Genomic DNA, 56,465 nt, shown 5'->3' with positions numbered 1-56,465 from the left:
CCCCTGTGGTTGGGGGCGTTAATAGGCGAGGATGGCGGGCCAGACAAGGCGCGAAGAGCAAAATCCGCGCCTCTTTTGCCCCCGCGCCCGCCGCCTCTGGAAGGAACTGCCATGGAGCATCTCACGATCTCGGCCAATGGCGCCGATTTCCATCTGGTCCGCGCCGGACAGGGAAAACCGCTGCTCTTGCTGCATGGTTGGCCCGAATTCTGGCTGACCTGGGAGCCGGTGATATCGAGGCTTTCGGACCGGTTCACGCTTGTCGCGCCTGACCTCCGCGGCTTCGGCGACAGCGACAAGCCCGGTGGACCTTACGGGCCGGACGGCCATGCCGCCGATATGCTGGCGCTGATGGACCGGCTCGGCATCGACCGATTCGGCGTGGTCGGCCACGATGTCGGCGGCGCCGTCATGCAGCCCTTGGCCCGGCGGGCGCCAGAGCGGCTCACGGGCCTCTTCTTCTTCGATTTCGTCCATCCCGGGATCGGAGCGCGGATGGCGGCGCCCGATCGGCTCAACCACATCTGGTACCAGTCCTTTCACCAGATGGAGATGGCGCCACAGCTCATCGGTGCGAGCCGGGAGAGCTGCCGGCTCTACATCAGCCATTTCCTCAGCGGCTGGGCGCACCGGAGGAACGCCTTCGACGACGTGCTGGACGCCTTCACGGACAATTTCCTGAAAGACGGCAACCTCGCCGGCGGCTTTGCGCATTATCGGGCCTCACATGCCGGGCGCGTAGCGATGATGAAGGGCGAAGCGCCCAGGCTGCCGCCGATCGAGGTGCCGACCTGCGTGCGCTGGGCCGAGCACGATCCGCTGTTTCCCTTTGCCTGGACCGACCGGCTGTCCGAGACCTTCAGCGATATCGATCTCAAGATGTTTCCCGGCGTCGGCCACTTCCCGCATCGGGAAGACCCGGATCGCGCGGCGAGCGAGATCGCCGCGTTCTTTCAGCGTGTGGGGTGGAGTTGAGGAGAAAAACGGGGTGGGACCGCCAGACGCGGTAAACACTGGCGGTCCCGTGCCGCTCTTTGAAATACTGGCCGTGAAGGGCGGCTTCGCCGGCCGAGTGGAAGCGACGGTTCGACCCTAGCGTGCGGCAGCCGGCCCGCAACGCAATCTGTCCCTTAACCTAACCGGTCAAGGTTACTCCTTGTCATTCTTGCTCTTTTTCTTCCCGTTCTCCGTGGAATCCCGGTCTTTCTCCTTGCCGCTCTCCTTGCGGCGGTTGGTGAAGCGGGCATTGCCGAGGCCCGTGCCGATGGTGAGCACGCCCCAGCGGTCGACGTCCTGCATGAACGGCACTTCGGAGAGCCCCTGCACCACGCCGTCATTGTGCATCAGGATCGCCGTGTCGTGCTCGCCAATGGCGGGGATGCCCTCGATCAGGCTCGCCGGCAGGTTGAACTTGCTGCTTTCCCAATTGCCGGGCAGGTTCTGCGCGCCTTTTTCGATGGAGCCATCGGCGTTGATCACGCCGGGGCAGGCGATGCCGATGAACGGCGCGAGCTTGTAGCCTTCGTTCTCGGCTTGCGTGATCAGCCCTTTCAGCATCTTGGTCAGCCGCTTCACCGCGCCTTCGCGCGTCGGCTCGTCGTCGGCGTGACGCCACAGCTCCGCATGCACCACCTTGGCCTTCGACAGATCCTTGGCTTTCTTCCAGCCGGTTTCCACCACGCCGCAGCGGATATTGGTGCCGCCGATGTCGACGGCGAGGATGCTGTCATGAGCCTCGAAGATCCAGGACGGCGCCAGGTGCAGCGCGCCGATCAGGCCGGCCTCGTCGGGGTGATGGCGGATCGGCTGCAGGTCGATCTTGAAGCCCTCGGATTTCAGGATGATCTCGGCGCGGGCGATCACGAGCTCGCCGAGCCGGGAATCGCGAAAGCCGCCGCCAACGACGATGCGCTCGGTCTTGGCCCAGGCCTTGGTCTTGAGGAAGCGGCGCGTGACATAGGCGAGCTCCTGGGAGAAATCCTCGATCGCGCTGTGCACCACGGCCGAGGCCTCGGTGTCGTCGCCGACCAGGATGGCGTCCAGCGTCTTCTTGTTGATCTCCTCGGTCGGCACCTTGCCGAACGGGTCCTCCCCCGTCTTGCGCAGCGGCTTGCGCCAGCGCTCGAGGACCTCCCGGAACGCGCCCTTGCTGGCGCGGTCGCCGAGAAAGCCGTCCTCGTCCTTGATCTCGATGTTGAAGCTGTCGACGTCGACCGACGGCAGCCGTTCGGCGCCATGCTGGGCGATGCCCGTTGTTTTGACCAATTCGTCTGTTGCCATGAGAGCCCTTGCCCCGCTTGCCTGTTCCGGCCGGGACAACTGCGGGGGAACCTGTTTGTTGCATGGCCCGTCGAGATTCGGCTGCGCGCTTTCAGCGCGGCCAAAGCCTTCAAATCCGGGCCTTTTTCGGCGGTTTTCCTTGACTTGGCGCGCTCGGCCGCTATAAGTCCCACAGCCGGCGCGGGGCGTTTCTCGCGCCGCTTGTTTTTGCTTGGGTTTTCAAAGGGATAACTCCCGCCCACGCAGACTCGCATAAACCATAGCGACTGACAAAAAGCCGGCCCGGACGCTTCCCGTCCCGAGGCCGGGATTGAACACGGAGAAAGAACGATGTTCGCAGTCATCAAAACCGGCGGCAAGCAATACCGCGTCGTGCCGGATGATGTTCTCGAAGTTGGCAAGATCGAAGGCGAAGTCGGCTCGATCGTGCAGTTGAATGAAGTGCTGGTGGTCGGCGGCGACACACCGGTGCTGGGCGTTCCGACGGTCGCAGGCGCGTCCGTCGCGGTCGAGGTGCTCGACCACAAGCGCGGCCCCAAGGTCATCGCCTTCAAGAAGCGTCGCCGCAAGAACTCGCGCCGCAAGCGCGGCTACCGTGACGAGATCACCGTGCTGCGCGTCAGCGAGATCCTGACCGACGGCGCCAAGCCCACCAAGGGCCCGCGTCCGAAGAAGGAAAAGGTGGCTGCGGCGCCGGCAGCGGAAGCCGCCGAGTAACGCAAAACCGATCACGCCAATTCACGAATTGATGCGTGAGAGATTTTGAAATGATTCCGTCAAGGAATTGACCTAGAACTACGCAGGATTTCGGAGACGAGCCATGGCTCACAAAAAAGCAGGCGGTTCATCGCGCAACGGTCGCGATTCCAAGGGCAAGCGCCTCGGTATCAAGGCGTTCGGCGGCGAGATCGTCACGCCCGGCAACATCATTGCGCGTCAGCGCGGCACCACCTGGCACCCCGGCCTCAATGTCGGCATGGGTACGGACCACACTCTGTTCGCCAAGATCGAGGGCCGCGTTGCGTTCCAGGCCAAAGCCAACGGCCGCACCTTCGTATCGGTGCTCCCGCTTGCCGAGGCTGCTGAATAGACGGTGGACAAAAACGGAGTCCGCCGGTCCCGACTGAACCGGCGGAGTCCCAGAGATCGCAAGAGATCGAAGGCTCCAAGGGGAGGCGGGAAACCGGCCTCCCCTTTTCTTTGCTCACTTTGTTCTTTGCACTTTGACTTAGTGACTTTCACGGAGCCGGACATGTTGCAGGATTTCTCGAGCGTGACCTTGGCCGAGGCGAGACCCAGCGTCGTCGCCACCGAGCGGCTGACCTTGCGGCGGCCGACGCTGGCCGACGTCAGGACCATCGCCCGGCTCGCCAACGACCGCCGTGTCGCCGAGAACACGCGCCGCCTGCCGCATCCCTATTCGCAGGACGACGCCGCCGAATTCATCCGCGCCACCGCCGAACTCGGCAGCGAGACCGTGTTCCTGATCGAGCACGACAGCGGGCCGGTCGGCATGGTCGGCATCGATTGCTCCAAGCCCGGCAATGCCGAGCTCGGCTACTGGCTCGGCGTCGAGCATTGGGGCCGGGGCTTTGCCACCGAGGCCGCGCGCGGCGCGATCGATTTCTTCTTCGAGGAGTTCGAGCACGAGCATCTCTACGCTGGCGCGCGCGTCACCAATCCGGCCTCGCGCAAGGTGCTGGAGAAGTGCGGCTTCCAGTGGAGCGGCGTGCAGCTGCACCGCTTCCTGGCGCTGGGCTCCTCGACGCCCGTCGACTGCTTCCGCCTCTCGCGCGGCGTGTGGGCCTCGCTGAAGAGCTGGAGCAGCGCGAGGCGGGTGCGGTAGGCGGAGGCGCCGCTGCATTCACAACTGTCATCCCGGGGCGCGGCGAAGCCGCGAGCCCGGGATCCATAATCCCGGAGCGGAGTGTGGGGCAAAGCACCCCCTCCGGGTCGTCGTCCAACTTCTCCCTGGGGGTATGGGTCCCGGGCTCGCGCTGCGCGCGCCCCGGGGACGACGATGCCGCTACGCCGGCGGATTCACCTCGTCGCTCTCACGTCCCAGATCGCGCTCCCGAAGATAGATGTAGAACCCGGCGCCGATGATGATTGCGGCGCCGACGAGCGTTGCGATGGATGGGACGTCGCCGAACACGACGAAGCCGAAGATCACGGCCCAGACGATCATCGAATATTGATAGGGCACCACGACGCTGGCCGGCGCGAGCTTGAGCGAGCGGTTGACGCAGAACAGCGCCGTCACCGAAACGCATCCGGCGAGCGCGAAGATCACGAGGCTGCCGGGCGTCGGCGGCACCCAATTGAACGCCGACAGCACCGCGCCCAGCGAGAACGTGCCGACGAATTGCGAGGACGCCATCACGATGTCGGGCGTCTTGCGCAGGCTGCGCGTGATCAGCATCAGGGTTGCGAAGGAGAGGCTGCCGCCGAGCGCGATCAACGCCGGCAGGCTGACGGTCTGCGCCGACGGCCGCAGCGCGATCAAGACGCCGCAGAAGCCGATCAGGATCGCGGTCCAGCGCCGCCAGCCGACCTTCTCGCCCAGAAAGATCGCCGACATCGCGGTGACGAAGATCGGGCCGGCGAGATAATAGGTGATGACGTCGGCGAGCGGCAGATAGACGGTTGCGAGAAAGAAGGCCGCGACTTCCAGCGTCGACAGCACGACGCGAACCAGCTGCAGCCCCGGCCGCTCCAGATGCAGAAACTGGTGACGCTGCTTCCAGATCAGCGGCGACAGCAGCAGCAGCGCCGCGCAGGCGCGCAGGAACAAGAGCTGCCCCACCGAATAGGTCCCGACCAGGAACTTGCCCATGGCATCGCCGAACGAGAACATGAAGATCGACAGCACCATGAGTCCGATGCCGGCGAGGCGCGCCGAGCGATCGTCATAGGCGGAGAGATTCTTGAACAGGGGCATTGATCGGACTGCGAGGGGTCGTCATTGCGAGCGCAGCGCAGCAATCCAGAATCTTTCCGCGGCGGCAGTCTGGATTGCTTCACTGCGCTCGCAATGACGGGGAGAGAGCATCAGGAATCGGCGACCAGAGTCGCTTGCGGTCGTTTTAATGACGTGAGCCGCCGGGACAAGCCCACAACGCCGAATTGAACGGATTGTCGCACTCTTCGCATCGCGGTAGCGATACAGGCCACACGACGAGAGAGCCAAAGAGAGCCAAGAAGAGAGCTAAGCCATGACCGATTTCGATCCGGCCCGGCATCGCATGATCCCGACGCAACGCTGGTTTGAGGATTTCGTCGTCGGCGAACGCTTCGTGCTGCCGAGCCGCACCCAAACCTCGGCATTGTTCGCCGCATTCCAGACCGCGAGCGGCGACACCCATCCGGTGCATTACGACGTGGAATATTGCCGCGCCCGCGGCATGCCGCATCTGCTTGCCCACGGCTTCCAGACCCTGATCCACACCGCGCCCGGCGCCGGCCTGTTTCCGTTCCTGGTCGAGGACTCCCTGGTCGGCTTCCTCGAGCAGTCGAGCCGGTTCCTCAAGCCGGTGTTCGCCGACGACACCCTCTATCCCGCGCTCGAAGTCACCGAGCTGGTGCCGGGGCGCACCACCGGCACGGTGACGCTGCGCAGCACCGTGTTCAACCAGCGCAAGGAGCTGGTGCTCGAGGGTACGCAGACATTCCTGATCCGGCGGCGGCCGGCGGGTTAAGCAAGAGGTCCAATTCGCCGAATTTCGGCCGATTTGCGGACCAATCCGGGTTGCCGCAGGGGGCCGGCTGGCCTACCTATGCCCCATGAAATTCCTCGACGAAGCAAAGGTCTATATCCGCTCCGGTGACGGCGGGAACGGCTGCGTGGCGTTCCGCCGCGAGAAGTTCATCGAATTCGGCGGCCCCTCCGGCGGCAATGGCGGCCGCGGCGGCAATGTCATCATCGAGGTCGCCGACGGCCTCAACACGCTGATCGACTACCGCTACCAGCAGCACTTCAAGGCCCAGAAGGGCGAGAACGGCATGGGCTCGGACCGTCACGGCGCCAACGGCAAGAACATCGTGCTGAAGGTTCCCGTGGGCACGCAGATCTTCGACGAGGACCGCGAGACCTTGATCCACGACTTCACCAAGGTCGGCGAGAAGTTCGTGCTGGCCGAGGGCGGCAATGGCGGCTTCGGCAATGCGCATTTCAAATCGTCGACCAACCGCGCGCCGCGCAACGCCAATCCCGGCCAGCCCGGCGAGGAGCGCTGGATCTGGCTGCGTCTGAAGCTGATCGCGGACGCCGGCCTCGTCGGCATGCCCAATGCCGGCAAGTCGACGTTCCTCTCCAAGGTCAGCGCGGCCAAACCCAAGATCGCCGATTATCCCTTCACCACGCTGCATCCGCAGCTCGGGGTCGTGAATGCCGACGGCCGCGAATTCGTGCTGGCCGACATTCCCGGCCTGATCGAGGGCGCGCATGAGGGCACCGGCCTCGGCGACCGCTTCCTCGGCCATGTCGAGCGCTGCCGCGTGCTCTTGCATCTCGTCGACGCCACTTGCGAGCATGCCGGCAAGGCCTACAAGACGGTGCGGACCGAGCTCGATGCCTATGGCGGGCAGCTCACCGACAAGATCGAGATCGTCGCGCTGAACAAGATCGACGCGGTCCAGCCGGACGAGTTGAAGAAGCAGAAGGACCGCCTGAAGCGCGCCGCCAAGAAGACGCCGCTGCTGCTGTCGGGCGCGACCGGCCAGGGCGTCAAGGAGGCATTGCGCGCGCTGGCCGATGTGATCGGCGAGAGCCCGGTCTCCGCCAAGGCCAAGAGCGCGGCCGAAGCGGAGCCGTGGTCGGCTTAACAAATCTCGCTGAGAGACCCTCATGGTGAGGAGCGCGGAACGCGCGTCTCGAACCATGATGGCCCGGCCCTCACCCGCGGCCATCCTTCGAGACGCCCGCTGCGCGGGCCTCAGGATGAGGTTCGGTCCTGGTGGCACAGCCGGACTTGAGCGCTGGCTTGTCTTCGCGCCCGCGATAGCGCAGCATCGAACAATAAACTGCAGGGACAACGCATGGCGCGCGCGAAGAACGTTCTCTGGATCATGTGCGACCAGCTTCGCTATGATTATCTCGGCTGCACCGGCCATCCCACGCTGAAGACGCCGAATATCGACGCCATGGCCAGGCGCGGCGTGCTGTTCACGAAGGCCTATGTGCAGTCGCCGATCTGCGGTCCCTCGCGGATGTCGTTCTACACCGGCCGCTACATGCGCTCGCACGGCTCGCACTGGAACGGCTGGCCGCTGCGGGTCGGTGAGCCCACGCTCGGCGATCATCTCAACAAGATCGGCGTGCGCAACGTGCTGGTCGGCAAGACCCACATGGCGCCTGATATCGAAGGCATGAAGGCGCTCGGCATCCCGCCGGAATCCGTGATCGGCGTGCATGTCGCCGAATGCGGGTTCGAGCCCTATGAGCGCGACGACGGCCTGCATCCGACGGGACGGCCACGGCCGAAATACGACGAATATCTGCGAAAGCAGGGCTTCGACGCGCCCAATCCCTGGGAGCATTGGGCCAATTCCGGAGCTGCCGAGGACGGCTCGCTGCAGAACGGCTGGCTGCTGGTGCACGCCGACAAGGCCGCGCGGGTGCCGGACGAGCATTCCGAGACACCCTACATGACGCGCCGGGCGATGGATTTCATCAGCGAGGCCGAGGCCGAGGCCGACGGGCGGCCGTGGTGCCTGCATCTGTCCTACATCAAGCCGCACTGGCCCTATATTGCCCCCGAGCCCTATGCCAGCATGTATTCGACCGATGACATGATCCCGGCGATCCGTTCGATGCGCGAGCGGCAGAATCCGCACCCGGTGTTCGGCGCCTACATGGACATGCGCTACTCCCGCAACATGGCGCGCGACGATGCCCGCGAGAAGGTGATCCCGACCTATATGGGCCTGATCACCCAGATCGACGACCAGATGGGCGTGCTGATGAAATTTCTGGAGGCACGCGGCCTGCTCGACACCACCATGATCGTATTCACCTCCGATCATGGCGATTATCTCGGCGATCACTGGATGGGCGAGAAGGACCTATTCCACGAGCAGTCCGCAAAGATCCCGCTGATCGTCATCGATCCCTCGCAGGAGGCCGACGCTACGCGCGGCACGCGCAGCGATGCGCTGGTCGAGGGAATCGATCTCGCGCCGACCTTCGTCGATTATTTCGGCGGCAAGGTGCCGGGCCACATTCTCGAAGGACGTTCGCTGCTGCCGCTGCTGCGTGGGTCGACGCCGCCCGATTGGCGCAAGGTGGCGTTCTCCGAATACGACTATTCCATGCAGGACGTGCGGCTGAAGCTGAACCAGCCGATCGAACGCTGTCGCCTGTTCATGGTGTTCGACGGCCGCTGGAAATACATCCACGCCTCCGGCTTCCGCCCGATGCTGTACGACCTCGAAACCGATCCGGAGGAATATGTCGATCGCGGTGACGACCCTGATTGCGCCGACATCATCGCGCGGCTGCAGGCCGAGCTGTTCGACTGGGCGCTGCATCCCAGCGGCCACATCACCACGCCGCGCGAGAAGATCGCGGCCTATGCGGATAACCAGCTGCAGGTGAAGAACGGCGTCCTGATCGGCATCTGGGACGAGAAAGAGCTCACCGCGATCAAGGACGGCATCGCCCAGCGCGCGAAGATCTGAGTTGCCGTCCGCAGCTCTGCATCAACGATACGATCGAGCATCAATCACACTGTCATTGCGAGCGCAGCGAAGCAATCCAGCGTCTTTCCGCGGAGACAGTCTGGATTGCTTCGTCGCAAGGGCTCCTCGCAATGACGGGAGAGAGACCTCAATTCGTGATCTTATATCCCGTCGCCTTCACGATCGGCTGCCACAGCGCGGTGTTCGCGGCGAGTTCCTTCGATAACCCGTCCGCATTGCTGCCGACGGGGATCATCCCGATCGCGGTCAGCTTCTCCTTCACCTCGGGCTTTGCGAGCGCGGCGCTCGCAGCCGCGCCGAGCTTGCTGGCAAACTCCGGCGGGCTGCCGGCGGGAAGCCACATGCCGTACCAGGCGTCCGCGACGAGATCGATGCCGCTCTCCTTCAGCGTCGGAACGTCAGGCACGAACGGCGAGCGCTCGGCACTCGAGGCCGCGATGATCTTCACGCCCTTGGCGCGGTGCTGCGGCAGCGCATCGGCCAATGTCACAATGCCGAACGAGATATGTCCGCCGACGAGGTCGTTGAGGATCGGCGCGCTGCCGCGATAGGGCACGCGGGTCAGGGGAATGCCGAGATCCTTCTCGAGCTTGGAGCCGGTGAAATGCGGAATGGTGCCGTTGCTCGGCACGCCGAACGAGGTCTTGCCCGGATTCGCCTTCAGCCAGGAGACGAAGCTCTTGAAGTCCGGGGCGTCGACCCCTGGGCCGATCACGACGGCGAATTCAAATCGCGCCAGCAGTGACACCGGCATGAAGTCCTTCGCCGTGTCGAAGCTCGGCGTCGTCTCCACCATCGGCAGCAGGTACATGGTCGGCCCGGTCGTCACCAGCACCGTGCTGCCGTCGGGGCTTGCGCCCTTCACCGCCTTGATGCCGATCAGCCCGTCGCCGCCGGTACGGTTCTCGACCACAATGGTCCGTTGCAGCACCGGGGCCATCTCCTGCGCGATCAGCCGGCACAGCGTGTCACCGCCGGCACCCGCTGCGAACGGGAAGATGATCTTCGTCAGCCCGGCCTGCGCTTGCACCCCGCCCGCCTGCGCCAGCAGGGGCAGGCCGAAGCATCCGGCCATGAATTTGCGCCGATCCATTCGTTTCCTCTTTTGGTCCGCTTATCGTTGCCACCATTTGAGCCAGATGGACGGGCTGACGCAAGGCAAACGTACACCGTTTACCATCCGGCTGCCTTGCGCCGGTCCCCGTCCTGCTGCAAAAGCAGGGCTTATCGGCGCCGCCTGTCGCTTCGCCGTCATTCGCCAGCACACAGAGACATGGCCAGCCCCGAACTCAGTCAATTCCGCCGCATCGTCGTCAAGGTCGGCTCAGCGCTGCTGGTCGATTCCGACAAGGGCGAGGTGCGCGCGTCCTGGCTCGCTGCGCTCGCCGACGACATGGCCAAGCTGCACAAGGAAGGGCGCGACGTCCTCGTCGTCTCCTCCGGCTCGATCGCGCTCGGCCGCAGCCGGCTGAAATTGCCGCGCGGACCGCTGAAGCTGGAAGAGAGCCAGGCCGCAGCCGCGGTCGGCCAGATCGCGCTGGCGCGGATCTGGTCGGAGGTGCTTGGCGCCCACGGTATCGGCGCCGGCCAGATCCTGGTGACGCTGCAGGACACCGAGGAGCGCCGCCGCTATCTCAACGCGCGCTCCACCATCGGCAAGCTCCTGGAATGGCGCGCGATCCCCGTGATCAACGAGAACGACACGGTGGCGACCACCGAGATCCGCTACGGCGACAATGATCGCCTCGCCGCGCGCGTCGCGACCATGGCGAGCGCAGACCTGCTGGTGCTGCTGTCCGACATCGACGGGCTCTACAACGCCCCGCCGAAGAACAACCCGAACGCAAAACTCATTCCCGTCGTCGACAGCATCTCCTCGGAGATCGAGGCGGTGGCGGGCGATGCCGAGTCCGAGTTTTCGCGCGGCGGCATGCGCACCAAGGTCGAGGCCGCCAAGATCGCGACGACCGGAGGCACGCATATGCTGATCGCCTCCGGCAAGATCGAGCATCCCTTGCAGGCGATCGCCAATGGCGGCCGCTGCACCTGGTTCCTGACGCCGGCCAATCCCATCACCTCGCGCAAACGCTGGATCGCCGGCACGCTGGAGCCGAAGGGCACGCTCACCATCGATGCCGGTGCCGTGACCGCGCTGCGTGCCGGCGCCAGCCTGCTGCCGGCCGGCGTGATCAAGGTCGAGGGCCAGTTCGCCCGCGGCGATGCCGTGATCGTGCGCGGCCCCGACGGCAGCGAGGTCGGCCGCGGCCTGATCGCCTATGACGTCGATGATGCCGAGCGGATCAAGGGCCGCTCCTCCCCGGATGTGATGACCATCCTCGGCATCAGCGGCCGCGCGGAGATGATCCATCGGGACGATCTGGTGGTGGGCGGGTAAGGGCCGAACAAGCCGTCATGCCCAGGCTTGTCCCGGCCATGACGCCGGAGCTAGGCCAGAGGCCCAGCCGGCCCGCTACCCGAACCCCTGCCATACCCTCCCCGCCCTTCGCAAAAGCGGGATTTCCGTGCTAGGACACCGCCTTAGCAGAAGGTTTTGACCCCATGGCCGCCCCCCTCAAAGCCGTTGACGGCAATGCCGATCTTCAGGCGCTGATGTCCGATCTCGGAACCCGTGCCCGCGCTGCCGCGCGCGTGCTGGCGCTGGCGCCGCCGGAGCAGAAGAACCGCGCGCTCGAGGCGATGGAGCGGGCAATCCGCGCCAACTCGGCCGCGATTCTTGCCGCCAATGCCGAGGACGTCGCGGAGGCCCGCGCCTCCGGCAACATGACCTCCTCCTTCATCGACCGCCTGACGCTGACGCCGGCGCGCATCGAGGGCATGGCCGAAGGCATCGGCATTGTGCGCGGCATCGCCGATCCCATCGGCGTCGTCACCGAGCGCTGGCAGCGGCCGAACGGCATGTCCATCGAGCGCGTCCGCGTGCCGCTCGGCGTCGTCGGCGTGATCTTCGAGAGCCGGCCGAACGTTGCGGCCGATGCCGGCGTGCTGTGCCTGAAGTCGGGCAATGCCGTGATCCTGCGCGGCGGCTCGGACAGTTTCCGCTCCTGCCGCGCCATCCATGAGTGCCTGGTGCAGGGCCTGCGCGAAGCCGGCCTGCCGGAAGCTGCGATCACGCTGGTGCCGACGCGCGACCGCGCCGCGGTCGGCATGATGCTGTCGGGGCTGAGCGGCGCCATCGACGTGATCGTGCCGCGCGGCGGCAAGAGCCTCGTCGCGCGCGTCGAGCAGGAAGCGCGCGTGCCTGTCTTCGCGCATCTCGAAGGCGTCAACCACGTCTATGTCGACGGCAGCGCCGACCTCGCCATGGCGAAGTCGATCGTGCTCAATGCCAAGATGCGACGCACCGGCGTCTGCGGCGCGGCCGAGACGCTGCTGGTCGATCGTGCCGCCGCTGCATCGAGCCTGAAGCCGCTGGTCGAGATGCTGCTCGATGCCGGCTGCGAGGTCCGCGGCGACGAGGCCGTGCAGAAGACCGATGCGCGCGTCAAGCCGGCGAGCGAGGAGGATTGGGACACCGAATATCTCGACGCGATCATCGCGGCGAAAGTGGTGGACGGCGTCGAGGGCGCGATCGCGCACATCCAGGACCACGGCTCGCATCACACCGATGCAATCGTGAGCGCGGATGAGGCTGCGGCGAGCAAGTTCCTGAGCGAGGTCGATTCCGCGATCGTGCTCCACAACGCTTCGACGCAGTTTGCCGATGGCGGCGAGTTCGGGTTCGGCGCCGAGATCGGCATTGCCACCGGCCGCTTCCACGCCCGCGGCCCGGTCGGCGCCGAGCAATTGACGAGCTTCAAATATCGCGTCCGCGGCACCGGACAGACCCGGCCGTAGACGTCGCGGGGCGCGGGCATTGAGCAACAATCTCGTCGTGCCGCGCTTCGTGGCGCAAGCGGTTCCGCCCTCGACGCCGGGCATGCGCATCGGCCTGCTCGGCGGCTCGTTCAACCCGCCGCATCAGGCGCACCGCGCGATCAGCCGCTTCGCGCTGAAGCGATTGCAGCTCGATCGCGTCTGGTGGCTGGTCACACCAGGCAACCCGCTCAAGGAGAACGGCACGCTGCACGAGCTCGGCGAGCGCATGCAGGCCGCGCGCGAGGTCGCCGATGATCCGCGCATCGAGGTGAGCTGTCTCGAATCCGTCATTCGCACCCGCTATACTATCGACACGATCAACACCTTGCGCCGCCGCTTCCCTGGCTTGCGCTTTGTCTGGATCATGGGCGCCGACAATCTCGCTCAATTCCATCGTTGGCAGGACTGGCGGCGCATCGCCGCCCAGGTGCCGATGGCAGTGATCGATCGCCCCCCGCAGAGTTTTCGTGCGCTCGGCTCGCCCGCGGCCCAGGCGTTATCGCGCTACCGTCTGCCCGAGAACAAGGCGGTCCAGCTTGCAGATCGGCCGGCACCGGCCTGGGTGTTCCTGACCGGATTGAAGCTGAATCTCTCATCCACCGGCCTACGGAACCCGGACGGGAGCTGGAAAGGTACGAAGTGAGACGAAGTGTGCGGACCTGGTGGGGATTTCGGTCTCTCTGGCATATTGAAACCCTTAACCCCACATGATGTAGTGTAACCAGTGGGCGCCCGGATTCGGCGTTCGCGATACAGTGAAAGGAATGGTCCCTGACCGCATCTGTATTGTCCAAGCCTGTTTTACCCAAGGTTGCCAAGCCTACGCGTAAAACATCGACCAAAGCTGCGGCCTTGAAGGCGCAACCCGACGCCGACAAGACGCTGAGCCTGATCCTCTCCCGCCTCGAGGACATGAAGGCGGAAGAGACGGTCACCATCGACCTTCGCGGCAAATCGGCGTACTCCGACTACATGATCGTCACCACCGGCCGGGTGAACCGGCACGTCGGCGCGATCGCGGAAAACGTCACCAAGAGCCTCAAGGAAAACGGCATCAAGAACATCCATGTCGAGGGCTTGCCCAATTGCGACTGGGTGCTGATCGATTCCGGCGAGGTGATCGTGCACGTGTTCCGACCCGAGGTCCGCGAGTTCTACAACCTCGAGAGGTTGTACACGCAGGGCCCAGGGGCGGCGAAGGCGATCTAGGCTCAAAGGCCGATTTCGAATCGGCTGACGCGCATGCTAGCGTCGTGCGCGCGCGTGTTGCGCGCGGTCTCGTCAACGCGACTCGAAAATCATGCGTGTTGCTGTCATTGCGGTGGGCCGGCTGAAGCAGGGCCCCGAACGGGAGCTTGCAGACCGCTATTTCGAACGGTACTGCGAAGCCGGCGGCAAACTCGGCTTCCGCGGGCTCAGTGTCTATGAAGTTGCCGAAAGCCGCGCGCGCGACGCCGCAACGCGGATGGCTGAAGAGGCCGCGGCGATCTCGGCGCATATTCCTGACAAGGCGATCCTGGTGGCGCTGGACGAGCGCGGCCAGAATCTGGAATCCACCGTATTCGCACGGCATCTGGCGCGCTGGCGCGACGAAGGCGCCGGACATACTATCTTCGTGATCGGAGGGGCGGACGGACTTTCGCCCGAATTGCGCCGTAAGGCCAAGCTCGCGATCGCGTTCGGCTCTGCGACCTGGCCGCACCAAATGGTCCGCGTCATGCTTCTGGAACAGCTGTATCGGGCCGCCACCATCCTGGCCGGCCATCCCTATCACCGCGCATGATGCGCGCCACAACGAGCACCTTTGCCGACACGATGCGAGCGCCGCTCCTCAACCTCCTGCTGATCACCGGCCTCGCCGGCGCAAGCCTCTTCGCCGAAGCAAGCCTCTTCGCCGAAGAAAGCCTCGCGCAAGCTCAGACGCCGGCGCCGCCGCAGACCGCGGCGGTGTCGCCCGACGCGATCAAGCAGCGCGAGCAGGAGCTGGAGGCCGCGCGAGCGAGGCAACGAAGCGCGGAAGAAGCGCAAGCCAAGCTGAAGGCCGAGATCACCGCGCTTGGCCAGGACCGCACCCAGCTCAATCAGCAGCTGATCGACACCGCCGCCAATGTGCGCGCCGTGGAAACCAAGATCGACGAGGCCGAGGCGCGGCTGCGAACGCTGAACGGCCGCGAGCAGCAGATGCGCGCTTCGCTGGATTCGCGCCGTGCCGACATCGTCGAGGTGCTGGCGGCCTTGCAGCGCGCCGGCCGGCGCACGCCGCCGGCGCTGCTGGTGCGGCCCGAAGATGCGCTGCAATCCTTGCGCACCGCGATGCTGCTTGGCGCCGTCGTGCCGGAATTGCGCGGCCGCGCCGAGAAGATCGCAAGCGAGCTCGGCGAGCTCGTGGCTTTGCGCAAGACCATCGCCACCGAGCGCGATCAGCTCGCCTCCGACCGCGACAAGGTCAGGAGCGACCAGACCCGGCTCACCGCCCTGATCGAGGAACGGCAGCGTCAGCAGTCCGCACGGGAAAAAGACCTCGATGCCGAAAGCGCGCGCGCGATCGCACTGTCAAGGCAGGTCGGCGATCTCCAGGGGCTGATCGCCAAGATGGAGCAGGACCTGCAAACCGCCGCCAGGGCGGCCGAGAAAGCCGCAGAGGCCGCAAGGCAGGCCGAGGCCAAGGAGGCCAAACTGGCGGCGGCAAACGCGGCCGCCAGCGCCAAACAGGGCCCGGGCGCGTTCAAGGACAAGTCCCGCACCACCCCGGCGATCGCCTTTGCCTCGGCCAGGGGTCTCCTGCCGCTTCCGGTTAACGGTAACAAGATCAGGGACTTTGGCGGTTCCGACGGGGCCGGCGGCGTCCAGAAGGGCATTTCGCTGGCGACCAAGCCCGGCGCCCAGGTCACGACGCCGTGTGATGGCTGGGTTGTGTATGCCGGCCCATTCCGCAGCTATGGACAACTCTTGATCCTCAATGCCGGGGGCGGGTATCATGTCCTGATCGCCGGGATGGAGCGCATTTCGGTCAACATCGGCCAGTTTGTGCTCACGGGGGAGCCGGTCGCGACCATGGGGTCGACCTCTCAGGTCGCTTCCATTCTCGCCACCAATGCGAGTCAACCTGTGCTGTATGTCGAGTTCCGTAAAGACGGCACTCCAATCGATCCAGGCCCATGGTGGGCCGCAAATGAAGGCGAGAAGGTTCGCGGATGATGCGCAAGACTTCAGTAATCCTCCTCAGCGCCGCCACCGGTGCGGCGCTGACGCTGTTCGTGACCCAGCCGCGCGCGGTGTTCATGGGCTCCAGCGCGCGAGCCGCCACCGCGGACACCTATCGCCAGCTTAACCTGTTCGGCGACGTGTTCGAGCGCGTGCGCTCCGACTATGTCGAGAAGCCCGATGACACCAAGCTGATCGAATCCGCCATCAGCGGCATGCTCACCGGCCTCGATCCGCACTCGAGCTACATGGACGCGAAGAGCTTCCGCGACATGCAGGTGCAGACCCGCGGCGAGTTCGGCGGCCTCGGCATCGAGGTCACGATGGAGGACGGCCTGATCAAGGTGGTCTCGCCGATCGACGACACGCCCGCGTCGCGCGCCGGCATCATGGCCAACGACATCATCACCAATCTCGACGACGAGGCGGTGCAGGGCCTGACCCTGAACCAGGCGGTCGAGAAGATGCGCGGTCCGGTCAACACCAAGATCAAGCTCAAGATCATCCGCAAGGGCCAGGACAATCCGCTCGACGTCACGCTGGTGCGCGACAATATCCGCGTCCGCTCGGTGCGCGCGCGCGTCGAGCAGGACGACATCGGCTATATCCGCATCACCACCTTCAACGAGCAGACCACTGAAGGCCTGAAGCGCGAGATCGGCAACCTCACGAACCAGATCGGCGGCGACAAGCTCAAGGGCTTCATCATCGACCTCCGCAACAATCCAGGCGGCCTGCTCGAGGAAGCTGTCACCGTCTCCGACTCGTTCCTCGAGAAGGGCGAGATCGTCTCGACCCGCGGCCGCAATGCCGAGGAGACCCAGCGCCGCGCCGCGCATGCGGGCGACCTGACCAAGGGCAGGCCGGTCATCGTGCTGGTCAATGGCGGCTCGGCCTCGGCGTCGGAAATCGTCGCCGGCGCGCTGCAGGACCACAAGCGCGCGACCATCGTCGGCACGCGCTCGTTCGGCAAGGGCTCGGTGCAGACCATCATTCCGCTGGGCAGCGGCAACGGCGCGCTGCGGCTGACCACCGCGCGCTATTACACGCCGTCGGGCAAGTCGATCCAGGCCAAGGGCATCGTGCCCGATATCGAAGTGCTCCAGGACGTGCCGGACGAGCTGAAGTCGCGCACCGACACCAAGGGCGAGGCTTCGCTGCGCGGCCACCTGAAGAACGACGGCGACGAGAAGACGGGCTCGCAGTCCTACGTCCCGCCGGACGCCAAGGACGACAAGGCGCTCAAGCTCGCCGGCGACCTGCTCCACGGCATCAAGAACAGCGCCTCCGCCGCGCCGACCCCGGGCGGCGACAACAAGGCGGCGGCCGACAGGCCCAAAGCGGCGAATTAAGTCGGCGCTACACGCGATCTCGAAAGGGCGGCTTCCTGAAGCCGCCCTTTTTGCTTGGAACTCCGGTGGCCCCCGGCCTCACCCGGCCTGCCGCCGCTTGACCCCGCCGTGGTATCGTCGCCCGATTGATTCGGGATCGCGCATGACTGAGACGGCCGATGATCTGAGCGCCCCGCTCGGACAGGACAAGCCGCGCCGGAAACGCCGGCTGCGGCTGCCGTTCACTGCCATGCAGCTGTTCGCCGTCGTGCTCGGCCTGTTCCTGGTTACCTTTGCCGGCTTCGCCATCTTCAACACGGATCCGCTCGGCGGCGAGCCGATGGCCAGGCTCGCGATCCGCGCTCCCACTGCCACGGACGAGAAACCGGCCGCGTCCGGCGCCGGCGCAGAGAGCAAGCCGGAGGGTAAGCACGAGACCAAGGAAGCGCCGAAGCAGGCCGCGCCCGGCGAGCAGAAGACCATCACCATGATCGACGGCTCCACCGGCGCCCGCCGCGACGTGGTGATCGGCGGGGGCGATACTGCGGACAAGAGTGAGGCCTCCGCCCCGCCGCCCGTCATGACCGGGATCAATCCGAAGCTGCTGGAGAAATCGCGCTACGGCATGATCCCGGTGGTCGCCGACGGGCTTAGGCCGTTCAACGTCTATGCGGCGGACGCCGACCGCGCCAAGGCCGCCAAGATGCCGGTGGTCGCGATCGTGATCGGCGGCCTCGGCGTCGGCGCCGCCAAGACCCTGGACGCCATCATGAAGCTGCCGCCGGCGGTGACGCTGGCCTTCACGCCCTACGGCTCCGACCCCGGCAAGCTCGCCGAGCGGGCGCGGGCGCAGCGCCACGAGATCTTCCTCCAGATCCCGATGGAGCCCTACGACTTCCCCGACAACGATCCGGGGCCGCAGACGCTGCTGACCTCGCTCAGCCCCGACCAGAACATGGACCGCCTGTACTGGCACCTCAGCCGGATGCAGGGCTATGCCGGCCTCACCAATTTCATGGGCGCCCGCTTCATCGCCACGGAGCCGGCGATGCAGCCGATCATCCGCGAGGCGGCCAAGCGCGGCCTCGGCTTCTTCGACGACGGCTCCTCGCCCCGCAGCATCGCGCCCCAGGCCGCGGCCAACCAGGCCGTGCCGTTCGGCAAGGGCGATATCGCCATCGACGCGGTGCCGACGGCGACCGAGATCGACCGCGCCCTCAACAAGCTGGAATCGGCGGCGCGCGAGCGCGGCATCGCCGTCGGCACGGCCTCCGCCTTGCCCGTCTCGATCGAGCGTATCAGCGCCTGGACCAAGACATTGGGCGACCGAGGTATCCTTTTGGTGCCATTGACAACCGCGATGCTGAAATCAAAATCCAGCTAAATCAACGAATTGGATCGGCGCGGGTCTCGCGGGGCCGGCATGCCTTCCCAAGAAGCAGGCAAGAGGTCTGGCGGAATGGCGCGTTACGAGGATCTGCCCTACCGGACCTGCGTCGGCGTGATGCTGATCAATCCAAAGGGACTGGTGTTCATTGGCCGCCGCGCCGGCGGCATCGAGCATGTCGACGACACCCATGTCTGGCAGATGCCTCAGGGTGGGGTCGATCCCGGCGAGGACACCTGGGAGGCGGCCAAGCGCGAGCTCTACGAGGAGACCAGCGTGCGCTCCGTCGAGCGGCTCGGCGAAGTCCCGGACTGGCTCACTTACGACATTCCGCGCACCGTTGCCGGGCGCGCTTGGAAGGGCCGCTACCGCGGCCAGCGCCAGAAATGGTACGCGGTGCGCTTCACCGGCAAGGACAGCGAGATCAACGTCGAGCATCCCGGCGGCGGCGGCCACAAGGCGGAATTCGTGAGCTGGCGCTGGGAGTCGATGAAGAATCTCCCTGAATTGATCATCCCGTTCAAGCGCCCGGTCTATGAGCGCGTGGTGCAGGAATTTTCTGCGCTGGCGGAGGGGTGATCAGATCACCTGTCGCGGCTCTCTCGCCCGTCATCCCCGCGAAGGCGGGGATCCATACTCCCAGGCAGAAGTTGTGCGAAGGATAGCAGCGACGTCCTTTAAACCGACTACCGCCTGTGGTTATGGATTCCGGGCTCGCGGTCCGCGCGCCCCGGAATGACAAGATGACCAATGAAAAACCCTACCGTCCCAACGTCGGCATCGCGCTGTTCAACGCCGACGGCCGCGTGCTGATCGGCCATCGCTTCAAGGGCGATGGGCCCGAGATCATCCTGCCGGGGCTCGACTGGCAGATGCCGCAGGGCGGTGTCGACGAGGGCGAGAACCTGCGTGATGCGGCGATGCGCGAGCTGTGGGAGGAGACCAACGTCGTCAGTGCCGACTATCTCGGCGAGACCGACTGGTTCACCTATGAATTCCCGCCTTACGACGGACCGCAGACGCACCGCCTCGCAAAATTTCGCGGCCAGCGCCAGAAATGGTTCGCGCTGCGCTTCACCGGCACGGACGACGAGATCGATCCGCTGACGCCGCGCAACGGCCAGCCCGCCGAGTTCGACGCCTGGCGCTGGGAGCGCCTCGACCGTGTCGCCGACCTCGTGGTGCCGTTCCGCCGCGAGGTCTACCGCGCGGTGGCACAAGAGTTTGCGCACCTCGCCGACTGAACTCTCGAAAACAACCCCATGCACACAGTAGCGAAGCGTCTGAGGCGCCGCGATAAAATAGGCGACAGCGCCAGCGATAGCGCAATAAAGTTTCAGCGCCCGCCACGACCGTGACGAGCGCTGAAACTGTTCAGGAATTTGGAGATCGAGCCCCGGAGCGGTGCCCCGGGGCTTAGTGCATAGCCGTGGCGTTGAGCTGATGCTGGATGCTCTTAAAGTGGTCGAGCCGCTCGATGGCCTGATCGAGCTCGGAGCCTTCGTGCTCCTTCAGATTCTCTTCCATCTCCGCGATGGTTTCGGCGAACTGCGCACGGTCGAGCTCGGCCAGCGACGTCGCGACGTCGGCGAGCACCGTCAGGCCGTTTTCGGAGACCTCGGCGAGACCGCCCAGCACGATGATCTTCTCGTGGCGGCCGCCGGTGGTGACGGTGAGGATGCCGGGCCGGACCGCAGCCACGACCGGCGCATGCCCCGCCAGCACGCCGAAATCACCCTCGACGCCGGGGATGTCGACCTGGTCGACCTCGCCCGAGAAGGCGAGCTTTTCCGGAGAGACGAGATCGAAATGGAAGGTGGCCATGGTTGTTTCCGTTCTCTTCACTTGTCACCCGCGGGCTTGACCCGCGGGTCCATCCATCAAAACTCTTTCTTGATGGATTGCCGGGTCAAGCCCGGCAATGACACCGAGAATTAAGCCGCTTCCGCCGCCAGCTTCTTGCCCTTCTCGACGGCTTCTTCGATGGTGCCGACCATGTAGAAGGCAGCTTCCGGCAGGTGGTCGTACTTGCCTTCCACCAAGCCCTTGAAGCCCTTGATGGTGTCGGCGAGATCGACGAACTTGCCCGGCGAGCCCGTGAAGATTTCGGCGACGTGGAACGGCTGCGACAGGAAGCGCTCGATCTTGCGGGCGCGGGCCACCGTCAGCTTGTCCTCTTCCGAGAGCTCGTCCATGCCGAGAATGGCGATGATGTCCTGGAGCGACTTATAGCGCTGCAGCACCTGCTGGACCTGACGGGCGATGGCGTAATGCTCCTCGCCGACGACCAGCGGCGAGAGCATGCGCGAGGTCGAGTCGAGCGGGTCCACCGCCGGATAGATGCCCTTTTCCGAGATCGCACGCGACAGCACCGTGGTGGCGTCCAAGTGAGCGAACGATGTGGCGGGCGCCGGGTCGGTCAGGTCGTCGGCCGGGACGTAGATGGCCTGCACCGATGTGATCGAGCCCTTCTGCGTGGTGGTGATGCGCTCCTGCAGCGCGCCCATGTCGGTGGCGAGCGTCGGCTGATAACCCACGGCGCTCGGAATACGGCCGAGCAGCGCCGACACTTCCGAACCGGCTTGCGTGAAGCGGAAGATGTTGTCGACGAAGAACAGCACGTCCTGGCCCTGGTCGCGGAAGTGCTCGGCGACAGTCAGACCGGTCAGGCCGACGCGAGCGCGGGCGCCCGGCGGCTCGTTCATCTGGCCGAACACCAGCGCGCATTTGGACTTCACGCTCGGATCGGGGTTCTTCGGATCGGCGTTGACCTTGGACTCGATGAACTCGTGATAGAGATCGTTGCCCTCGCGGGTGCGCTCGCCGACGCCGGCGAACACGGAGTAGCCGCCGTGCGCCTTCGCGACGTTGTTGATCAGCTCCTGAATCAGCACGGTCTTGCCGACGCCGGCGCCGCCGAACAGGCCGATCTTGCCGCCCTTGGCATAGGGAGCGAGGAGGTCGACGACCTTGATGCCGGTGACGAGAATTTCGGCTTCGGTCGACTGGTCGGTATAGGTCGGCGCTTCCTGGTGGATGGCGCGGATGCCTTCCGACTTGATCGGGCCGGCCTCGTCGATCGGCTCGCCGATGACGTTCATGATGCGGCCGAGCGTGCCGTCACCGACGGGAACCGAGATCGGCTGACCGGTGTCGGTCACTTCCTGGCCGCGCACCAGACCTTCGGTGGCGTCCATCGCGATCGTGCGGACGGTCGACTCGCCGAGATGCTGCGCGACTTCCAGCACCAGGCGGTTGTTGCCGTTCTTGGTCTCCAGCGAATTGAGAATGGCCGGCAGGTGGCCTTCGAACTGCACGTCGACGACGGCGCCCATGACCTGGGTAACGCGACCGATCTGTGTGGCTGCTGTAGCCATTTACTGTCTCCTTCGATCCGAATTTCGTGTCCGGTCAGACTGCTTCTGCGCCGGAGATGATTTCGATGAGTTCCTTGGTGATCTGAGCCTGACGCGTGCGGTTGTAGACCAGCGTCTGCTTGCGGATCATTTCGCCGGCGTTGCGCGTGGCGTTGTCCATCGCGCTCATCTGCGCGCCGTAGAACGAGGCGTTGTTCTCAAGCAGCGCGCGGAAGATCTGGACCGCGAGGTTGCGCGGCAGCAGGCGGGTGAGGATCTCGTCCTCTTCCGGCTCGTATTCGTAGGAGGTCGCGCTGCCGTTCGCACCGCCTTCCTCGATCACCAGCGGAATGATCTGCTGAGCGGTCGGGACCTGTGCGATCACCGACTTGAATTGCGAGTAGAACAGCGTGCAGACGTCGAACTCGCCGTTGTCGAAGCGCACCAGAACCTTCTTGGCGATCTCCTCGGCGTTGACGAAACCGAGCTGGCGCACGCTGCGCAGGTCCATGTGCTCGACGATCTGCTTGTCGAACAGGCGGCGGAGCTGCTCGTAGCCCTTGCGGCCGACGCAGAAGAACTTCACTTCCTTGCCCTGCGCGATCAGCGCCAGAGCGCGCTCGCGGGCGAGACGCACGATCGAGGAGTTGAAGGCGCCGGAGAGGCCACGCTCGCCGGTGCAGACCAGCAGCAGATGAACCTGATCGCGGCCGGTGCCGGCCAGCAATACCGGTGCGCCGGGCGAGCCCGCCGCGGCGCTGGCGATGTTGGAGATCACCGCGCTCATCTTGTTGGCATAGGGACGCGCCGCTTCCGCGGCGGTCTGCGCGCGGCGCAGCTTGGAGGCGGCGACCATCTGCATCGCCTTGGTGATCTTTTGCGTCGCCTTGGTGGAGGCGATGCGGACGCGCATGTCTTTAAGTGACGCCATTCTTCGTCCCCGACGGTTCGATCTCTTGGATCAAGCCGCTAGCCTATCCCAGTCGTCATGCCCGGGCTCGTCCCGGGCATCCACGTCTTCGTCTCCACGCAGCGCACGTGGATGGCCGGGCGAACGCCCGGCCACGACGGTTCTTCGATTACGCGAAGCTCTTCGCAAAACCCTCGACTGCCGACTTCAGCTTGGCAGCCGTGTCGTCGGAGAGGTCGCGGCTATCGCGGATCGCGGTGAGGATGTCGGCGTGCTTGCTGCGCAGCAGCGAGAGCAGGCCGTCCTCGAACGCGCGCACCTTGTTGAGCGGGAGCGGATCGAGATAGCCGTTGGTGCCGGCCCAGATCACGCAGACCTGCTCTTCCATCTTCAGCGGCGAGAATTGCGGCTGCTTCAACAGCTCGGTGAGGCGCGAGCCGCGATTAAGCAGGCGCTGGGTCGAGGCGTCGAGGTCGGAGCCGAACTGCGCGAACGCCGCCATTTCGCGGTACTGCGCGAGCTCGCCCTTGATCTTGCCGGCAACCTTCTTGGTGGCCTTGGTCTGCGCCGAGGAGCCGACGCGCGACACCGACAGACCGACGTTCACCGCGGGACGGATACCCTGGAAGAACAGGTCGGTTTCCAGGAAGATCTGGCCGTCGGTGATCGAGATGACGTTGGTCGGGATGTAGGCCGACACGTCGTTGGCCTGGGTTTCGATGACCGGCAGCGCCGTCAGCGAGCCCGAGCCCTGCTCCTTGTTCAGCTTCGCCGCGCGCTCGAGCAGGCGGGAGTGCAGATAGAACACGTCGCCCGGATAGGCTTCGCGACCCGGCGGGCGGCGCAGCAGCAGCGACATCTGGCGGTAGGCGACGGCCTGCTTGGACAGATCGTCATAGATGATGACCGCGTGCATGCCGTTGTCGCGGAAGTACTCGCCCATGGTGCAGCCGGTGAAGGGCGCGATGTACTGCATCGGCGCCGGATCGGAGGCGGTCGCGGCGACGACGATCGAATATTCGAGCGCGCCCTGCTCTTCCAGCACCTTCACGAACTGGGCGACGGTGGAACGCTTCTGGCCGACCGCGACGTAGACGCAGTACAGCTTGATGTTCTCGTCCGGCTGCGCGTTGAGCGGCTTCTGGTTCAGGATGGTGTCGAGCGCGATCGCGGTCTTGCCGGTCTGGCGGTCGCCGATGATCAGCTCGCGCTGGCCGCGGCCGATCGGGATCAGGGCGTCGATCGCCTTGAGGCCGGTCGCCATCGGCTCGTTCACCGACTTGCGCGGAATGATGCCCGGCGCCTTGACGTCGACGCGCATGCGCTTGTCGGCCTGGATCGGCCCCTTGCCGTCGATCGGGTTGCCGAGCGCGTCGACGACGCGGCCGAGCAGGCCCTTGCCGACCGGCGCGTCCACGATGGCGCGGGTACGCTTGACGGTCTGGCCTTCCTTGATCTCGCGGTCGGCACCGAAAATAACGACACCGACGTTGTCGGTTTCGAGGTTCAGCGCCATGCCGCGGGTGCCGTTCTCGAACTCGACCATTTCACCGGCCTGGACGTTGTCCAGACCGTAGACGCGGGCGATACCGTCGCCGACGGACAGCACCTGTCCGACTTCGGAGACTTCAGCTTCCTGGCCGAAATTCTTGATCTGGTCCTTGAGGATCGCGGAAATTTCCGCGGCGCGGATGTCCATCAGCCTGCCTCTTTCATCGCGTGCTTGATCGAATTGAGTTTGGTGCGAAGCGAACCATCCACCATGCGGCTGCCCAGCTTGACGACGAGGCCACCGATGATCGAGGGATCAACCTTCACGTTCAGCGCGACATCCTTGCCGGTCACCGACTTCAGGGCGACCTTGAGGGCATCGAGATTCTTGTCCGAGAGCGCTTCCGCCACGGTGACGTCGGCCGTGGTCTCGCCCTTGAACTTGGCGACGAGCGCGCGGTAGGCGTGGATGACGTCGGCCACCGCGAACAGGCGGCGGTTGGCCGTCAGCACCTTCAGGAAGTTGGCGGCGATGCCGGCGATACCCGCCTTGTCCAGCACGGCCGAGAGGGCCTTGGACTGGGTATCGGCCGCGAACACCGGGCTGCGGACGAGGCGCTTGAGATCAGCGCTCTCGTTCAGCAGGGCATCGAATTTGTCGAGATCGGCCTTGACCGCGTCGACCAAATTCTGGTCGCGGGCCAGTTCAAACAAGGCCGTTGCATAACGACCGGACACACCTGAAACGGACGTATCTTCTGCAGCCACAGACGCGCTCTTTTTGCTGTCAAACTCGCAAGGGAAAAACCGTCGCCACGAAGCGGCGCCTAGCGATCCAAGCCCTTGGAATTCAAGCGGGACTTCGATTTTCGACCAGCACGGGAGGTGCCGGGCTCGTTAAAATCGCGGCTTTGCTAACATAGCAGGTGCGCAGGTGCAACATGACGCCAAACTAAAGGCATGAGGTTCTCTCGCCAGTTCGTCGCAGCCTCGCAACACATTGCGCGCGGGAGGGGCGACCGAGGCGGCGACCTGCCACGTCACGGAAATCAGCGCCGGACCTGCCGCAACACCTCCATTGGTTCCTGCCCTCAGCGCATAGCGGCCATGAACACGGATCGCTGAGGCGTGAATCTGTTCCCACCAGTTCCACCCGCCGAATACTTATCGATTTCTAAACGCTAGAGGCGATGACTTCGCTTTACAGTATTCGCAAGTAATATAGAGGTTAATAAATCGTTAAAGGCGAAGATTACGGGACTTCGTATGAATATCTCGCAACGGTAACAAGATATTTCATGACGACACATACCGGATTTACTGCCCAATTCACGCCTCATTGAGAATCGAAACGCCAACCCGCTCACAAACTGATGGGGGCTCCACTTGCCACAAATGTGGCAATACTAGCTTAGGGACCATTAAATGCTGTCTTTGAAGACGCTGGGCCTTGTGACCCGGCCGCGTACGGCGATTGCTTTCGTCGCCGCAACTCTCCTCGTCGGTGGAACTGCCACCGAAGCTTCCGCCAAATCCCGGCATCACCGGCATCACCACCGCCACCACGCCCAGACCGAGGCCAACGCGACCGCCGATTGGCGCAATGCCAATGCGTCGATGACGCCGACCTCCGGCACGGGCCGCAGCTTCTCCGGCATCGCGTCCTTTTACGGCAATGAGTCCGGTAGCAAGACCGCCTCGGGCCAGCGCTTCAACCAGAACGCCATGACCGCGGCGCACCGTTCGCTGCCCTTCGGCACCAAGCTGCGCGTCACCCATGGCAGCCAGAGCGTCATCGTCACCATCAACGACCGCGGCCCGTTCATTCGCGGGCGTGTACTCGACCTCTCCACGGGTGCCGCCCGCGCCATTGGCCTCACCAGTCGCGGCGTCGGCCGCGTCACTGCGGAAGTCGTCTCCTAACGGGGCGTCTCGAGCGCCTCGCCTCACACGCGCAGTTTCCATCAGTTTGCAGCGCGCGTGAGACAAGCCCGTGGTCTTGGGGGACCGCGGGCTTTTTTGTTGTCTGCCGTCATTCCGGGGCGCGCGAAGCGCGAGCCCGGAATCCATCGCGCGGCAGAGTCGGCGGAGGAATGGATTCCGGGCTCGCGACTTCGTCGCGCCCCGGAATGACGGCGGAGGATTTGGCTACGGCGTGGCTACAAAAAGCTCTGCGGATCGACGTCGACTTCCAGCTTCAGATTGCCTGTCGGCTTCGGGCAGACCGCGAGCCAGTTGCGTAAATAGTCCGACAGGTCGAAACCGCGCGCCGATTTCACCAGGATGCGGAAGCGGTAGCGGCCCTTGATGACGGCGAGCGGCGCTTCGGCGGGGCCGAGCACGACGACGCGCTCGTCGCGCGGCGCGAGCGCGACGAGCTTACGGCCGAAGCCTTCAGCGCCCGGGCGATCGCCGGCGGAGATGATCAGGCTGGCGAGCCGGCCGAACGGCGGATAGAGCGTCTTTTCGCGCAGCTCGATCTCGCTGTCGTAGAAGGCCTCGCGGTCGCAGGCGACGAGCGCCCGCATCACGGGATGATCGGGCTGGTGGGTCTGCAGATAGCCGATGCCGCGGCCCTGCTCGCGGCCGGCGCGGCCGATCACCTGGTTGAGCAACTGCCAGGTGCGCTCGGCTGCGCGCGGATCGCCGTTGGAAAGGCCGAGATCGGCATCGACAACGCCGACCAGATTGAGCCGCGGGAAGTTGTGCCCCTTGGCGACGAGCTGCGTGCCGATGATGATGTCGACGCGGCCCTCCGCGATCTCGGCAAGCTCGCTCCGCATCGTCTCGATCGAGGTGATGAGATCGCTCGACAGCACCATGGTGCGGGCTTGCGGGAACAACGCGGCCGCCTCCTCCTGCAGGCGCTCGACGCCGGGGCCGACCGCGACCAGCGATTCCTCGGCCGAACAGTTCGGGCAGATGTGCGGGCGCGGCATCGAGAAGCCGCAATGGTGACAGACGAGGCGCTGGCGAAAGCGATGATCGACCAGCCAGGCATCGCAGATGGTGCAGGCGAAGCGATGGCCGCAGGCACGGCACAAGGTGAGCGGCGCATAGCCGCGGCGGTTGAGGAACAACAGCGCCTGCTCGCGCCGCTCGATCGCGGTCCTGATCTCTCCGGCAAGGCGCGGCGAGATGAAGCGGCCGCGCGCGGGCGGCTCGCGACGCAGGTCGATGGCCTCGATATGCGGCATGTGCTGGCCGCCGAAGCGCGAGGGCAGCGCGATACGCTGGTAGCGGTTCTTGCGCGCGTTGACCTCGGACTCCACCGACGGCGTCGCGGAGGCCAGCACGACCGGGATTTTTGCGATATGCCCGCGCACCACCGCCATGTCGCGGGCGTGGTAATGCACGCCGTCGTCCTGCTTGTAGGCCTGGTCGTGCTCCTCATCGACGACGATGAGGCCAAGATTGGCGTAAGGCAGGAACAGCGCCGAGCGCGCGCCGACCACGACCGGCGCCGAACCTTCGGAGATCGCCGCCCAGTTGCGCGCGCGGGTGCGCGGGGTGAGCTCGGAGTGCCATTCGATCGGACGCACGCCAAAACGCTGCGCGAAGCGATCGAGGAACTGGCCGGTCAGCGCGATCTCCGGCATCAGGATCAGCGCCTGCTTGCCGCGGCGGATCACCTCGGCGACCGCTTCGAAATAGACCTCGGTCTTGCCCGAGCCGGTGACGCCGTCGAGCAGCGCGACGTGGAAGGTGCCGTTGGCCGCGAGCGCGCGCATCGCATCCACACCGGCACGCTGTAGCGGCGAAAAATCCGGCCGGCCGAATTCCGGATCAGGCGCCGGCGGCGGAGGCGGCGGCGGCATCGGCTCCACCGTGAGCGTGCCTTCGTCGACGAGGCCGTCGATCACGCCCGAGGAGACGCCGGCCTCCTTGGCCGCCTCGGACTTGCCGTGCAGCAGCCGGTCCGACAGCAGCGCGATCACGCGCTGGCGCGCCGGCGTCAGACGCTTCGGGGGATCGCCGGTCAGGCGAACGCCGGCGCGCACCCGCTCCGGACCGAGATTTTCGCCCATGCGCAGGCACATGCGCAGCACCATGCCGCGTGAGCTCAGCGTGTAATTGGCGACCCAGTCCACCACCGAACGCAGCTCCGGCTTGAGCGGGGGAATGTCCAGCTTCTCGCTGACCTCCTTGAGGCGGTTATGCAGGCGCGGATCGGGATTGGCGTTCTCGCCCCAGACCACGGCCAGCACCTCGCGCGGACCGAGCGGCACACCGACGAGGTCGCCCGCCTTCAGCTCCATGCCGCGCGGCACCTTGTAGGAATAGGTCTGGTCGAGCGCGACCGGCACCAGCACGTCGACCATGCCGGTGGCGGGAGCGGTGGTGTTGCGCGGCGATTGGTCCATGAGCGGGGAATCGGAACCTTGAGGCCTTGAGGCTAGCGCCGCGCGGCGGCCTTAGCGAACAGTAAACTGGTGTGATGCGATATACTGTGCGGAATCACCACGTCCAGAGCGCATGAGCAAAGCGGCCGTCCCACACATCGAGTTCGCCAGCGCCGATCCTTCGATCGCGCAGGAGATGGCGCGCTGGCTGACGCATCTCGGCGCCGAGCGGCGGCTGTCGCCGAAGACGCTGGAGGCCTATGGCCGCGATCTGCGGCAATGCCTGGATTTCCTCTGTGCCCATTGGGGCGAGCGGGTGACGCTGGAGCGGTTTGCAGCGCTGGAAGCCACCGACGTGCGCGCCTTCATGGCGATGCGCCGGGCCGACGACATTGCCGGCCGCAGCCTGATGCGCGCGCTGGCGGGCCTGCGCTCGTTCGGACGTTTTCTGGAGCGCGAGGGCAAGGGCAAGGTCGGCGCATTGTCGGCGATCCGCGCGCCGAAGGTCGCCAAGAGCCTGCCGAAGCCGCTGCCGATGGCCTCGGCGAAACGCCTCGCCGACGCCGACGAGCGCGCCGGCGAGGAACGCGAGACGTGGATCCTGGCGCGCGATGCCGCGGTGATGGCGCTGCTGTACGGCTCGGGCCTGCGCATCTCCGAAGCGCTCTCCCTGAAGCGCCGCGAGGTGCCGCGGCCCGGCGAAGGCGACGTGCTGGTCGTGACCGGCAAGGGCAACAAGACCCGCATGGTGCCGGTGCTGCAGAACGTGCTCGCATTGATTCAAGACTACGTCGCGATATGCCCCTATCCACTACCGGCGGACGGCCCGATCTTCGTCGGCGCGCGCGGCGGCCCCTTGAGCCCGCGCATCATCCAGCTCGCGATGGAGCGGCTGCGCGGCGCGCTCGGGCTGCCCGACAGCGCCACGCCGCACGCGCTGCGGCATTCATTCGCCACGCATCTGCTCTCGCGCGGCGGCGACCTGCGCGCCATCCAGGAATTGCTCGGCCATTCCTCGCTCTCGACGACGCAGGTCTATACCGGCATCGATTCCGAGCGGCTGCTCGAGGTGTATGCCAGCGCGCATCCGCGGCGCTGACACACTCTCGTCATAGCTCGCGTGCCTCTTGCGCAGCGCCCACGGTTCGGTCAAATCGTGGGAACCTGCACAGGAGAGACATTTATGGGCGCACATGAAAGCATGGAGCATGCCGAGCACGCCGAACACGCGTCCGGCTCGAACAAGAAGATCGCCCTCCTGATCGCCGTGCTGGCGCTGTTCCTGGCGATTTCGGAGACGCTCGGCAAGGCGTCCCAGACCGAATCGATCAGCAAGAACGTCGAGGCCGCCAATCTCTGGGCGTTCTTCCAGGCCAAGAGCATCCGCCGCACCGTGGTGGTGACCGCGGCCGAGCAGGGCAAGCTGACGCTGGCCGAGGCGAGCGAGGCGCAGAAGCCCACCGTGCAGAAGCAGATCGACGACTGGACCAAGACGGCGCAGCGCTACCGCTCCGAGCCCGAGACCGGCGAGGGCACCGAGCAGCTCGCGGCAAAGGCCAAGCAGGCCGAGCACGCGCGCGACGAGGCGACCGCGAAGTACCACCATTTCGAGCTGGCCTCGGCCGCCTTCCAGATCGGCATCGTGCTGGCGTCCGCCACCATCATCACCGGCATGATCGCGCTCGCCTATGTCGGCGGCGCGCTGACGATCGCCGGCCTGATCATGACCGCACTCGGCCTGTGGTGGCCGCATCTGTTGCATTTGCATTGAGGGGCGCGTGGCAGGGTTCTCACCGCGTCATTGCGAGGAGCCCTTGCGACGAAGCAATCCAGACCGCCTCCGCGGAAAGATTCTGGATTGCTTTGCGGAGCCTGTCGTCGGGCCGCGCTTTGCGCGGACCCGGTGGCTCGCAATGACGGAGGATAGAGGCGCATGCCTTCGGCAGCTCACCGCGCCTGATGCACGCTCTTCCTGAAGCGCTGGATCATACGCAGCGTGCGGGAGGACCAGCCCTCGCCGTTGCCGGCGATCAGCGCGCGGATGCGGCGCTTGATCGGATCGACCAGCTCCGCGGCCTTGGCGCGGATCCTCAGCACCAGGGCGTAGATCCGCTCGAACCAGCGCATCTCCAGAAGCTTGGCGCGCGTGACGTCGAACACGAAGGCGGTGACGCCGACGCCGACGAGCTTTCCGAACACGATCGTGAAGAACGCGGCGGTCCAGTACTCATGCGCGAGCAGCCACAGCCCGACCAGCTTGAGCGGAAACAGCGGGACGACGGGCACCGCAAACACGAGCAGCGTCATGGCCGGCGAGAGCGCATCGACGCGCTCCGTCAGCCAATGCTTGAAGCGCGCCAGCGGAATCGCTGCGACGATCCTGGCGACGATCGGCTCGAGATGATCCCACAGCCAGGCTTCGATCAGGAAGACGATCGCAAGCAGGACCCAGACCGGTTGAAGCAGGCGGCGCAGCATGTGTTTCCCGCCCGGTTCGGCGCTGGGCGCGTCGTTACATATGGATGGCTCGCTTGCCGACCGCAAGCGCGGCTTCCTTGACGGCCTCCGAGCGGGTCGGATGGGCGTGGCAGGTGCGCGCGAGATCTTCCGCGCTGCCGCCAAATTCCATGAGAACACACGCTTCATGGATCATTTCGCCGGCTTCGCGGCCGATGATGTGCACGCCGAGCACGCGATCGGTCTTCGCATCCGCGAGAATCTTCACAAAGCCGTCGGTGGTCTGGTTGACCTTGGAGCGGCCGTTGGCGGTGAACGGAAACTTTCCGACCGTATAGGCGACGCCCGCCTGCTTGAGTTCCTCCTCGGTCTTGCCGACGCAGGACACTTCCGGCGTGGTATACACGACGCCTGGGATGACATCGTAATTCACGTGGCCGGCTTGCCCTGCGATGATCTCGGCAACCGCAACGCCCTCGTCCTCCGCCTTGTGCGCGAGCATCGGGCCGGCGACGACGTCGCCGATGGCATAGACGCCCTTCAGGCTGGTGGCGAAATGCGGATCGATCTGCACGCGGCCGCGCGCGTCCAGCGCGACGCCGGCTTCCTTGAGCCCGAGACCCTCGGTGTAGGGCACGCGGCCGATGCAGACGAGGACGACGTCGGCTTCGAGCGTCTCCGCGGTGCCGCCGGCGGCGGGCTCGATCGTCGCCTTCAGCGTCTTGCCCGAGGTGTCGACGCCCGTAACCTTGGCGCCGAGCTTGAACGCAAAGCCCTGCTTCTCGAGGATGCGCTGGAATTGTTTTGCAATTTCGCCGTCCATGCCGGGCAGGATGCGGTCCAAAAATTCGACGACGACGACTTCGGCGCCGAGCCGCTTCCACACCGAGCCGAGCTCGAGGCCAATCACGCCGGCACCGACGATGAGGAGCTTGCCGGGGACCTTCTCCAGCGACAGCGCGCCGGTCGAGGACACGATGCGCTTCTCGTCGATCTCGATGCCCTTGAGGCGCGCAATGTCCGAGCCGGTGGCGATCACGATGTTCTTGGTCTCGACAACTTGCGACTTGCCGTCGGCGGAGACCTCGACCTTGCCGGTGGCGAGGATCTTGCCGGCGCCCTTGAGCACGTCGATCTTGTTCTTCTTCATCAGGAACTCGACGCCCTTGACGTTGCCGTCGATGCCCTGCTGCTTGAAGTTCATCATCGCGGGCAGATCGAGCTTCGGCGCGGAAACGCTGACGCCCATCTTGGCAAAGGAATGGCCGGCTTCCTCGAACATCTCGGAGGCGTGCAGCAGCGCCTTCGACGGCATGCAGCCGACATTGAGGCAGGTGCCGCCGAGGGTCGCGTTCTTTTCGACCACGGCGACCTTCATGCCGAGCTGGCTCGCGCGTACCGCGCAGACATAACCGCCCGGTCCGGTGCCGATGACGACGAGATCGTAGGTAGCCATGAGAGAAAGTCCCGTAAGGTTAGGCGTGGTGAGGATGCGTCCGCCGATCCGTCAGCGGCCGCCGGACACATCGAGAGTGGCGGCGGTGATGTAGGAGGCCTCGTCCGACATCAGCCAGAGGATGGCGTTCGCGATTTCATCGGCTGTGCCGACGCGCTTCATCGGCACCATATGAGCCAGCCGGTGGTGCCGGTCGGGCTCGCCGCCCGAGGCGTGGATTTCCGTATCGATCAGGCCCGGGCGAATGCCCGCGACGCGGATGCCTTCGTTTGCGACCTCATAGCCAAGGCCGGTGGTGAAGGAATCGATCGCGCCCTTGGACGCGGCATAATCGACATAGGTGTTGGGTGCGCCGAGCCTGGCCGCGACCGACGACAGATTGACGATGACGCCGCCCTTGCCGCCATGCTTGGTCGACATCCGCTTCACCGCCTCGCGCGCGCAGAGGATCGAGCCGGTGACGTTGACCGCCATGACGCGCTGGATGCGCTCGGCCGACATCTCGTCGACGCGCACGCCGCTCGTACCGACGATGCCGCCATTGTTGACGAGCGCGCCGAGGGTGCCGAACTTGTCGGCTTCCTTGAACAGGTTGATGATATCGCGTTCCTCGGCGACATCGCATTTCACCGCGACGGCCTTGCCGTTGCTGGCCGCGATCTGCGCAACCACCTCGTCGGCGGCCTTCTTGTTGCTGGCATAGCCGACCACGACGCGATAGCCGCGCGCGGCCGCCGCGAGCGCGGTCGCCCGTCCGATGCCGCGGCTGCCGCCGGTGATGACAACGACTTTATCGGTCAATTTCGTCTCCCGCGGCTGACCTGCATTTTCCGACCTATTGGCATCAGTTCTGTGACTCTTCGGACTGGGTGATCGTCCAGGCCGTCGTCAGATCGGGATCCTTCACGACCTCACCCGTCGAGCGCAGGCGATATTCGCCTGGTCCCGCGGCGAGATACATCGAGAGGTGCGGAGGCAGATTGACCGTCTGTCCGGTCCACACCTTACCCTCGCACTTGACCTCGATGCCCTTGGGAGTCGCGCTGACGATTTTGCCCCAGAATTGGACCTGCGATGTCACGGTCTTTCCGTCGGCGGCAAGGTAGGTAAATCCGGCGAGAAGCAATTGCCCAACGAGGCCGTCCCCTTCGTCCTGGTCCCATGCAGGTGGAGCACTGCCCTCGGAAATTTCCGACGGCATCCAGGGCGGACGAGCTGTGGCGTCATCAGACACGACAGCCTCGAATCAGAGATCGAGCACCAGGCGCGCCGGATCCTCCAGGCTCTCCTTGACGCGGACCAGGAAGGTGACGGCTTCCTTGCCGTCGATGACGCGGTGATCGTAGGACAGCGCCAGATACATCATCGGGCGGACCTCGATCTTGCCGCCGACGACCATCGGCCGCTCCTGGATCTTGTGCATGCCGAGGATGCCGGACTGCGGCGCGTTCAGGATCGGGGTCGACATCAGCGAGCCGTAGATGCCGCCATTGGTGATGGTGAAGGTACCGCCCTGCATCTCGTCGATCTTGAGCTGGCCGTCACGGGCGCGGCGGCCGAAATCGGCGATGCTCTTCTCGATGTCGGAGATCGACTTGTGGTCGCAGTCGCGCACCACGGGCACGACCAGGCCCTTGTCGGTGCCGACGGCAACGCCGATGTGGTAGTAGTTCTTGTAGATCAGGTCGCTGCCGTCGATCTCGGCGTTGACGGCCGGGATGTCCTTCAGCGCCTGCACGACGGCCTTGGTGAAGAAGCCCATGAAGCCGAGCTTGGCGCCGTGCTTCTTCTCGAACGCGTCCTTGTAGTGCGCGCGCAGCGCCATGACGTTGGTCATGTCGACCTCGTTGAAGGTCGTAAGCATGGCCGCGGTGTTCTGCACGTCCTTAAGGCGGCGCGCGATGGTCTGGCGCAGCCGGGTCATCTTGACGCGCTCTTCGCGGGCGGCGTCATCGGCCGGCGACGGCGCGCGGACCTGCACGGCAGCGGCGGGCTGGTTGACCGGCGTCGGCGCGGAGGCGGCGCGCTCGATCGCGGCCAGCATGTCGCCCTTGGTGACGCGGCCGTCCTTGCCGGAGCCCGGAACAGTCGAGGCATCAATGCCGGTCTCGGCCGACAGTTTGCGCACCGACGGCGCGAGCGGCGCATCGGCCGGCGGCGCCTTCGCGGCAGCGGGAGCCGGAGCAGCGGCGGCAGCGGCAGGCGCGGCAGCCTTGGCCGGCGCGGCAGCGGGCTTGGCTGCGCCGGCACCTTCGGTGATCTGACCGAGCAGCGCGCCCACGGCAACGGTCGCACCATCGGCAGCGATGATCTCGCTCAGCGTGCCGGCGGTCGGCGCGGGGACTTCGATGGTAACCTTGTCGGTCTCGAGCTCCACCAGGGGCTCGTCGACGGCGACGGGGTCGCCGGCCTTCTTGAACCAGCGGCCGATGGTGGCCTCGGTGACGGATTCGCCGAGCGTCGGCACACGAATTTCAGTCATGGTCTCATCCTTAAGGGATCGCAGGTAGCGTTCATGAATTCTACAGGCGTCATGCCCCGCCTATGCGCAATTGCGCACTGGGCGGGCGATGACAGCGTCTAAAAAACTTCTCAGCTCAGTGCTTCGTCCAGGAACGCCTTCAGCTGAGCCTGATGCTTGGACATCAGACCCGTGGCGGTCGCGGCGGATGCGGCGCGGCCGACATAACGCGGACGCCGGCTCGCGCCGTTCACCTGGTTCAGCACCCATTCCAGATAGGGCTCGATGAAGTGCCAGGCACCCATGTTGCGGGGCTCTTCCTGGCACCACACCATCTCGGCCTTCTTGAAGCGCGACAGCTCGGCCACCAGCGCCTTCAGCGGCACCGGGTAGAGCTGCTCGACGCGCATCAGGTAGATGTCGTCGATGCCGCGCTTCTCGCGCTCCTCGTAGAGGTCGTAATAGACCTTGCCGGAGCACAGCACGATGCGGCGGATCTTCTCGTCGGGGACGAGCTTGATCGCCTCGTTCGGCAGCATCTGGGCGTCATCGTAGAGGATGCGGTGGAAGGTCGTGCCCTTCGCGAGCTCGTCGAGACGCGACACCGCCCGCTTGTGACGCAGCAGCGACTTCGGCGTCATCATGATCAGCGGCTTGCGGATCTCGCGATGCAGCTGCCGGCGCAGCACGTGGAAATAGTTCGCCGGCGTGGTCGGGTAGACCACCTGCATGTTGTCTTCCGCGCACATCTGCAAGTAACGCTCGAGGCGCGCCGAGGAGTGCTCCGGCCCCTGGCCCTCGTAGCCGTGCGGCAACAGGCAGACCAGACCGGACATGCGCAGCCATTTGCGCTCGCCCGACGAGATGAACTGGTCGAACACGACCTGCGCGCCGTTGGCGAAGTCGCCGAACTGGGCTTCCCACAGCGTCAGCGTGTTCGGCTCGGCGAGCGAATAGCCGTATTCGAAACCGAGCACGGCTTCTTCCGACAGCAGCGAGTTGATGACCTCGTAATGGCCCTGCTCGTGGCCGAGATGGTTGAACGGCGTGTAGCGGCTCTCGTCCTCCTGATCGATCAGGACCGAATGGCGCTGCGAGAAGGTGCCGCGTTCCGAGTCCTGTCCTGATAGCCGGACGTGGTGGTTTTCGTTGAGCAGCGAGCAGAACGCCAGCGCCTCGCCGGTCGCCCAGTCGATGCCGTTGCCGCTCTCGATCGCCTTGGCGCGGTTATCGAGGAAACGCTGAATGGTGCGGTGAACACGGAAGCCGTCCGGCACCTTGGTGATCTTGCGGCCGATGTCCTTCAGCACAGCGATGTCGACGCCGGTGACGCCGCGCCGCGCATCCTCTTCCTGATCGGCGATCTTGAAGCCCGCCCACTTGCCGTCGAGCCAGTCGGCCTTGTTCGGCTTGTAGGAGGTGCCGGCCTCGAACTCGGCATCGAGCCGGGCGCGCCAGTCCGCCTTCAGCTTGTCGACCTCGCCCTCGGTGACGACGCCTTCTGCGATCAGGCGCTTGGAGTAGAGCGTCAGCGTCGAGGGATGGGCTGCGATCCGCTTGTACATCACCGGCTGGGTGAAGGCCGGCTCATCGCCCTCATTGTGGCCGTAGCGGCGATAACACCACATGTCGATGACGACGGGCTTGTGGAACTTCTGCCGGAATTCGGTCGCGACCTTGGCCGCGAACACGACGGCTTCCGGATCGTCGCCGTTGACGTGGAAGATCGGTGCGTCGATCATCTTCGCCACATCCGACGGATAGGGCGAGGAGCGCGAGTAGCGCGGATAGGTGGTGAAGCCGATCTGGTTGTTGACGATGAAGTGCACGGAGCCGCCGGTGCGGTAGCCCTTCAGGTCGGACAGGCCGAAACACTCCGCGACCACGCCCTGGCCGGCGAACGCGGCGTCGCCGTGCATCAGGAGCGGCATCACCGAGATGCGCATGTCCGGGGGATCGCCGTGCTGGTCCTGCTTGGCGCGGACCTTGCCGAGCACGACGGGATCGACGATCTCGAGATGCGAGGGGTTGGCGGTCAGCGACAGGTGGATGCGGTTGCCGTCGAACTCGCGGTCCGAGGAGGCGCCGAGGTGATACTTGACGTCGCCGGAGCCTTCGACCGCGTCGGGATTTGCCGAGCCGCCCTTGAACTCGTGGAACAGCGCGCGATGGGCCTTGCCCAACACCTGGGTCAGCACGTTGAGGCGGCCGCGATGCGGCATGCCGAGCACGATTTCCTTCACGCCGAGATTGCCGCCGCGCTTGATGATCTGCTCGAGCGCGGGGATCAGGGCTTCACCGCCGTCGAGGCCGAAGCGCTTGGTGCCGGTGAACTTGGTGTCGCAGAACTTTTCGAAACCCTCGGCTTCGATCAGCTTCTGCAGGATGGCCCTGCGGCCTTCACGCGTGAACGAGATCTCCTTGTCAGGTCCCTCGATGCGCTCCTGGATCCAGGCCTTCTGCGCCGCGTTGCTGATGTGCATGAACTCGACGCCGAGCGTCTGGCAGTAGGTGCGCTCGCAGATCGCGGTGATCTCGCGCAACGTGCCGTATTCGAGGCCGAGCACGTGATCGAGGAAGATCTTGCGGTCGAAATCGGCCTCGCTGAAGCCGTAGGTGCGCGGATCGAGCTCTTCGCGGTTGCGCTGGGCTTCGATGCCGAGCGGATCGAGCTTGGCGTGGAAGTGGCCGCGCATGCGATAGGAGCGGATCAGCATCAGGGCGCGGACGGAATCGCGCGTCGCCTGAAGCAGGTCGGCTGAGGAGATGTCGGCGCCTTTGGCCTGCGCCTTGGCGGCGATCTTGCCACCGACCGTCTTCTCGACCTCGGCCCAGTTGCCGTCGAGGGCGGAGGTCAGATCGTCCTTCGGGGTCAGCGGCCAGTTGTCGCGCTCCCAGGACGGGCCTTCCGCGTTCTTGCTGATGTCAGCCGGCGCGTCGTTCAGGCTCTTGAAGAACTCCTGCCACTCGGCATCGACCGAGGACGGGTCCTTCTGGTAGCGGGCGTAGATTTCGTCGATGTAGGTGGCATTGGTGCCCTGCAAAAAGGATGACAGGGCAAAGGCTGCGTTCGCGTCCTGGCGAGACATACTTGAGTTCCTGGCGATTTCGGTTCGCGCATAACAAACGGCGCTGGCGCCGAGCTCCCCCGACAGGGCTCGACGCGACAGGCACCCTTTACCCTATTTGCTGCGAAACTTCGCCCGGAAAAGCACGAAGAAGTGAATTAGCCTTTCAACTTTTCGGCAAGCGTGTGGCCGAGGCGGGCGGGCGACGGGGACACTGTAATCCCTGCGGATTTCATCGCCTCGGTCTTGGAACCAGCGTCGCCCTTGCCGCCGGAGATGATGGCGCCGGCATGACCCATGCGGCGGCCGGGAGGGGCGGTGACGCCGGCGATGAAGCCGACCATCGGCTTCTTGCGGCCGCGCTTGGCCTCGTCCTTGAGGAACTGGGCGGCGTCCTCCTCGGCGGAACCGCCGATCTCGCCGATCATGATGATCGATTCGGTCTTGGGGTCGGCGAGCAACATCTCCAGCACGTCGATGAACTCGGTGCCCTTGACCGGGTCGCCGCCGATGCCGACCGCGGTGGTCTGGCCGAGGCCTTCCTGGGAGGTCTGGAACACGGCTTCATAGGTCAGCGTGCCCGAGCGGGAGACGATGCCGACCGAGCCGGTCTTGAAGATGTTGGCGGGCATGATGCCGATCTTGCACTCGCCGGCGGTCATGACGCCCGGGCAGTTCGGCCCGATCAGGCGCGACTTGGAGCCGAGCAGCGAGCGCTTGACGCGAACCATGTCGATCACAGGAATGCCCTCGGTGATGCAGACGATCAGCGGGACCTCGGCATCGATGGCTTCGCAGATCGCGTCGGCTGCGCCCGGCGGCGGCACGTAGATCACCGACGCGTCGGCGCCGGTCTTCTCACGCGCCTCGCGCACGGTGTCGAACACCGGCAGGCCCAGATGCGTCGAGCCGCCTTTGCCCGGCGAGGTGCCGCCGACCATCTTGGTGCCGTAGGCGATCGCGGCCTCGGAGTGGAAGGTGCCGTTCTTGCCGGTGAAGCCCTGGCAGATGACCTTGGTGTTCTTGTCGATCAGGATGGACATGAGGTCTGCTTTCGCGAAACTAACAGAGTGAGTGGGTCAGTGGATGCGGCGGTAGACGCCGGTGAGGACGTCGGACCAGCCTTCCGCGTCCGGCGAGAATTGAATCTTCAACGAGTAGGAATCCTCATTAATGATCTCGTAGACGTGGCGCGCATTGCCGCGGAGCGAACCGCGCACCAGCGTCAGGGTCTTGCCGGCCCACCCGCCCGAGGCGGGCGATGGCGGCGTGTAGCCGAGCGAATCGTACCAGAACAATTTGTAGGTCCGGTCGTCGCGGTCGAAGGTGAAGATGCCGTGGGTGGCGAAGACCTGCTTGCCGTCGCGCATCTGGACGGAGTCCTGGATCAGATAGAACCCGTTGAGATCCATGCGCGCGACAGTACGCGAGGTCGCCGGCCCGCCCGCCGTCCAGCGCGACGGGAAGACCATCTCCTCACCATCCCATTCGCCGGCGAACGCGGCGAGACGCGCGTGCTCGGGGAGCGGAGATGATGCGGCAAGATGGTCCTGGGCCATGGCCTTAGCCTCCCTTGACGGCCTTCACGATCTTCTGCGCAGCGTCGTCGAGATTGTCGGCGGGCACCACGTTCAGTCCGGATTCACGGATGATCTTCTTGCCGAGCTCGACGTTGGTGCCTTCGAGGCGGACGACCAGCGGCACGCTGAGGCCGACCTCGCGAACCGCAGCCGTGACGCCCTCGGCGATCACGTCGCACTTCATGATGCCGCCGAAGATGTTGACCAGGATGCCCTTCACGTTGGGATCGGCGGTGATGATCTTGAACGCGGCCGCGACCTTCTCCTTGCTGGCGCTGCCGCCGACGTCGAGGAAGTTGGCCGGCGCCATGCCGTAGAGCTTGATGATGTCCATCGTCGCCATGGCGAGACCGGCGCCGTTGACCATGCAGCCGATATTGCCGTCGAGCGTGACGTAGTTGAGATCGTATTTCGACGCCTCGATTTCCTTGGCGTCTTCCTCGGTCAGATCGCGCAACGACACCGCGATCTCGGGATGGCGGAACAGGGCGTTGTCGTCGAAGGACACCTTGGCATCGAGCACGCGGAGCTCGCCCTGCTTGGTCACGACCAGCGGATTGATCTCCAGCATCGACATGTCCTTGGCCACGAAGGCCGCGTAGAGCTGCGCGGTCAGCTTCTCGGCCTGCTTGGCGAGATCGCCGGACAGGCTCAGCGCCTTCGCCACGGTGCGGCCGTGATGGCCCATGATGCCGGTCGCCGGATCGACCGAGAAGGTCACGATCTTCTCCGGCGTGTTGTGCGCGACGTCCTCGATGTTGACGCCGCCTTCGGTCGACACCACGAAGGAGACGCGCGAGGTCTCGCGGTCGACCAGGATCGAGAGGTAGAATTCCTTGTCGATGTCGGAGCCGTCCTCGATGTAGAGGCGGTTGACCTGCTTGCCGGCCGGGCCGGTCTGCACGGTGACCAGCGTCGCGCCCAGCATCTGCTTGGCGAATTCGTTGACCTCTTCCACCGACTTGGCGATGCGGACGCCGCCTTTGTCGCCGGCGGACGCTTCCTTGAACTTGCCCTTGCCGCGGCCGCCGGCATGGATCTGACTCTTCACCACCCAGACCGGGCCGGGAAGCTGTCTTGCGGCGGCGTCGGAGTCCGAGGCCTTGAGAACCGCTACGCCGCGCGAAATCGGAACGCCGAATTCATGCAGCAGCGCTTTGGCCTGATATTCATGGATATTCATATGGTCGCTCCCTGAACCCGCGGGCGGTGACCCTATGGGCCCACCTCAGTCTTGTGGCTGGCATACCATATACCACAGGAACTGCAACCCGGATTCTTTGACATCGAGATCTGCCGAGACCGGAACCCCACCCCGGTCAGCCGGGGTCCGGAAGTGAAACCGCCGAAGACCGGGTTTCGATCTTCGGCGGGTATTGCTTTGCCTTAGCGGCCGAGAAGATCGGGTGCGATCTTCTTGCAGGCATCGACCAAGCCCTGCACGGCACCGACCGACTTGTCAAACGCCTCGCGGTCCTTGCCGGCGAGGTCGATCTCGACCACGCGCTCGACGCCCTTGGCGCCGATCACGACGGGCACGCCGACATACATGTCCTTCACGCTGTACTCGCCGTTGAGATAGGCGGCGCAGGGCAGCACGCGCCTCTTGTCCTTCAGATAGCTCTCGGCCATCGCGATCGCGGATGCGGCAGGGGCGTAGAAGGCCGAGCCGGTCTTGAGCAGGTTGACGATCTCGGCGCCGCCGTTGCGGGTGCGGTCGACGATCTCGTCGAGGCGCGCCTGTGAGGTCCAGCCCATCTTGACGAGGTCGGGCAGCGGGATGCCGGCGACGGTGGAGTACTTCACCAGCGGCACCATGGTGTCGCCGTGGCCGCCGAGCACGAAGGCGGTGACGTCCTCGACCGAGACGTTGAACTCGTCGGCGAGGAAGTAGCGGAAGCGGGCCGAATCCAGCACGCCGGCCATGCCGACCACCTTCTTGTGCGGCAGGCCGGACGCCTTCTGCAGCGCCCAGACCATGGCGTCGAGCGGGTTGGTGATGCAGATGACGAAGGCGTCGGGGGCGTACTTCTTGATGCCGGCGCCGACCTGCTCCATGACCTTGAGGTTGATGGAGAGGAGGTCGTCGCGGCTCATGCCGGGCTTGCGCGGCACGCCGGCGGTGACGATGCAGACCTTCGCATTGTCCAGCGCCTCGTAGGAATTCGCGCCGGTGTAGTGTGCATCGAAGCCGTCGACCGGCGAGGACTGCGCGATGTCGAGCGCCTTGCCCTGCGGCACGCCCTCGGCGATGTCGAACATCACGACGTCGCCCAGTTCTTTCAGGCCGATGAGGTGAGCCAGCGTTCCGCCGATCTGGCCGGAGCCAATCAAAGCAATCTTGTCGCGCGCCATGTGAACCTGTCCTTTAGACACGTAAGGAGGGGAAACTGAGACGGGTGGTTATCCCTTTCGCCTCCCCCGTTCAAGTCGCCCAATGCCCAATTGTCGGGCTTGGCGCGGCCTCGGGCACACAGCCCTGTCATTCCGGGGCGCGACGAAAGTCGCGAGTCCGGAGTATGGATTCCGGGCTCGCGCTCCGCGCGCCCCGGAATGACGGGCAGAGACTAGGACTTAAGTCTCCACCAAGCCCTTGGTCGAGCCGCTGGCGGTGGAATCCTTGCGGCCGTGAGGCAGCGCCAGATAGGATTCCGAGCTCATTTCGATCAGGCGCGAGGCGGTCCGCTTGAACTCCATGGCCTCGGTGCCATCGGTCGCGAGGTAGAGCGAGATCGGGTTGGCGTCGGCCGAGGCCATCAGCTTCACGGCGTTGTCGTAAAGCGTATCGATCAGGGTGATGAAACGCTTGGCCGCGTTACGCTGGGAGAGGTCCATCACTGGAATATGGTCGACCAGGATGGTGTGATAGTCGTGCGCCAGCCTGAGGTAGTCGGATGCACCGAGCGGCTGCTCGCAGAGGTCGGCGAAGGAGAACCGCGCCACGCCATGGGCCGAGCACGGCACGTGCAGAATGCGGCCCTTGATCGAAATGTCGCGCGAGCGGCATTTGGCGCCGCCTGTCATCCGCTTCCAGGCGCGGTCAAGCGCGGCGTCCGCATCGCCATCGGCCGGCGTCAGCCACATCGGCACGCCCTGCAGCTTCTCCAGGCGGAAGTCGGTGCGCGCATCGAGCCGCGCGACATCCATATGGTCGGTGATCTGTTTGATGAAGGGCAGGAACAACGAGCGGTTGAGACCGCCCTTGTAGAGATCGTCGGGCGCGACGTTGGAGGTCGCGACCACGACGGTGCCGAGCTCGAACAATTTGGCGAACAGGCGCCCCAGGATCATCGCGTCGGCGATGTCGGTGACGTGGAATTCGTCGAAGCAGAGCAGCCAGCTCTCCTCGAAGATCGCATTCGCGGTCAGCGCGATGACGTCGGCGTCGGCGATCTCGCCGCGCGCGATGCTCTGGCGGTAGTCGTAGATGCGCTCATGCACGTCGGCCATGAATTCGTGGAAATGCGCGCGGCGCTTATGCTCGACATCGGAGTGCTGGAAGAACAGATCCATCAGCATGGTCTTGCCGCGGCCGACCTCGCCATGGATGTAGAGCCCGCGCGGCACATCGTCCCTGTCACCACCGCCGAACAGGCGGCTGAGGAGACCCTGCTTGCGTTGCGGCTTGTAAGTGGCCAGCCGCTGGTCCAGCGCCGCATAGGCCTCGGCGACCTCGGCCTGCGCGGCATCGGGCTCGATCGCGCCGGACGCGATCTCGGCCTGATAGGCCTCGCGGAATGAGGGATTTGGGGTGGAGAGCATGGCCCTTTACCGCCAGAGACGGAGGGAAATTGCAACTGCGTATTGGCGCAACGGGCGTATGCGCTTACCCTAAGCCGGCTGAGTGCGGGCGTATGACTGAAATATCAGAGGGTTAAGCGACTGGTCCGAGGTGACCGACATGGCTCTTAAAATTGAGGACTTCGAGACTGAGCATCTCGCGTGGAAGCTGGCGCAACTCACTGGCGAGACCGTTGCGATCGCCACCAAGCGAGCTCTCGAGGAGCGGCTTAGTCGGGTCAACAATCCCGACGGCAAAACTGCTCGCATAGACGACATGGCCGCGATCCGCCGACGCTGGAGTGAGCTGCCGGTGGTAGCAGACCAGACCGCGGACGAATTGTTGCCTACGACAATGATGGATTGCCATTCAGATCCTGACGCGACGCGTCTACCGCACCATATGGCCTAACATCTTGTGCGCGAAGCTCACTCACACAGCTCGTAGGCGTCCTCGACCACATACGGGCCGCCGCCCGTCGATGCGCGCGAGGAGAACAGCACGAAGCGTTCGGCCATGAACGCCTTGCTCGGGAAATAGCCGCGCAGCGAGAGATAGTCGGCGACGTCGCGGTCGGAGGCGTCGTGCAGCCTCGCCAGCGTGACGTGCGGAATGAACTTGCGTCCCTCCGGGTCGAGGCCGATCCGCTGCATCATGCGCTCGAGCTCGGCCTGCAATTCCATCAGCGGCTTGCTCGGCGCAATCGTGGCGACCACTGCGCGCGGCTTGCGGCCGCCGAAGCTGGTGAGCCCCTGCACCTTCACCTCGAACGGCTTGCGGTCGACGCGAAACAGCATCGAGGCGATCTCGTTGGCGGAAGCGCCGTCGATGTCGCCGATGAAGCGCAGGGTGACGTGATAATTTTCGGGATCGATCCAGCGGGCGCCGGGGAGGCCACCCCTCAAGTTGGAAAGCGACTGGCCGATCTCGGCCGGAATTTCCAGACCCGTGAACAAACGCGGCATCGTTTCGCACTCCCGATGCTTGGGTACGATCCCCGAGCAGGATCATATCCAAATTAGAGCCGGCGACGAATCACCGGTACCCTGATTCCTATCGCAGTTGTGTGACTCTGCGAAGCACACCGCGCCTCACCCCGGTAAAACCCTGGGAATTAGGGTTAGCGTTGCCTGGTTTTCAACGCCGTTGCTCAGCGATCGTGCCAACGAATGCCTCCACCATGGGCATGACCCTGCTGACGATGATGTCGACGCCTTCAGCGGTCGGATGAATGCCGTCGGGCTGGTTGAGCTTGGCATCGGCCGCGACGCCTTCGAGGAAGAACGGATAGAGCGGCACGTCGAATGTCTTCGCCAGATCCGGATAAATCGAATTGAAGCGCGCGGCGTATTCGGCGCCGTAATTCGGCGGCGCCAGCATGCCGCAGAGCATGACCGCAATCTTTCGCGCCTTGAGCCGCTGGACGATGTCGGTCAGCGCGGCGCGCGCCACGTCGGGATCGATGCCGCGCAGCGCGTCATTGGCGCCGAGCTCGACGATGACACCGTCAGTTCCATCGGGCACCGACCAGTCGAGCCGGTCGCGGCCGCCCGAGGTGGTGTCGCCGGACACCCCGGCATTGGTCATGTCGACCTCTATGCCTTTGGCCCGCAAGGCTTTTTGAAGCTTCTGGGGGAACGCCTCCTGGGCCGGAAGGCCAAGGCCCGCGCTCAGGGAATCGCCGAGGACGACGAGCTTGACCGGTTTTGTCGCACCCGCCCAAGCGGGGTTCGCCATCGTCATGACGGCGAGCATCAACACGGCTATGTGCATGAACAATCCGTAACGCCTCTCGACCCCGCGTGCGGACTTGCCATATGACCGGACCATGGACACTCGCATCGACCCCTCTTCGCTCGCCGCTACCGCGGACACCATCGCCATCTCCAACGTCAACCTCTCATTGGGCACGGGCGCGGCACGCGTTCACATCCTCAAGGATATCAGCCTGCGGGTCGGCCGGAGCGAAACGATCGGCCTGATTGGCCCGTCAGGCTCGGGCAAATCCACGCTGCTGATGGTGATGGCGGGGCTGGAGCATCCTGATAGCGGAGAGGTGGTGGTGAATGGCACGCCTTTCAATGCCCTCGACGAGGACGCGCTGGCGCGCTTCCGCGGACGCCAGGTCGGCATCGTCTTCCAGTCCTTCCACCTGATCCCGACCATGACCGCGCTGGAGAACGTCGCAGTGCCGCTCGAGCTCGCCGGCAACCCCGATGCCGCCAAGCGCGCGGCAGAGGAGCTGCAGTCGGTCGGGCTCGGTGACCGCCTGCATCATTATCCGACCCAGCTCTCCGGCGGCGAGCAGCAGCGCGTCGCGCTTGCCCGCGCGCTGGCACCCGATCCCGCGATCCTGGTCGCCGACGAGCCGACCGGCAATCTCGACGAAGCAACCGGAAAGCAGATCGTCGATCTGCTGTTCAGCAAGCATGCCGAGCGCGGCATGACCTTGGTGCTGGTGACGCACGATTCCTCGCTCGCGCATCGCTGCGACCGCGTCATCCGCCTGCGCTCCGGGCGCATCGACACGCAGTCTGCGCCCGCATGAGCGCCGTGGCCGAATCGTTCGCGAAGCCGAACGCCGTCGCGCTGTCGCTGCGCTACGCCTTGCGCGAATTGCGCGGCGGCCTGCGCGGCTTCTATGTCTTCATCGCCTGCATCGCGCTCGGCGTGATGGCGATTGCCGGCGTCGGCTCGGTGTCCGCGAGCCTGAGCGACGGTCTCGCACGCGAGGGCCGCACGCTGCTCGGCGGCGACGTCTCCTTCGTGCTGTTCCAGCGCGAGGCCAAGCCGGAAGAGGTCGCGTTCCTGCGTTCGCGCGGCACACTGTCGGCCGCCGCGACCTTGCGCGGCATGGCGCGTTCGGCTGACGGCAAGCTGGCGCTGGTCGAGATGAAGGCGGTCGACAACACCTATCCGATGCTGGGACAGCTGACGCTGGCACCAAAGCTGCCGATGGCCGATCTGCTCGCGATGCGTGACGGCGCGTTCGGCGCCGCCGCCGATCCGACGCTGCTGGCGCGGCTCTCTCTCAAGACCGGCGATCGCGTCACGATCGGGTCCGCAACGTTCCAGATCCGCTCCACCGTCGAGGCCGAGCCCGACAAGCTGGCCGGCGGCATCGGCTTCGGGCCGCGCTTTCTGATCAGCGAGGCGGCCTTGCGCGCCACCGGCCTGATCCAGCCCGGCAGCCTGGTGCGCTGGGTCTACCGGGTCAAGCTGCCGGAGGCCGCGAACAACGAGCGCGCCACCGAAGCCTTCATCGCGGATGCGCGCAGCGCCGCGCCGCAGGCCGGCTGGGAGATCCGCAGCCGCTCCAATGCCTCGCCGCAGCTCGAGCGCAACATCAACCGCTTCACGCAGTTCCTGACGCTGGTCGGGCTTGCCGCGCTGCTGGTCGGCGGCGTCGGCGTCGCCAATGCCGTCAAGAGTCACATCGACCGCAAGGTCGAGGTGATCGCTGCCTTCAAGGCCGTCGGCGCCACCGGCCGGGACGTGTTCGGCATCTACCTGGCGCAAGTGGTCCTGCTGGCCGCGATCGGGTCCATGATCGGCCTGGCGCTCGGCGCCGCGATGCCGTTTGCGATCGTTGGCCTGTTCGGCAAGCTGTTGCCGCTGCCAGTGGTGCCGGCCGTGCACACCGACGAGCTCGCGCTGTCCTTCCTCTACGGCCTCCTCACCGCGCTCGCCTTCGGCCTGTGGCCGCTCGCGCGCGTGCACGACGTGCCGGTGGCCGCGCTGTTCCGCGACACCATCAGCTCCGAATGGCACCGGCCGCGCGCGAGCTATCTCGTGTTCATGGCCGTCGTGATCGCACTCCTCATCGCGGTCGTGATCGGCCTGTCGTTCGACAGGCGCATCGCCGCGGTGTTCGTTGCCTCCTCAATAGTCGTGTTCGCCTTGCTGCGCGGCATCGCCGCCCTGCTGATGACGATGGCACGACGGCTGCCACGGACGCGGCTGCCGATGCTGCGGCTTGCGATCGCCAACATCCACCGGCCGGGCGCGCTGACGCCGTCCGTCGTGCTGTCGCTGGGACTCGGGCTCGCCGTGCTCGTCACCATCACCCAGATCGACGGCAATCTGCGCCGGCAGTTCCTGGCGGCGCTCCCCGACCAGGCGCCATCGTTCTTCTTCATCGACATTCCGAGCGCGCAGGCCGAGCAGTTCGATGGCTATCTGCGCCAGATCGCCCCCGGCGCCAGGATCGAGGACGTGCCGATGCTGCGCGGACGCATCGTCGCCGCGCGCGGGGTGCGCGCCGAGGAGCTCAAGCCGACCACAGATTCGGAATGGGTGCTGCAGAGCGACCGCGGCCTGACCTACACCGCCGAGCTGCCGAAGGGCTCCAAGGTGGTCGAGGGCGAATGGTGGCGCGCCGATTATTCCGGCCCGCCGCTGGTCTCGATGGAGAAGAAGATTGCCGACGGGCTCGGCCTCAAGCTCGGCGACGAGGTGGTGGTCAACGTGCTCGGCCGCGACATCCCGGCCAAGATCAGCAATTTGCGCACGATCGACTGGCAGGGGCTCGGCATCAATTTCGTCCTGGTGTTCTCGCCCAACGCCTTCAAGGGCGCGCCGCACACCCACATCGCGACGCTGACGGAAGCGGGCGGAAAGGCGGGCGACGGCAAGATCATCAAGGAGGTCGCCGACGCCTATCCGATGGTGACGAGCGTGCGCGTGCGGGAGGTGATGGAGACGGTCGGCTCCGTGGTGACCAATCTGGCCCTGGCGATCCGCGGCGCCAGCGCCGTGACGCTGATCTCGGCGATCCTGGTGCTGGGCGGGGCGCTCGCCGCCGGCCACCGCCACCGGGTCTATGACGCGGTGATCCTCAAGACCCTGGGCGCGACGCGGCTGCGGCTGCTCGGCGCCTATGCCCTCGAATACCTCCTGATCGGCCTCGCCACCGCGGTGTTCGGGGTGATCGCGGGCAGCATCGCGGCCTGGCTGATCGTGACGCGGCTGATGACGCTCACCTTCGTCTGGCAGGCCGGCAGCGCCGCCGGCGTGGTCGCCGCCGCGCTGGTCGTCACCGTCGGGCTCGGGCTTGCCGGCACGCTGCTGGCATTGAACAAAAAGCCCGCCACGGTGTTGCGAAATTTGTGACAAAATGTAGCGGCGGATCGTGCCGGGCGGAATCGCCCCGGTTTCGGCGATTAACCACGCTACCCGTCGGCTTCGCGTCAGGATTGACGCCGAGGGCGACATTCAGCCGCGCGTGGAAGGTTGCGGCGGATGTGTTAGTTTCCCACATATCGGATGGGTTCGGAGCCCCGATTGTGAGCCAAAATTTAGTCGGCTGGCAGCGGTCTCCGAGATAGAATTTGACGAACCGGCGGCATGGCGACCCTCGTGCCGGACCGGACCAACCAACGGGAATTCGACCATGTCGGACCTAGACCGTAACTACGCTTCTCCTTTCGGCAGGGCCGCCGGGCGTGTTGACGCCGCGACGGTCGATGCCGGCCTGCGCGCCTATATGCTGCGCATCTACAACTACATGACCATTGGCCTGGCCATCACCGGCCTTGCCGCGCTCGGCGTCTACATGGCCGCCGTGACCGACGTTCCGACGGCGGACGCCGTCCGCGTCGGCAAGGTGTTCCTGACGCCGTTCGGCTACGCCATGTTCGTCAGCCCCCTGAAGTGGCTGTTCATCCTGGCGCCGCTCGCGATGGTGTTCGCGATCTCGGCGGGCATTAACCGTCTGGCCCCCTCGACCGCCCAGATCCTGTTCTGGGTGTTCGCGGCGCTGATGGGCATCTCGCTGTCGTCGATCTTCCTGGTGTTCACGCACACCTCGATCGTCCGGGTGTTCTTCATCACCGCGGCGACCTTCGGTGCGCTGAGCCTCTATGGCTACACCACCAAGCGTGACCTGACCGGCATGGGCTCGTTCCTGTTCATGGGCCTGATCGGCATCGTTCTCGCCAGCCTGGTGAACCTGTTCCTGGCCAGCTCGATGCTGCAGTTCATCGTGTCGGTGGTCGGCGTGCTGGTGTTCTCGGGCCTCACCGCCTGGGATACCCAGCGGCTGAAGAACGACTACATCTACGGCTATGCCTCGGCCGGCGGTGACATCGCAGAGCGTTCGGCCATCACCGGCGCACTGTCGCTGTACCTGAACTTCATCAACCTGTTCACGCTGCTGCTGCAGCTCCTCGGCCAGCGCGAGTAAGCTCTGAGACGAGAGAACGGACACGAACCCCGGCCGAAAGGCCGGGGTTTTCGTTTGAGGGTACGGCCTCTCCCCGTCATTGCGAGGAGCTCGCGACAAAATTGCGCAGCAATTTTGCGCTGATGCGACGACACAATCCAGAGCCCCTCCGCAGATGCATTTCTGGATTGCTTCGGTGCGCTCGCAATGACGGGTGTGGAGGCAGCGCAGCCTCTTCCGGCCCCTCAGGGAACGCTCTATCCTTCCTCCCATGTCCGCACCCGATATCAGGCCCACCACCGAGGCCGACCTTCCCGCCGTCACCGCCATCTACCAGCAGGCCGTCCGCGAGGGCACGGCGACGTTCGAGCTGGAGCCGCCCGACCTCTCGGAAATGACGCGCCGCTATCGCGCGCTGATCGACGGCGGCTATCCCTATTTCGTCGCCATACTGGACGGGCGCGTGGCCGGCTATGCCTATGCCGGCGCCTACCGGCCGCGGCCCGCCTATCGCTTCACGGTGGAGAACTCGATCTATCTCGATCCCTCCTTCCACCGCCGTGGTGTCGGCTCAATGCTGCTGGAACGGCTGATCGTCGAATGCGAAGCGCGTGGCTTTCGCCAGATGATCGCTGTCATCGGCGATTCCGCCAATGCCGGATCGATCGGCTTGCACACAAGGTGCGGCTTCAAGATGATCGGCACGCATCCCAGTGTCGGGCTGAAATTCGGCCGCTGGCTGGACACCGTGATGATGCAGCGCGACCTCGGCGAGGGCGCGAGCACGGTGCCGGGGAAGTAGTTCACCCGTCATTCCGGGGCGATGCGCAGCATCGAACCCGGAATCCATTGAACGACACGGGCGGTGGAGCGATGGATTCTCGGGTGCGCAATTGCGCACCATAGCTCTCGACTTCGTCGCGCCCCGGAATGACGACCGAAGGTCGTCACACCACCGCCAGTTTCCGATCGATCACCAGCAGCACCCGCTCGAGCTCGTGGCCGCGGCGCAGGATCAGGCCGGTCGCCGAGATCACGCTGTACATGCCCTGCTTGCGCGCGAGGCGCGGGTCCTTCTCGATGCGATAGATCGGCACTTCCGAGGCGCGGCGATAGACCGAGAACACGGCGCGGTCCTTCAGGAAGTCGATGGCATAGTCGCGCCACTCGCCGTCGGCGACCATGCGGCCGTAGAGATTGAGAATCCGGTGCAACTCGAGCCGGTTGAACGTCACCCGGTTCGGCTGCGGATGCGCCGCGGCAGGACGCGCCGCCGCGCGCTGCTCGCTCGGGTCGGCATCCTCCGACGTCAGACTCATGGGAAGCGCCTCCTCATCGCACGGCTATGACCCGCGTCCCGCCAGACCGTCCCCGGAACCGCGTTCGTGACAATTGCATGATTGCGCCAACCGTTCCGCATCGCAAGGGGGGCCCAGCCCTTCCAATCGATGCCGCATCAGGCACACGCAAGGGTGGAACTCCGTCGCGGCAAACCGTCACGGGATCGTTAGCAGGAATCATAGTATCGCCGCTTTTCCGCCAACCGCCTGCCGCCCTGCACTGCAAAAAGGGTGACGTGCGTTGACCCGGTCCTTTCGGTTCCGGATTCCTCAGCCCCCAGCCCCCCGGGGTCGAACAGGATCGGGTCTGTACGCACGACAAGGAGGGCCAACGCAAGTTGGTCCTTTTTTGTTTGTGCCGCGATGTTTCCGGCGCGCTGTCATTCTGGGGCGCGCGAAGCGCGAGCCCGGAATCCATCTATCCATTTTACAAGCTGAGCCATGGATTCCGGGTTCGCGCCAAGAGGCGCGCCCCGGAATGACGAGCATCAATCGCTGATACGTTCTGCTTGCTTCAATGCAGCGACGTGTACGCCGCACCCAGCATCGGGCCCGGTCTCTCGCGGCTGCCGTCCTGGACGTAGACCACCGCGCCGTCGACGCCGTCGCGCGTGAGGTTCTCGATCGGCACCGTCCAGCTCTCCGGACGGCCGGTCCAGTCGCCGACCTTGAGCAGGCTGCGCACCACGTTGTGATAGGTGACCTGCTGTCCCTTGTTCTCGCCGCGGGTGATCGCGATCGGCACCGACTTCGCGATCGAGCAGATCCAGACCTCGCCGCGCGAGACCGTGGGCTCCTTGCTTGCGGCTACCGACACGTTGATCTGCTTGCCCGAGAGCGACATCGTCACCGGCACGCTCATCACGCCGGTGCCCTTGTCGGTCTTGCCGATCGCTTTCTCGATGCCGGCACGATCGCTGCCGATGACATGGGTGGAGCCGTTGACCACGACCTGCGGCGTGTAGACCTCGCGGTCGCCGCGCATGCGCGAATAGGCACGCTGCCGTGCAGAGAAGCGCGAATCCGCCAGCGTGTCCTTCCAGCCGAGATAGTCCCAATAATCGATCGGCATGCTCAGCGCGATGACGGAGGGGTCCTTGGAGAGATCACCGATGATCTGGTCGGCGGGCGGGCAGGAGGAGCAGCCCTGCGAGGTGAACAATTCGACGACGGCGCGGGGTTCAGCCTCGGCAGGACGAATGACGGCGATGATCGCACATATGCCGAGAGCTCCCGACCAGAGGGCGCCGGACCAACGTGGAATCAGATGGGAAGCCGTCATTGTCGTCATGTCGAACGCCGCACACCGTTGCTCTCAGGGGGAAATCTTATCGCCGGATGGTCACCGTAGTCTTACGGGGCGCGGTACATTCATCCATCCGGGCCACCGTCCAAAGGGAGGTTTTCCGCCGGGCGGGCCCATCTGAAGCGTACCGCAGACGCGCGAAGGCGGCCTTTGATAGGCCGCCTTCGTTAAGGCTTCTACTCACTTCGCAGTGAGCCATCATTCACAAATCCGCGTTTACGCCGCGAGCTTGCGCAGCACGTAGTGCAGGATGCCGCCGTTGCGGTAGTAGTCGAGCTCGTCCAGCGTATCGATGCGGCAGAGCAGCGAAACGCGTTGCAGCGAACCGTCGCCGGAGACGATCTCCGCGGTCAGCTTCTGGCGCGGCTTGAGGTCGCCGACGAGGCCACGGATGGTCACCTGCTCGTCGCCCTTCAGCCCAAGCGACTGCCAGGAGGTGCCTTCCTCGAAGGTCAGCGGCAGCACGCCCATGCCGACCAGGTTGGAGCGGTGGATGCGCTCAAAGCTCTGGCAGATCACGGCGCGCACGCCGAGCAGGCGCGTGCCCTTGGCGGCCCAGTCACGCGAGGAGCCGTTGCCGTACTCGGCACCCGCGAACACCACCAGCGGCACCTTCTCTTCCTGGTACTTCATCGCGGCGTCGTAGATCGACATCTGCTCGCCGTCGGGCCAGTGCTTGGTCAGGCCGCCCTCGGGGATGTTTCCGTCCGCGCCCTTCAGCATGAAGTTCTTGATGCGGATGTTGGCGAAGGTGCCGCGCATCATCACTTCATGGTTGCCGCGACGCGTGCCGTACTGGTTGAAGTCGGCCGGACGCACCTGGTGTTCGCTGAGATATTTGCCGGCGGGCGAGGTGAGCTTGATCGAGCCGGCCGGCGAGATGTGGTCGGTGGTGATCTTGTCGCCGAACATGGCGAGGATGCGCGCCTCGACGATGTCGGTGACCGGCTCCGGCTCCTTCTTCATGCCTTCGAAGTAGGGCGGATTCTGCACATAGGTCGAAGACATGTTCCAGCGATAGGTCTCGCTCTCGACCGTCTTGATCTTGCGCCAATTGGTGTCGCCCTTGAACACGTCGGCATACTTCTTCTTGAAGATCGACGCGGTCACGAACTTCTTCATGAAGGCATTGATCTCCTTGGTCGTCGGCCAGATGTCCTTCAGATACACCGGCTTGCCGTCCTTGCCCTCGCCGAGCGGCTCGGTGGCGAGGTTCTTGGTGACGCTGCCCGCGAGCGCGTAGGCGACGACCAGCGGCGGCGAGGCCAGATAGTTCGCCTGCACGTCCGGCGAGACGCGGCCTTCGAAGTTGCGGTTGCCGGAGAGCACGGCGGCCGCGACGACGCCGTTGTCGTTGATCGCCTTCGAGATCTCCTCAGGCAGCGGACCGGAATTGCCGATGCAGGTGGTGCAGCCGAAGCCGACCAGGTTGAATCCGACCTTGTCGAGATCGGGCTGCAGACCGGAATTGGCGAGATATTCCGCGACCACCTGGCTGCCCGGGGCGAGCGAGGTCTTCACCCACGGCTTGGCCTTGAGGCCCTTCGCAGCCGCATTGCGCGCGAGCAGGCCGGCGCCGATGAGGACGCTCGGGTTCGAGGTGTTGGTGCAGGAGGTGATCGCGGCGATCACGACGTCGCCATGGCCGATGTCGAAGTTCTTGCCTTCGACGGGGAAGCGCTTGGCCGGCTCCTCGGCCTTCTTGTACTCGCTGGCGAGCGCGAGCGAGAAGCCGTCCGCGACGGTGGGCAGCGCGATGCGGCCTTCGGGGCGCTTCGGGCCGGCCATCGAGGGCACGACGTCGCCGAGGTCGAGGGTCAGCGTTTCCGTGAACACGGGGTCGGGCGACTTGGCGGTGCGGAACAGGCCCTGCGCCTTGGCATAGGCCTGCACCAGCGCGACGCGGGCCGAGGCACGGCCGGAGGTCTTGAGATAATCGAGCGCGGCGGCATCGACCGGGAAGAAGCCGCAGGTCGCGCCGTATTCGGGCGCCATGTTGGCGATCGTCGCCTTGTCGGCGACCGAGAGGTGGTCGAGGCCGGGGCCGAAGAACTCGACGAACTTGCCGACCACGCCGAGCTTGCGCAGCATCTGCGTCACGGTGAGCACGAGGTCGGTCGCGGTGACGCCTTCCTTCAGCGCACCCTTCAGCTTGAAGCCGACGACGTTGGGCAGCAGCATCGACAGCGGCTGGCCGAGCATGCAGGCTTCCGCCTCGATGCCGCCGACGCCCCAGCCGAGCACGGCAAGACCATTGACCATGGTGGTGTGCGAATCGGTGCCGACGAGCGAATCGGGATAGGCCACCTCGAAGGTGCCGGTCTTCTTGCCGACCGTCATCTTCTCCTTCTTGGTCCAGACCGTCTGGGCCAGATATTCGAGATTGACCTGGTGGCAGATGCCGGTGCCGGGCGGCACGACGGAGAAGTTCGAGAAGGCCTTCTGACCCCACTTCAGGAACTCGTAGCGCTCCTGGTTCTGCTTGTATTCCTCGGTGACGTTCTTGCCGAAGGCCTTGTTGTCGCCGAAGAAGTTCACGATCACGGAATGGTCGATGACGAGATCGACGGGCACCAAGGGGTTGATCTTATCAGGCTCGCCGCCGAGCTTCTGCATCGCGTTGCGCATCGCGGCGAGGTCGACCACCGCGGGCACGCCGGTGAAGTCCTGCATCAGCACCCGCGCCGGCCGGAAGGCGATCTCATGCTCCAGCGACTTCTTGCGCAGCCATTTCGACACCGCGACGATGTCTTCCTTCTTGACCGAGCGGCCGTCCTCGTTGCGCAGCAAATTCTCGAGCAGGACCTTCATCGAATAGGGAAGTTTCGAAATTCCCTTCAGACCATTCTTCTCGGCGGTGGGCAGGCTGTAATAGACATAGGTCTTGGCGCCGACCTTGAGGGTCTTTTTGCATTTGAAGCTGTCGAGCGAGGTCATGTAGGAGATCCCAATTGTTAGTTATACCCGGCAGGGTATTTTAACACCGTCAGCGTATCAGGCTGGGCCGCTTGCAGGGGCAGGTTGAGTTGCTGCATCAAGTAGTTCCGGGCTTATAGAAGCTTTCTAACCGCGCCGCCACAGCCACTATCGTGCCGCAGCAATTCGCGAGCCAAAAATTCCCATGCGCTACCCCAAGATTTCCTGAGGCCTGGCTGTGAGCGGACTGAACCAAGGCGACATGCGGCTGTCAGGTCACGGGCTGAGATGCGTGCGGGGCGGGCGCGAGGTGTTCGCCGGGCTCGATTTCGCGGCCGGGTCGGGCGAGGCCGTGGCGGTCGTCGGCCGCAATGGATCGGGCAAGACCTCGTTGCTGCGGCTGATCGCGGGCCTGCTCGTTCCGGCCGGCGGGACGATTGCGCTGGAGGGGGGTCATAGTGAGCTGACCCTGGCGGAGCAGTGCCACTATCTCGGCCATCGCGATGCCCTGAAGCCGGCGCTGAGCGTGGCCGAGAACCTGACGTTTTGGGCCGATTTTCTCGGCGGCGAGCGTTTCGATGCGGCCGAGAGCCTCGCCGAGGTCGGCCTCGACCACACTACCCATCTGCCCGCCGGATTCCTGTCCGCCGGACAGCGCCGCCGGCTCTCGCTGGCGCGGCTGCTGACGGTCCGCCGCCCGGTCTGGCTCCTGGACGAGCCGACCAATGCGCTTGATGTCGCCGGTCAGGACATGTTCGACGGCCTGATGCGCGAGCATCTGGCCGCCGGCGGCATGATCGTCGCGGCGACGCATGCCCCGCTCGGCATCGAATCGCGGGAGCTGCGGATCGGGGGGGCGGCGTGATTCCGATGCACCCTCAGCTTTCCAAGCGGCCGGAGACCGGCCTCTCCGCTCCCTCCCCCCTTGTGGGGGAGGGCCAGGGAGGGGGGTGCCACACGGCGTGCTCTATCGGCTCCAGCGTCTTGGAGACGACAGCTCTGTTGCAGGCGGCTCGCCTCAAACGAGCATCTCGCCCGGGGCTACCCCCCTCCCCTGCCC

Annotated in this window: 51 protein-coding genes; 26 read left to right on the top strand and 25 right to left on the bottom strand. The window is 65.1% G+C overall.

Features of this window, described 5'->3' with window-relative positions; all coding sequences use genetic code 11:
• The first annotated feature begins 111 nt into the window (after positions 1-111).
• A complete protein-coding gene (locus P0R31_RS34495) occupies positions 112-975 on the top strand; it encodes an alpha/beta fold hydrolase (RefSeq protein WP_275519169.1) in 864 nt (287 codons plus the stop codon).
• A gap of 174 nt (positions 976-1,149) precedes the next feature.
• Here the strand turns inward: P0R31_RS34495 and P0R31_RS34490 are convergent, their stop codons facing one another.
• Positions 1,150-2,280 (bottom strand): ROK family protein, encoded by a 1,131-nt coding sequence (locus P0R31_RS34490; protein ID WP_275519168.1) that lies wholly within the window; start codon positions 2,278-2,280, stop codon positions 1,150-1,152.
• Between the two features lie 330 nt (positions 2,281-2,610).
• On the opposite strand from P0R31_RS34490, the gene rplU reads away from it, so the two are divergent.
• The 3 genes from rplU (at position 2,611) to P0R31_RS34475 (ending at position 4,126) form a co-directional block, all read left to right on the top strand.
• Complete coding sequence (gene rplU, locus P0R31_RS34485; protein WP_197955269.1) at positions 2,611-2,997, top strand: 50S ribosomal protein L21; 387 nt, start codon at positions 2,611-2,613, stop codon at positions 2,995-2,997.
• Between the two features lie 103 nt (positions 2,998-3,100).
• Positions 3,101-3,370, top strand: coding sequence for a 50S ribosomal protein L27 (rpmA, locus tag P0R31_RS34480; protein ID WP_025032812.1), 270 nt, complete (start codon positions 3,101-3,103; stop codon positions 3,368-3,370).
• 162 nt (positions 3,371-3,532) lie between these two features.
• A complete protein-coding gene (locus P0R31_RS34475) occupies positions 3,533-4,126 on the top strand; it encodes a GNAT family N-acetyltransferase (RefSeq protein WP_225154054.1) in 594 nt (197 codons plus the stop codon).
• Positions 4,127-4,306: 180 nt separating this feature from the next.
• Here the strand turns inward: P0R31_RS34475 and P0R31_RS34470 are convergent, their stop codons facing one another.
• Positions 4,307-5,221: a DMT family transporter gene (locus P0R31_RS34470; RefSeq protein ID WP_275519167.1), complete on the bottom strand. Its 915-nt coding sequence runs from the start codon at positions 5,219-5,221 to the stop codon at positions 4,307-4,309.
• 274 nt (positions 5,222-5,495) lie between these two features.
• Here P0R31_RS34470 and P0R31_RS34465 point away from each other — a divergent pair, with 274 nt between their 5' ends.
• From P0R31_RS34465 to P0R31_RS34455, 3 genes are all read left to right on the top strand, one after another.
• The gene (locus tag P0R31_RS34465) at positions 5,496-5,978 is read left to right on the top strand and encodes a MaoC family dehydratase (protein WP_275519166.1); all 483 of its coding nucleotides are present in this window, start codon (positions 5,496-5,498) and stop codon (positions 5,976-5,978) included.
• 85 nt (positions 5,979-6,063) lie between these two features.
• Positions 6,064-7,104, top strand: coding sequence for a GTPase ObgE (obgE, locus tag P0R31_RS34460; RefSeq protein ID WP_275519165.1), 1,041 nt, complete (start codon positions 6,064-6,066; stop codon positions 7,102-7,104).
• Between the two features lie 213 nt (positions 7,105-7,317).
• Positions 7,318-8,958, top strand: a complete 1,641-nt coding sequence (locus P0R31_RS34455; protein WP_275519164.1) for an alkaline phosphatase family protein — start codon at positions 7,318-7,320, stop codon at positions 8,956-8,958.
• Positions 8,959-9,106: 148 nt separating this feature from the next.
• On the opposite strand, the gene P0R31_RS34450 is transcribed toward P0R31_RS34455, so the two are convergent.
• Positions 9,107-10,072, bottom strand: coding sequence for a Bug family tripartite tricarboxylate transporter substrate binding protein (locus P0R31_RS34450; RefSeq protein ID WP_275519163.1), 966 nt, complete (start codon positions 10,070-10,072; stop codon positions 9,107-9,109).
• 180 nt (positions 10,073-10,252) lie between these two features.
• Between P0R31_RS34450 and proB the strand changes: the two genes are divergently transcribed.
• The 10 genes from proB to P0R31_RS34400 all read left to right on the top strand — a co-directional run bounded on the left by proB (position 10,253) and on the right by P0R31_RS34400 (position 20,021).
• On the top strand, positions 10,253-11,374 hold the full coding sequence (gene proB, locus P0R31_RS34445; RefSeq protein WP_275519162.1) for a glutamate 5-kinase: 1,122 nt from the start codon (positions 10,253-10,255) through the stop codon (positions 11,372-11,374).
• Between the two features lie 164 nt (positions 11,375-11,538).
• On the top strand, positions 11,539-12,834 hold the full coding sequence (locus P0R31_RS34440; protein ID WP_275519161.1) for a glutamate-5-semialdehyde dehydrogenase: 1,296 nt from the start codon (positions 11,539-11,541) through the stop codon (positions 12,832-12,834).
• Positions 12,835-12,853: 19 nt separating this feature from the next.
• The gene (locus P0R31_RS34435; protein WP_036024650.1) at positions 12,854-13,498 is read left to right on the top strand and encodes a nicotinate-nucleotide adenylyltransferase; all 645 of its coding nucleotides are present in this window, start codon (positions 12,854-12,856) and stop codon (positions 13,496-13,498) included.
• Between the two features lie 209 nt (positions 13,499-13,707).
• Positions 13,708-14,064, top strand: coding sequence for a ribosome silencing factor (gene rsfS, locus P0R31_RS34430; protein ID WP_275519160.1), 357 nt, complete (start codon positions 13,708-13,710; stop codon positions 14,062-14,064).
• Between the two features lie 91 nt (positions 14,065-14,155).
• Positions 14,156-14,638 (top strand): 23S rRNA (pseudouridine(1915)-N(3))-methyltransferase RlmH, encoded by a 483-nt coding sequence (gene rlmH, locus P0R31_RS34425; RefSeq protein WP_275519159.1) that lies wholly within the window; start codon positions 14,156-14,158, stop codon positions 14,636-14,638.
• A 32-nt stretch (positions 14,639-14,670) separates the two neighbouring features.
• Entirely contained in the window at positions 14,671-16,053 is a 1,383-nt protein-coding gene (locus tag P0R31_RS34420; RefSeq protein WP_275519183.1) for a murein hydrolase activator EnvC family protein, read from the top strand.
• Positions 16,050-17,411, top strand: coding sequence for a S41 family peptidase (locus P0R31_RS34415; RefSeq protein WP_275519158.1), 1,362 nt, complete (start codon positions 16,050-16,052; stop codon positions 17,409-17,411). Before P0R31_RS34420 ends, P0R31_RS34415 begins: the two co-directional genes overlap by 4 nt.
• Before the next feature lie 142 nt (positions 17,412-17,553).
• Positions 17,554-18,774, top strand: coding sequence for a divergent polysaccharide deacetylase family protein (locus tag P0R31_RS34410; RefSeq protein WP_275519157.1), 1,221 nt, complete (start codon positions 17,554-17,556; stop codon positions 18,772-18,774).
• Between the two features lie 75 nt (positions 18,775-18,849).
• A complete protein-coding gene (locus tag P0R31_RS34405) occupies positions 18,850-19,356 on the top strand; it encodes an RNA pyrophosphohydrolase (protein WP_036024645.1) in 507 nt (168 codons plus the stop codon).
• Positions 19,357-19,520: 164 nt separating this feature from the next.
• Complete coding sequence (locus P0R31_RS34400) at positions 19,521-20,021, top strand: RNA pyrophosphohydrolase (protein ID WP_275519156.1); 501 nt, start codon at positions 19,521-19,523, stop codon at positions 20,019-20,021.
• 172 nt (positions 20,022-20,193) lie between these two features.
• Here P0R31_RS34400 and P0R31_RS34395 read toward each other — a convergent pair whose 3' ends face one another.
• The 5 genes from P0R31_RS34395 to P0R31_RS34375 all read right to left on the bottom strand — a co-directional run bounded on the left by P0R31_RS34395 (position 20,194) and on the right by P0R31_RS34375 (position 25,302).
• Positions 20,194-20,601 carry a F0F1 ATP synthase subunit epsilon gene (locus P0R31_RS34395; protein ID WP_275519155.1) on the bottom strand — a complete coding sequence of 136 codons (408 nt, stop codon included), beginning with the start codon at positions 20,599-20,601 and terminating at the stop codon, positions 20,194-20,196.
• A gap of 110 nt (positions 20,602-20,711) precedes the next feature.
• Positions 20,712-22,154: a F0F1 ATP synthase subunit beta gene (atpD, locus tag P0R31_RS34390; protein ID WP_275519154.1), complete on the bottom strand. Its 1,443-nt coding sequence runs from the start codon at positions 22,152-22,154 to the stop codon at positions 20,712-20,714.
• Positions 22,155-22,188: 34 nt separating this feature from the next.
• Positions 22,189-23,064 (bottom strand): F0F1 ATP synthase subunit gamma, encoded by an 876-nt coding sequence (locus P0R31_RS34385; RefSeq protein WP_275519153.1) that lies wholly within the window; start codon positions 23,062-23,064, stop codon positions 22,189-22,191.
• A gap of 148 nt (positions 23,065-23,212) precedes the next feature.
• On the bottom strand, positions 23,213-24,742 hold the full coding sequence (gene atpA / locus P0R31_RS34380) for a F0F1 ATP synthase subunit alpha (RefSeq protein ID WP_275519152.1): 1,530 nt from the start codon (positions 24,740-24,742) through the stop codon (positions 23,213-23,215).
• Complete coding sequence (locus P0R31_RS34375; RefSeq protein ID WP_275519151.1) at positions 24,742-25,302, bottom strand: F0F1 ATP synthase subunit delta; 561 nt, start codon at positions 25,300-25,302, stop codon at positions 24,742-24,744. The genes atpA and P0R31_RS34375 overlap by 1 nt, the downstream gene beginning before the upstream one ends.
• Positions 25,303-25,959: 657 nt before the next feature.
• On the opposite strand from P0R31_RS34375, the gene P0R31_RS34370 reads away from it, so the two are divergent.
• Entirely contained in the window at positions 25,960-26,457 is a 498-nt protein-coding gene (locus P0R31_RS34370) for a septal ring lytic transglycosylase RlpA family protein (RefSeq protein ID WP_275519150.1), read from the top strand.
• 236 nt (positions 26,458-26,693) lie between these two features.
• Here P0R31_RS34370 and P0R31_RS34365 read toward each other — a convergent pair whose 3' ends face one another.
• Positions 26,694-28,898, bottom strand: coding sequence for a primosomal protein N' (locus tag P0R31_RS34365; RefSeq protein ID WP_275519149.1), 2,205 nt, complete (start codon positions 28,896-28,898; stop codon positions 26,694-26,696).
• Positions 28,899-29,010: 112 nt separating this feature from the next.
• On the opposite strand from P0R31_RS34365, the gene P0R31_RS34360 reads away from it, so the two are divergent.
• Positions 29,011-29,976, top strand: a complete 966-nt coding sequence (locus tag P0R31_RS34360) for a tyrosine recombinase XerC (protein WP_275519148.1) — start codon at positions 29,011-29,013, stop codon at positions 29,974-29,976.
• An 84-nt stretch (positions 29,977-30,060) separates the two neighbouring features.
• On the top strand, positions 30,061-30,648 hold the full coding sequence (locus P0R31_RS34355; protein ID WP_275519147.1) for a DUF4337 domain-containing protein: 588 nt from the start codon (positions 30,061-30,063) through the stop codon (positions 30,646-30,648).
• 176 nt (positions 30,649-30,824) lie between these two features.
• Here P0R31_RS34355 and P0R31_RS34350 read toward each other — a convergent pair whose 3' ends face one another.
• From P0R31_RS34350 to zapE, 11 genes are all read right to left on the bottom strand, one after another.
• Positions 30,825-31,355 (bottom strand): hypothetical protein, encoded by a 531-nt coding sequence (locus P0R31_RS34350; protein WP_275519146.1) that lies wholly within the window; start codon positions 31,353-31,355, stop codon positions 30,825-30,827.
• 34 nt (positions 31,356-31,389) lie between these two features.
• Positions 31,390-32,790 carry a dihydrolipoyl dehydrogenase gene (gene lpdA / locus P0R31_RS34345; protein WP_275519145.1) on the bottom strand — a complete coding sequence of 467 codons (1,401 nt, stop codon included), beginning with the start codon at positions 32,788-32,790 and terminating at the stop codon, positions 31,390-31,392.
• 51 nt (positions 32,791-32,841) lie between these two features.
• Complete coding sequence (locus P0R31_RS34340; protein ID WP_275519144.1) at positions 32,842-33,591, bottom strand: SDR family oxidoreductase; 750 nt, start codon at positions 33,589-33,591, stop codon at positions 32,842-32,844.
• A gap of 43 nt (positions 33,592-33,634) precedes the next feature.
• A complete protein-coding gene (locus P0R31_RS34335) occupies positions 33,635-34,024 on the bottom strand; it encodes a hypothetical protein (protein WP_275519143.1) in 390 nt (129 codons plus the stop codon).
• 12 nt (positions 34,025-34,036) lie between these two features.
• Positions 34,037-35,272, bottom strand: coding sequence for a 2-oxoglutarate dehydrogenase complex dihydrolipoyllysine-residue succinyltransferase (odhB, locus tag P0R31_RS34330; protein ID WP_275519142.1), 1,236 nt, complete (start codon positions 35,270-35,272; stop codon positions 34,037-34,039).
• A gap of 110 nt (positions 35,273-35,382) precedes the next feature.
• Complete coding sequence (locus P0R31_RS34325; RefSeq protein ID WP_275519141.1) at positions 35,383-38,340, bottom strand: 2-oxoglutarate dehydrogenase E1 component; 2,958 nt, start codon at positions 38,338-38,340, stop codon at positions 35,383-35,385.
• Positions 38,341-38,477: 137 nt separating this feature from the next.
• Positions 38,478-39,362, bottom strand: a complete 885-nt coding sequence (gene sucD / locus P0R31_RS34320; RefSeq protein WP_036008780.1) for a succinate--CoA ligase subunit alpha — start codon at positions 39,360-39,362, stop codon at positions 38,478-38,480.
• 36 nt (positions 39,363-39,398) lie between these two features.
• Positions 39,399-39,878 (bottom strand): DUF1579 family protein, encoded by a 480-nt coding sequence (locus P0R31_RS34315; RefSeq protein WP_036024613.1) that lies wholly within the window; start codon positions 39,876-39,878, stop codon positions 39,399-39,401.
• 4 nt (positions 39,879-39,882) lie between these two features.
• Positions 39,883-41,082 (bottom strand): ADP-forming succinate--CoA ligase subunit beta, encoded by a 1,200-nt coding sequence (gene sucC, locus P0R31_RS34310; RefSeq protein ID WP_275519140.1) that lies wholly within the window; start codon positions 41,080-41,082, stop codon positions 39,883-39,885.
• A gap of 203 nt (positions 41,083-41,285) precedes the next feature.
• The gene (gene mdh / locus P0R31_RS34305) at positions 41,286-42,254 is read right to left on the bottom strand and encodes a malate dehydrogenase (RefSeq protein WP_275519139.1); all 969 of its coding nucleotides are present in this window, start codon (positions 42,252-42,254) and stop codon (positions 41,286-41,288) included.
• A 219-nt stretch (positions 42,255-42,473) separates the two neighbouring features.
• On the bottom strand, positions 42,474-43,661 hold the full coding sequence (gene zapE / locus P0R31_RS34300; protein WP_275519138.1) for a cell division protein ZapE: 1,188 nt from the start codon (positions 43,659-43,661) through the stop codon (positions 42,474-42,476).
• A gap of 139 nt (positions 43,662-43,800) precedes the next feature.
• Here zapE and P0R31_RS34295 point away from each other — a divergent pair, with 139 nt between their 5' ends.
• The gene (locus P0R31_RS34295) at positions 43,801-44,091 is read left to right on the top strand and encodes a type II toxin-antitoxin system VapB family antitoxin (RefSeq protein ID WP_343299358.1); all 291 of its coding nucleotides are present in this window, start codon (positions 43,801-43,803) and stop codon (positions 44,089-44,091) included.
• Positions 44,092-44,108: 17 nt separating this feature from the next.
• On the opposite strand, the gene thpR is transcribed toward P0R31_RS34295, so the two are convergent.
• Together thpR and P0R31_RS34285 are read right to left on the bottom strand one after the other, a co-directional pair.
• Positions 44,109-44,645: an RNA 2',3'-cyclic phosphodiesterase gene (thpR, locus tag P0R31_RS34290; protein ID WP_027572985.1), complete on the bottom strand. Its 537-nt coding sequence runs from the start codon at positions 44,643-44,645 to the stop codon at positions 44,109-44,111.
• 172 nt (positions 44,646-44,817) lie between these two features.
• Positions 44,818-45,453: an arylesterase gene (locus P0R31_RS34285; protein ID WP_275519137.1), complete on the bottom strand. Its 636-nt coding sequence runs from the start codon at positions 45,451-45,453 to the stop codon at positions 44,818-44,820.
• Positions 45,454-45,508: 55 nt separating this feature from the next.
• On the opposite strand from P0R31_RS34285, the gene P0R31_RS34280 reads away from it, so the two are divergent.
• The 4 genes from P0R31_RS34280 (at position 45,509) to P0R31_RS34265 (ending at position 50,645) form a co-directional block, all read left to right on the top strand.
• Positions 45,509-46,228 carry an ABC transporter ATP-binding protein gene (locus P0R31_RS34280; RefSeq protein ID WP_275519136.1) on the top strand — a complete coding sequence of 240 codons (720 nt, stop codon included), beginning with the start codon at positions 45,509-45,511 and terminating at the stop codon, positions 46,226-46,228.
• The gene (locus P0R31_RS34275) at positions 46,225-48,792 is read left to right on the top strand and encodes an ABC transporter permease (protein WP_275519135.1); all 2,568 of its coding nucleotides are present in this window, start codon (positions 46,225-46,227) and stop codon (positions 48,790-48,792) included. Before P0R31_RS34280 ends, P0R31_RS34275 begins: the two co-directional genes overlap by 4 nt.
• Positions 48,793-49,072: 280 nt before the next feature.
• Positions 49,073-49,864, top strand: coding sequence for a Bax inhibitor-1/YccA family protein (locus P0R31_RS34270; protein WP_275519134.1), 792 nt, complete (start codon positions 49,073-49,075; stop codon positions 49,862-49,864).
• A 250-nt stretch (positions 49,865-50,114) separates the two neighbouring features.
• On the top strand, positions 50,115-50,645 hold the full coding sequence (locus P0R31_RS34265) for a GNAT family N-acetyltransferase (protein ID WP_275519133.1): 531 nt from the start codon (positions 50,115-50,117) through the stop codon (positions 50,643-50,645).
• A 145-nt stretch (positions 50,646-50,790) separates the two neighbouring features.
• On the opposite strand, the gene P0R31_RS34260 is transcribed toward P0R31_RS34265, so the two are convergent.
• The 3 genes from P0R31_RS34260 to acnA form a co-directional block, all read right to left on the bottom strand.
• Positions 50,791-51,162, bottom strand: a complete 372-nt coding sequence (locus P0R31_RS34260) for a DUF2794 domain-containing protein (protein ID WP_275519132.1) — start codon at positions 51,160-51,162, stop codon at positions 50,791-50,793.
• A gap of 535 nt (positions 51,163-51,697) precedes the next feature.
• The gene (locus tag P0R31_RS34255) at positions 51,698-52,474 is read right to left on the bottom strand and encodes a DUF1223 domain-containing protein (RefSeq protein ID WP_275519131.1); all 777 of its coding nucleotides are present in this window, start codon (positions 52,472-52,474) and stop codon (positions 51,698-51,700) included.
• 231 nt (positions 52,475-52,705) lie between these two features.
• The gene (acnA, locus tag P0R31_RS34250; protein ID WP_275519130.1) at positions 52,706-55,426 is read right to left on the bottom strand and encodes an aconitate hydratase AcnA; all 2,721 of its coding nucleotides are present in this window, start codon (positions 55,424-55,426) and stop codon (positions 52,706-52,708) included.
• A 241-nt stretch (positions 55,427-55,667) separates the two neighbouring features.
• On the opposite strand from acnA, the gene ccmA reads away from it, so the two are divergent.
• Positions 55,668-56,270: a heme ABC exporter ATP-binding protein CcmA gene (ccmA, locus tag P0R31_RS34245; RefSeq protein ID WP_275519182.1), complete on the top strand. Its 603-nt coding sequence runs from the start codon at positions 55,668-55,670 to the stop codon at positions 56,268-56,270.
• Positions 56,271-56,465: the final 195 nt, after the last annotated feature.

Origin of the sequence: Bradyrhizobium yuanmingense (assembly GCF_029167105.1) — a bacterium.
Taxonomy (GTDB): Bacteria; Pseudomonadota; Alphaproteobacteria; order Rhizobiales; family Xanthobacteraceae; genus Bradyrhizobium; species Bradyrhizobium yuanmingense_A.
The sequence above is the reverse complement of the archived record's forward strand: the minus strand, read 5'-3'. Positions and strand labels throughout refer to the sequence as shown.

Coding starts and splice junctions, on each gene's coding strand:
- P0R31_RS34450 (WP_275519163.1), bottom strand. CDS start 10,072: ATGGATCGGCGCAAATTCATGGCCGGATGCTTCGGCCTGCCCCTGCTG.
- atpD (WP_275519154.1), bottom strand. CDS start 22,154: ATGGCTACAGCAGCCACACAGATCGGTCGCGTTACCCAGGTCATGGGC.
- P0R31_RS34465 (WP_275519166.1), top strand. CDS start 5,496: ATGACCGATTTCGATCCGGCCCGGCATCGCATGATCCCGACGCAACGC.
- rpmA (WP_025032812.1), top strand. CDS start 3,101: ATGGCTCACAAAAAAGCAGGCGGTTCATCGCGCAACGGTCGCGATTCC.
- rplU (WP_197955269.1), top strand. CDS start 2,611: ATGTTCGCAGTCATCAAAACCGGCGGCAAGCAATACCGCGTCGTGCCG.
- obgE (WP_275519165.1), top strand. CDS start 6,064: ATGAAATTCCTCGACGAAGCAAAGGTCTATATCCGCTCCGGTGACGGC.
- P0R31_RS34400 (WP_275519156.1), top strand. CDS start 19,521: ATGACCAATGAAAAACCCTACCGTCCCAACGTCGGCATCGCGCTGTTC.
- P0R31_RS34410 (WP_275519157.1), top strand. CDS start 17,554: ATGACTGAGACGGCCGATGATCTGAGCGCCCCGCTCGGACAGGACAAG.
- P0R31_RS34295 (WP_343299358.1), top strand. CDS start 43,801: ATGGCTCTTAAAATTGAGGACTTCGAGACTGAGCATCTCGCGTGGAAG.
- P0R31_RS34360 (WP_275519148.1), top strand. CDS start 29,011: ATGAGCAAAGCGGCCGTCCCACACATCGAGTTCGCCAGCGCCGATCCT.
- P0R31_RS34420 (WP_275519183.1), top strand. CDS start 14,671: ATGCGAGCGCCGCTCCTCAACCTCCTGCTGATCACCGGCCTCGCCGGC.
- P0R31_RS34325 (WP_275519141.1), bottom strand. CDS start 38,340: ATGTCTCGCCAGGACGCGAACGCAGCCTTTGCCCTGTCATCCTTTTTG.
- P0R31_RS34440 (WP_275519161.1), top strand. CDS start 11,539: ATGGCCGCCCCCCTCAAAGCCGTTGACGGCAATGCCGATCTTCAGGCG.
- P0R31_RS34385 (WP_275519153.1), bottom strand. CDS start 23,064: ATGGCGTCACTTAAAGACATGCGCGTCCGCATCGCCTCCACCAAGGCG.
- P0R31_RS34285 (WP_275519137.1), bottom strand. CDS start 45,453: ATGCACATAGCCGTGTTGATGCTCGCCGTCATGACGATGGCGAACCCC.
- P0R31_RS34415 (WP_275519158.1), top strand. CDS start 16,050: ATGATGCGCAAGACTTCAGTAATCCTCCTCAGCGCCGCCACCGGTGCG.
- P0R31_RS34475 (WP_225154054.1), top strand. CDS start 3,533: ATGTTGCAGGATTTCTCGAGCGTGACCTTGGCCGAGGCGAGACCCAGC.
- thpR (WP_027572985.1), bottom strand. CDS start 44,645: ATGCCGCGTTTGTTCACGGGTCTGGAAATTCCGGCCGAGATCGGCCAG.
- P0R31_RS34315 (WP_036024613.1), bottom strand. CDS start 39,878: ATGGCCCAGGACCATCTTGCCGCATCATCTCCGCTCCCCGAGCACGCG.
- proB (WP_275519162.1), top strand. CDS start 10,253: ATGGCCAGCCCCGAACTCAGTCAATTCCGCCGCATCGTCGTCAAGGTC.
- atpA (WP_275519152.1), bottom strand. CDS start 24,742: ATGGACATCCGCGCCGCGGAAATTTCCGCGATCCTCAAGGACCAGATC.
- P0R31_RS34260 (WP_275519132.1), bottom strand. CDS start 51,162: ATGAGTCTGACGTCGGAGGATGCCGACCCGAGCGAGCAGCGCGCGGCG.
- P0R31_RS34495 (WP_275519169.1), top strand. CDS start 112: ATGGAGCATCTCACGATCTCGGCCAATGGCGCCGATTTCCATCTGGTC.
- P0R31_RS34350 (WP_275519146.1), bottom strand. CDS start 31,355: ATGCTGCGCCGCCTGCTTCAACCGGTCTGGGTCCTGCTTGCGATCGTC.
- P0R31_RS34275 (WP_275519135.1), top strand. CDS start 46,225: ATGAGCGCCGTGGCCGAATCGTTCGCGAAGCCGAACGCCGTCGCGCTG.
- P0R31_RS34405 (WP_036024645.1), top strand. CDS start 18,850: ATGGCGCGTTACGAGGATCTGCCCTACCGGACCTGCGTCGGCGTGATG.
- mdh (WP_275519139.1), bottom strand. CDS start 42,254: ATGGCGCGCGACAAGATTGCTTTGATTGGCTCCGGCCAGATCGGCGGA.
- acnA (WP_275519130.1), bottom strand. CDS start 55,426: ATGACCTCGCTCGACAGCTTCAAATGCAAAAAGACCCTCAAGGTCGGC.
- P0R31_RS34280 (WP_275519136.1), top strand. CDS start 45,509: ATGGACACTCGCATCGACCCCTCTTCGCTCGCCGCTACCGCGGACACC.
- P0R31_RS34365 (WP_275519149.1), bottom strand. CDS start 28,898: ATGGACCAATCGCCGCGCAACACCACCGCTCCCGCCACCGGCATGGTC.
- P0R31_RS34370 (WP_275519150.1), top strand. CDS start 25,960: ATGCTGTCTTTGAAGACGCTGGGCCTTGTGACCCGGCCGCGTACGGCG.
- P0R31_RS34470 (WP_275519167.1), bottom strand. CDS start 5,221: ATGCCCCTGTTCAAGAATCTCTCCGCCTATGACGATCGCTCGGCGCGC.
- P0R31_RS34395 (WP_275519155.1), bottom strand. CDS start 20,601: ATGGCCACCTTCCATTTCGATCTCGTCTCTCCGGAAAAGCTCGCCTTC.
- odhB (WP_275519142.1), bottom strand. CDS start 35,272: ATGACTGAAATTCGTGTGCCGACGCTCGGCGAATCCGTCACCGAGGCC.
- sucC (WP_275519140.1), bottom strand. CDS start 41,082: ATGAATATCCATGAATATCAGGCCAAAGCGCTGCTGCATGAATTCGGC.
- P0R31_RS34355 (WP_275519147.1), top strand. CDS start 30,061: ATGGGCGCACATGAAAGCATGGAGCATGCCGAGCACGCCGAACACGCG.
- sucD (WP_036008780.1), bottom strand. CDS start 39,362: ATGTCCATCCTGATCGACAAGAACACCAAGGTCATCTGCCAGGGCTTC.
- lpdA (WP_275519145.1), bottom strand. CDS start 32,790: ATGGCTACCTACGATCTCGTCGTCATCGGCACCGGACCGGGCGGTTAT.
- P0R31_RS34255 (WP_275519131.1), bottom strand. CDS start 52,474: ATGACGACAATGACGGCTTCCCATCTGATTCCACGTTGGTCCGGCGCC.
- P0R31_RS34455 (WP_275519164.1), top strand. CDS start 7,318: ATGGCGCGCGCGAAGAACGTTCTCTGGATCATGTGCGACCAGCTTCGC.
- ccmA (WP_275519182.1), top strand. CDS start 55,668: ATGCGGCTGTCAGGTCACGGGCTGAGATGCGTGCGGGGCGGGCGCGAG.
- zapE (WP_275519138.1), bottom strand. CDS start 43,661: ATGCTCTCCACCCCAAATCCCTCATTCCGCGAGGCCTATCAGGCCGAG.
- P0R31_RS34265 (WP_275519133.1), top strand. CDS start 50,115: ATGTCCGCACCCGATATCAGGCCCACCACCGAGGCCGACCTTCCCGCC.
- P0R31_RS34490 (WP_275519168.1), bottom strand. CDS start 2,280: ATGGCAACAGACGAATTGGTCAAAACAACGGGCATCGCCCAGCATGGC.
- P0R31_RS34270 (WP_275519134.1), top strand. CDS start 49,073: ATGTCGGACCTAGACCGTAACTACGCTTCTCCTTTCGGCAGGGCCGCC.
- rlmH (WP_275519159.1), top strand. CDS start 14,156: ATGCGTGTTGCTGTCATTGCGGTGGGCCGGCTGAAGCAGGGCCCCGAA.